This is a genomic window from Mesorhizobium caraganae (assembly GCF_016836705.1).
GTDB classification, from domain to species: Bacteria; Pseudomonadota; Alphaproteobacteria; order Rhizobiales; family Rhizobiaceae; genus Mesorhizobium; species Mesorhizobium caraganae.
In genome coordinates this window covers 1-54813 of record NZ_JAFCGY010000015.1, presented here as the reverse complement: position 1 = coordinate 54813, position 54813 = coordinate 1, and the positions used below count along the sequence as shown (strand labels likewise).

57 protein-coding genes and 2 pseudogenes (1 of these 59 only partly in view) are annotated in these 54813 nt (G+C 63.7%); 30 read left to right on the top strand and 29 right to left on the bottom strand.

Annotated features, from left to right (window positions below):
* From JQK88_RS22590 to JQK88_RS22580, 3 genes are all read right to left on the bottom strand, one after another.
* On the bottom strand, window positions 1–75 hold the start of the coding sequence (locus tag JQK88_RS22590) for a zinc-dependent alcohol dehydrogenase family protein (RefSeq protein WP_203279474.1). The gene continues 930 nt to the left of window position 1, outside the view; only the first 75 of its 1005 coding nucleotides appear in the window; its start codon is at window positions 73–75; its stop codon lies beyond the left edge, outside the window.
* Between the two features lie 49 nt (window positions 76–124).
* Window positions 125–397, bottom strand: a complete 273-nt coding sequence (locus JQK88_RS22585) for a hypothetical protein (protein WP_203279473.1) — start codon at window positions 395–397, stop codon at window positions 125–127.
* Between the two features lie 152 nt (window positions 398–549).
* Window positions 550–1302, bottom strand: coding sequence for a DUF899 domain-containing protein (locus JQK88_RS22580; protein ID WP_203279472.1), 753 nt, complete (start codon window positions 1300–1302; stop codon window positions 550–552).
* Between the two features lie 387 nt (window positions 1303–1689).
* Between JQK88_RS22580 and JQK88_RS22575 the strand changes: the two genes are divergently transcribed.
* From JQK88_RS22575 to JQK88_RS22565, 3 genes and pseudogenes are all read left to right on the top strand, one after another.
* The gene (locus JQK88_RS22575; RefSeq protein ID WP_192248912.1) at window positions 1690–2910 is read left to right on the top strand and encodes a winged helix-turn-helix domain-containing protein; all 1221 of its coding nucleotides are present in this window, start codon (window positions 1690–1692) and stop codon (window positions 2908–2910) included.
* A gap of 33 nt (window positions 2911–2943) precedes the next feature.
* Complete coding sequence (locus JQK88_RS22570; RefSeq protein WP_192249248.1) at window positions 2944–3576, top strand: Vgb family protein; 633 nt, start codon at window positions 2944–2946, stop codon at window positions 3574–3576.
* A gap of 181 nt (window positions 3577–3757) precedes the next feature.
* Window positions 3758–4587: pseudogene (locus JQK88_RS22565) on the top strand (aldo/keto reductase).
* Window positions 4588–4593: 6 nt separating this feature from the next.
* Here JQK88_RS22565 and JQK88_RS22560 read toward each other — a convergent pair.
* Window positions 4594–4899 carry a hypothetical protein gene (locus JQK88_RS22560; RefSeq protein WP_192248918.1) on the bottom strand — a complete coding sequence of 102 codons (306 nt, stop codon included), beginning with the start codon at window positions 4897–4899 and terminating at the stop codon, window positions 4594–4596.
* A gap of 256 nt (window positions 4900–5155) precedes the next feature.
* Between JQK88_RS22560 and JQK88_RS22555 the strand changes: the two genes are divergently transcribed.
* On the top strand, window positions 5156–5767 hold the full coding sequence (locus JQK88_RS22555) for a sulfotransferase family protein (protein WP_203279471.1): 612 nt from the start codon (window positions 5156–5158) through the stop codon (window positions 5765–5767).
* Between the two features lie 15 nt (window positions 5768–5782).
* Here the strand turns inward: JQK88_RS22555 and JQK88_RS22550 are convergent, their stop codons facing one another.
* From JQK88_RS22550 to JQK88_RS22535, 4 genes and pseudogenes are all read right to left on the bottom strand, one after another.
* A complete protein-coding gene (locus JQK88_RS22550) occupies window positions 5783–6523 on the bottom strand; it encodes an SDR family oxidoreductase (RefSeq protein ID WP_203279470.1) in 741 nt (246 codons plus the stop codon).
* Between the two features lie 28 nt (window positions 6524–6551).
* Window positions 6552–7541, bottom strand: a complete 990-nt coding sequence (locus JQK88_RS22545) for an aldo/keto reductase (RefSeq protein WP_203279469.1) — start codon at window positions 7539–7541, stop codon at window positions 6552–6554.
* A 2-nt stretch (window positions 7542–7543) separates the two neighbouring features.
* Window positions 7544–7885 (bottom strand): carboxymuconolactone decarboxylase family protein, encoded by a 342-nt coding sequence (locus JQK88_RS22540; RefSeq protein ID WP_203279468.1) that lies wholly within the window; start codon window positions 7883–7885, stop codon window positions 7544–7546.
* Window positions 7882–8291, bottom strand: a pseudogene (locus JQK88_RS22535) ((R)-mandelonitrile lyase). The gene JQK88_RS22540 and the pseudogene JQK88_RS22535 overlap by 4 nt, the downstream one beginning before the upstream one ends.
* A 146-nt stretch (window positions 8292–8437) precedes the next feature.
* Between JQK88_RS22535 and JQK88_RS22530 the strand changes: the two are divergent.
* Window positions 8438–9331 carry a LysR family transcriptional regulator gene (locus JQK88_RS22530; RefSeq protein ID WP_203279467.1) on the top strand — a complete coding sequence of 298 codons (894 nt, stop codon included), beginning with the start codon at window positions 8438–8440 and terminating at the stop codon, window positions 9329–9331.
* 182 nt (window positions 9332–9513) lie between these two features.
* Entirely contained in the window at window positions 9514–9858 is a 345-nt protein-coding gene (locus JQK88_RS22525; RefSeq protein WP_203279466.1) for a PQ-loop repeat-containing protein, read from the top strand.
* 42 nt (window positions 9859–9900) lie between these two features.
* Here JQK88_RS22525 and JQK88_RS22520 read toward each other — a convergent pair whose 3' ends face one another.
* The 3 genes from JQK88_RS22520 to JQK88_RS22510 form a co-directional block, all read right to left on the bottom strand.
* A complete protein-coding gene (locus tag JQK88_RS22520) occupies window positions 9901–10632 on the bottom strand; it encodes a DUF2270 domain-containing protein (protein WP_246749984.1) in 732 nt (243 codons plus the stop codon).
* A 160-nt stretch (window positions 10633–10792) separates the two neighbouring features.
* Window positions 10793–11023, bottom strand: coding sequence for a hypothetical protein (locus JQK88_RS22515; protein ID WP_203279465.1), 231 nt, complete (start codon window positions 11021–11023; stop codon window positions 10793–10795).
* Between the two features lie 112 nt (window positions 11024–11135).
* Window positions 11136–11438, bottom strand: a complete 303-nt coding sequence (locus JQK88_RS22510; protein ID WP_203279464.1) for a hypothetical protein — start codon at window positions 11436–11438, stop codon at window positions 11136–11138.
* A 297-nt stretch (window positions 11439–11735) separates the two neighbouring features.
* Between JQK88_RS22510 and JQK88_RS22505 the strand changes: the two genes are divergently transcribed.
* Entirely contained in the window at window positions 11736–12878 is a 1143-nt protein-coding gene (locus tag JQK88_RS22505) for a helix-turn-helix domain-containing protein (protein ID WP_203279463.1), read from the top strand.
* A gap of 295 nt (window positions 12879–13173) precedes the next feature.
* Window positions 13174–13842, top strand: a complete 669-nt coding sequence (locus tag JQK88_RS22500) for an ATP-dependent DNA ligase (protein ID WP_192248951.1) — start codon at window positions 13174–13176, stop codon at window positions 13840–13842.
* Between the two features lie 234 nt (window positions 13843–14076).
* On the opposite strand, the gene JQK88_RS22495 is transcribed toward JQK88_RS22500, so the two are convergent.
* Window positions 14077–14265: a hypothetical protein gene (locus tag JQK88_RS22495; protein WP_142868598.1), complete on the bottom strand. Its 189-nt coding sequence runs from the start codon at window positions 14263–14265 to the stop codon at window positions 14077–14079.
* A gap of 179 nt (window positions 14266–14444) precedes the next feature.
* Here JQK88_RS22495 and JQK88_RS22490 point away from each other — a divergent pair, with 179 nt between their 5' ends.
* From JQK88_RS22490 to JQK88_RS22480, 3 genes are all read left to right on the top strand, one after another.
* Window positions 14445–16736: a cation:proton antiporter domain-containing protein gene (locus tag JQK88_RS22490; protein WP_192248954.1), complete on the top strand. Its 2292-nt coding sequence runs from the start codon at window positions 14445–14447 to the stop codon at window positions 16734–16736.
* 18 nt (window positions 16737–16754) lie between these two features.
* Window positions 16755–17321 (top strand): GNAT family N-acetyltransferase, encoded by a 567-nt coding sequence (locus tag JQK88_RS22485; RefSeq protein WP_192248957.1) that lies wholly within the window; start codon window positions 16755–16757, stop codon window positions 17319–17321.
* A 166-nt stretch (window positions 17322–17487) separates the two neighbouring features.
* Window positions 17488–17790 carry a DUF1330 domain-containing protein gene (locus JQK88_RS22480; RefSeq protein WP_142868601.1) on the top strand — a complete coding sequence of 101 codons (303 nt, stop codon included), beginning with the start codon at window positions 17488–17490 and terminating at the stop codon, window positions 17788–17790.
* A 49-nt stretch (window positions 17791–17839) separates the two neighbouring features.
* On the opposite strand, the gene JQK88_RS22475 is transcribed toward JQK88_RS22480, so the two are convergent.
* Together JQK88_RS22475 and JQK88_RS22470 are read right to left on the bottom strand one after the other, a co-directional pair.
* Window positions 17840–18469, bottom strand: coding sequence for an ankyrin repeat domain-containing protein (locus JQK88_RS22475; RefSeq protein WP_312037313.1), 630 nt, complete (start codon window positions 18467–18469; stop codon window positions 17840–17842).
* A gap of 134 nt (window positions 18470–18603) precedes the next feature.
* Entirely contained in the window at window positions 18604–19815 is a 1212-nt protein-coding gene (locus JQK88_RS22470) for an MFS transporter (RefSeq protein WP_192248960.1), read from the bottom strand.
* Window positions 19816–20100: 285 nt separating this feature from the next.
* On the opposite strand from JQK88_RS22470, the gene JQK88_RS22465 reads away from it, so the two are divergent.
* Complete coding sequence (locus JQK88_RS22465) at window positions 20101–20520, top strand: VOC family protein (RefSeq protein ID WP_192248963.1); 420 nt, start codon at window positions 20101–20103, stop codon at window positions 20518–20520.
* 93 nt (window positions 20521–20613) lie between these two features.
* Here JQK88_RS22465 and JQK88_RS22460 read toward each other — a convergent pair whose 3' ends face one another.
* Entirely contained in the window at window positions 20614–21198 is a 585-nt protein-coding gene (locus JQK88_RS22460) for a dihydrofolate reductase family protein (RefSeq protein WP_192248966.1), read from the bottom strand.
* Between the two features lie 120 nt (window positions 21199–21318).
* Here JQK88_RS22460 and JQK88_RS22455 point away from each other — a divergent pair, with 120 nt between their 5' ends.
* The 3 genes from JQK88_RS22455 (at window position 21319) to JQK88_RS22445 (ending at window position 22915) form a co-directional block, all read left to right on the top strand.
* On the top strand, window positions 21319–21735 hold the full coding sequence (locus JQK88_RS22455) for a winged helix-turn-helix transcriptional regulator (RefSeq protein ID WP_192248968.1): 417 nt from the start codon (window positions 21319–21321) through the stop codon (window positions 21733–21735).
* A gap of 219 nt (window positions 21736–21954) precedes the next feature.
* Window positions 21955–22155, top strand: coding sequence for a hypothetical protein (locus tag JQK88_RS22450; protein WP_246501471.1), 201 nt, complete (start codon window positions 21955–21957; stop codon window positions 22153–22155).
* A 52-nt stretch (window positions 22156–22207) separates the two neighbouring features.
* Window positions 22208–22915, top strand: coding sequence for a hypothetical protein (locus tag JQK88_RS22445; RefSeq protein ID WP_192248971.1), 708 nt, complete (start codon window positions 22208–22210; stop codon window positions 22913–22915).
* Window positions 22916–22952: 37 nt separating this feature from the next.
* Here JQK88_RS22445 and gcvA read toward each other — a convergent pair whose 3' ends face one another.
* On the bottom strand, window positions 22953–23858 hold the full coding sequence (gene gcvA, locus JQK88_RS22440; RefSeq protein WP_192248974.1) for a transcriptional regulator GcvA: 906 nt from the start codon (window positions 23856–23858) through the stop codon (window positions 22953–22955).
* 130 nt (window positions 23859–23988) lie between these two features.
* Here gcvA and JQK88_RS22435 point away from each other — a divergent pair, with 130 nt between their 5' ends.
* Window positions 23989–24693 (top strand): SDR family oxidoreductase, encoded by a 705-nt coding sequence (locus JQK88_RS22435; RefSeq protein WP_192248977.1) that lies wholly within the window; start codon window positions 23989–23991, stop codon window positions 24691–24693.
* Window positions 24694–24721: 28 nt separating this feature from the next.
* On the opposite strand, the gene JQK88_RS22430 is transcribed toward JQK88_RS22435, so the two are convergent.
* The 8 genes from JQK88_RS22430 to JQK88_RS22395 all read right to left on the bottom strand — a co-directional run bounded on the left by JQK88_RS22430 (window position 24722) and on the right by JQK88_RS22395 (window position 32840).
* A complete protein-coding gene (locus tag JQK88_RS22430; protein ID WP_192248980.1) occupies window positions 24722–25630 on the bottom strand; it encodes a carbohydrate ABC transporter permease in 909 nt (302 codons plus the stop codon).
* 1 nt (window position 25631) lies between these two features.
* Window positions 25632–26483, bottom strand: coding sequence for a carbohydrate ABC transporter permease (locus tag JQK88_RS22425; protein WP_376740443.1), 852 nt, complete (start codon window positions 26481–26483; stop codon window positions 25632–25634).
* A gap of 288 nt (window positions 26484–26771) precedes the next feature.
* Window positions 26772–28097 carry an ABC transporter substrate-binding protein gene (locus JQK88_RS22420; protein WP_192248985.1) on the bottom strand — a complete coding sequence of 442 codons (1326 nt, stop codon included), beginning with the start codon at window positions 28095–28097 and terminating at the stop codon, window positions 26772–26774.
* Window positions 28098–28136: 39 nt separating this feature from the next.
* Window positions 28137–29222: an ABC transporter ATP-binding protein gene (locus JQK88_RS22415; RefSeq protein ID WP_192248988.1), complete on the bottom strand. Its 1086-nt coding sequence runs from the start codon at window positions 29220–29222 to the stop codon at window positions 28137–28139.
* Between the two features lie 195 nt (window positions 29223–29417).
* On the bottom strand, window positions 29418–30008 hold the full coding sequence (locus tag JQK88_RS22410; RefSeq protein WP_192248991.1) for a DUF922 domain-containing Zn-dependent protease: 591 nt from the start codon (window positions 30006–30008) through the stop codon (window positions 29418–29420).
* 70 nt (window positions 30009–30078) lie between these two features.
* Window positions 30079–31362: a D-tagatose-bisphosphate aldolase, class II, non-catalytic subunit gene (locus JQK88_RS22405; protein ID WP_192248993.1), complete on the bottom strand. Its 1284-nt coding sequence runs from the start codon at window positions 31360–31362 to the stop codon at window positions 30079–30081.
* Entirely contained in the window at window positions 31359–32342 is a 984-nt protein-coding gene (locus tag JQK88_RS22400) for a tagatose kinase (protein ID WP_192248996.1), read from the bottom strand. The genes JQK88_RS22405 and JQK88_RS22400 overlap by 4 nt, the downstream gene beginning before the upstream one ends.
* 240 nt (window positions 32343–32582) lie before the next feature.
* The gene (locus JQK88_RS22395) at window positions 32583–32840 is read right to left on the bottom strand and encodes a DUF1127 domain-containing protein (RefSeq protein ID WP_192248999.1); all 258 of its coding nucleotides are present in this window, start codon (window positions 32838–32840) and stop codon (window positions 32583–32585) included.
* A 169-nt stretch (window positions 32841–33009) separates the two neighbouring features.
* Here JQK88_RS22395 and JQK88_RS22390 point away from each other — a divergent pair, with 169 nt between their 5' ends.
* The 3 genes from JQK88_RS22390 to JQK88_RS22380 all read left to right on the top strand — a co-directional run bounded on the left by JQK88_RS22390 (window position 33010) and on the right by JQK88_RS22380 (window position 35571).
* The gene (locus JQK88_RS22390; RefSeq protein ID WP_192249002.1) at window positions 33010–34437 is read left to right on the top strand and encodes a LuxR C-terminal-related transcriptional regulator; all 1428 of its coding nucleotides are present in this window, start codon (window positions 33010–33012) and stop codon (window positions 34435–34437) included.
* 69 nt (window positions 34438–34506) lie between these two features.
* Entirely contained in the window at window positions 34507–35136 is a 630-nt protein-coding gene (locus JQK88_RS22385) for a glutathione S-transferase family protein (RefSeq protein WP_192249005.1), read from the top strand.
* A gap of 192 nt (window positions 35137–35328) precedes the next feature.
* Window positions 35329–35571 carry a hypothetical protein gene (locus JQK88_RS22380; RefSeq protein ID WP_192249009.1) on the top strand — a complete coding sequence of 81 codons (243 nt, stop codon included), beginning with the start codon at window positions 35329–35331 and terminating at the stop codon, window positions 35569–35571.
* Between the two features lie 51 nt (window positions 35572–35622).
* Here JQK88_RS22380 and JQK88_RS22375 read toward each other — a convergent pair whose 3' ends face one another.
* From JQK88_RS22375 to JQK88_RS22355, 5 genes are all read right to left on the bottom strand, one after another.
* Window positions 35623–36120, bottom strand: a complete 498-nt coding sequence (locus tag JQK88_RS22375) for a GNAT family N-acetyltransferase (RefSeq protein WP_192249012.1) — start codon at window positions 36118–36120, stop codon at window positions 35623–35625.
* A gap of 10 nt (window positions 36121–36130) precedes the next feature.
* Entirely contained in the window at window positions 36131–37147 is a 1017-nt protein-coding gene (locus tag JQK88_RS22370; RefSeq protein WP_192249015.1) for an ABC transporter permease, read from the bottom strand.
* Window positions 37144–38715 (bottom strand): sugar ABC transporter ATP-binding protein, encoded by a 1572-nt coding sequence (locus tag JQK88_RS22365; protein ID WP_192249018.1) that lies wholly within the window; start codon window positions 38713–38715, stop codon window positions 37144–37146. The genes JQK88_RS22370 and JQK88_RS22365 overlap by 4 nt, the downstream gene beginning before the upstream one ends.
* A 226-nt stretch (window positions 38716–38941) precedes the next feature.
* A complete protein-coding gene (locus JQK88_RS22360) occupies window positions 38942–39889 on the bottom strand; it encodes a substrate-binding domain-containing protein (protein ID WP_192249021.1) in 948 nt (315 codons plus the stop codon).
* A 243-nt stretch (window positions 39890–40132) separates the two neighbouring features.
* Window positions 40133–41140, bottom strand: a complete 1008-nt coding sequence (locus JQK88_RS22355) for an aldo/keto reductase (RefSeq protein ID WP_192249024.1) — start codon at window positions 41138–41140, stop codon at window positions 40133–40135.
* Window positions 41141–41751: 611 nt separating this feature from the next.
* On the opposite strand from JQK88_RS22355, the gene JQK88_RS22350 reads away from it, so the two are divergent.
* The 11 genes from JQK88_RS22350 (at window position 41752) to JQK88_RS22300 (ending at window position 54649) form a co-directional block, all read left to right on the top strand.
* Window positions 41752–41976, top strand: coding sequence for a hypothetical protein (locus JQK88_RS22350; RefSeq protein WP_192249025.1), 225 nt, complete (start codon window positions 41752–41754; stop codon window positions 41974–41976).
* Window positions 41977–42022: 46 nt separating this feature from the next.
* Entirely contained in the window at window positions 42023–44512 is a 2490-nt protein-coding gene (gene ligD / locus JQK88_RS22345) for a DNA ligase D (protein WP_192249026.1), read from the top strand.
* Between the two features lie 270 nt (window positions 44513–44782).
* On the top strand, window positions 44783–45688 hold the full coding sequence (gene ku / locus JQK88_RS22340) for a non-homologous end joining protein Ku (protein ID WP_192249027.1): 906 nt from the start codon (window positions 44783–44785) through the stop codon (window positions 45686–45688).
* On the top strand, window positions 45685–46806 hold the full coding sequence (locus JQK88_RS22335; RefSeq protein WP_203279462.1) for a tetratricopeptide repeat protein: 1122 nt from the start codon (window positions 45685–45687) through the stop codon (window positions 46804–46806). The genes ku and JQK88_RS22335 overlap by 4 nt, the downstream gene beginning before the upstream one ends.
* 215 nt (window positions 46807–47021) lie before the next feature.
* Window positions 47022–47666 carry an alpha/beta hydrolase family protein gene (locus JQK88_RS22330; RefSeq protein WP_192249029.1) on the top strand — a complete coding sequence of 215 codons (645 nt, stop codon included), beginning with the start codon at window positions 47022–47024 and terminating at the stop codon, window positions 47664–47666.
* 7 nt (window positions 47667–47673) lie between these two features.
* Window positions 47674–48444: an exodeoxyribonuclease III gene (locus JQK88_RS22325; RefSeq protein ID WP_192249030.1), complete on the top strand. Its 771-nt coding sequence runs from the start codon at window positions 47674–47676 to the stop codon at window positions 48442–48444.
* Between the two features lie 106 nt (window positions 48445–48550).
* Complete coding sequence (locus JQK88_RS36985; protein WP_203279461.1) at window positions 48551–50143, top strand: WD40 repeat domain-containing protein; 1593 nt, start codon at window positions 48551–48553, stop codon at window positions 50141–50143.
* 208 nt (window positions 50144–50351) lie between these two features.
* Window positions 50352–52094 carry an alkaline phosphatase gene (locus JQK88_RS22315; protein ID WP_203279460.1) on the top strand — a complete coding sequence of 581 codons (1743 nt, stop codon included), beginning with the start codon at window positions 50352–50354 and terminating at the stop codon, window positions 52092–52094.
* Window positions 52095–52210: 116 nt separating this feature from the next.
* Window positions 52211–52672 (top strand): hypothetical protein, encoded by a 462-nt coding sequence (locus tag JQK88_RS22310; RefSeq protein ID WP_192249035.1) that lies wholly within the window; start codon window positions 52211–52213, stop codon window positions 52670–52672.
* A 5-nt stretch (window positions 52673–52677) separates the two neighbouring features.
* Window positions 52678–53382: an ABC transporter ATP-binding protein gene (locus JQK88_RS22305; RefSeq protein WP_203279459.1), complete on the top strand. Its 705-nt coding sequence runs from the start codon at window positions 52678–52680 to the stop codon at window positions 53380–53382.
* 19 nt (window positions 53383–53401) lie between these two features.
* Window positions 53402–54649: an FtsX-like permease family protein gene (locus JQK88_RS22300; RefSeq protein ID WP_203279458.1), complete on the top strand. Its 1248-nt coding sequence runs from the start codon at window positions 53402–53404 to the stop codon at window positions 54647–54649.
* Window positions 54650–54813 lie beyond the last annotated feature (164 nt).

Here is a 54813-nt window from a genome sequence, read left to right as displayed (position 1 = left end):
AGGCCGGGGCTGATCCTCCTCGACCAGGTCGAGCTTGTCCAACCCGCCCGGCGCTCTCAGCCTGACCAGCCTCATTGTGTCTCTCCGACGTGCGGGGTGTTCAGAATGGCAGTGGCGAGCCGGACTATCGCCGGACCGGCCGGCCGGAAATCACACGCAACCATGGCGCCAGGTGAAAGGCGCTCATCAGCAGATACATCACCGGCATGCCCGTGAGCAGGGAGGCATTGGCGCCCAGGCACGACATCATGCTGTCGCCAGTGTGAATGCAGGTAAGCAACGCCATCGCAGCGAAAGTCGGCGCCGCGGCGAGGCACAGCCAGTCGGCGATGCCGAGCGGCGCCGCGCCGGTTGATTGAGGGATCTCGCTGCCGATGCCCGTGCCGATATCGCTCATGGTTCTCATCCTTCGAAAGGTTGGGTTCCTCGCCCCACAAAGTGTGGGAGAGGTGGCTCGGCGAAGCCGAGACGGGGAGAGGGCTGAGCCTTACAAAAGCCGCTCCGCGGCCACCTCTCCCCCGCCGTCGGCGGGGGCGAGGAACTCGGTCCTTACTTGCCGTCCTTGTCGCGGAACGCGGCTTCGCCGGCGGCGGCCACCGCTTCCCATGTCTTGTCGGGCGCGGCGTCGTAATTGTCGTGCCAGTTCCACCAGCTGTAGAGCTCGGTCTGGGGATAGCCTTCGGGCGAGTCCTCCCAGACCTCCTGGCGGCCGAGCGGTGTGGCGTCGAGATAGCTCCAGACCGTGCCCATCTGCTCGTCGCCGCGGCTGTTGATGAAATAGGTGCGATACACCTTCTTGCCGTCCTGGATGAAGACGTTGTGGCCGTGCCATTCGTCGACGCCGAAATCTTTGTCGAAGCTGTCGGTGATTGTGTACCAGGGCATCTCCCAGCCCATCCGCTGCTTCAGGCTGACAATGTCGGCCTGCGGCGCGCGCGAGGCGTAGGCAAGCGTGGTGTTGCGGGCGTTGAGATGGGCGAGATGGCCGACCTGGTCGGCGCCGAGCGAACAGCCGCGGCAGGCATGTTCGGGCCAGCCATAGACGCCGGGTTCGTAGAATGCGCGGTAGACGATCAGCTGGCGGCGGCCCTCGAACAGGTCGAGCAGGCTTGCCTTGCCGTTGGGGCCTTCGAACACATAGGCCTTGTCCACTTCCATCCACGGCATCCGCCGGCGTTCGGCCGAGAGCGCATCCCTGGCGCGCATCGTCGCCTTTTCCTTCACCAGCATCTTTTCGCGCTCGGCTTCCCATTCCTGCCTTGAAACGATTGGCGGGGTCTTCATTGCCACGTGCTTGGTCATTGCTCATCTCCTTTGCCAGTCATTACGCCGTTGCGGCCTGTCGTTGCCTGCTGATCGTGAGGTAGGGTAGGGCCCGGAGGCGGCGAGGGCGGAGTTACAAATGTGACGGGATTTGACGGAGGCCCACCGCAGCAGGGGTGGCGGGGCCGCGCAGTGTGCTCAAGATCCTCGGAAGCAGGCATTGTCAGTTATCTCCAATGAGAAGCTTAAAAATACCATCTGAGATGCTCAGGTTAGCGACTGCCGATATTGCCGTCAACGCCGCCCGAGGTGTCTCCTGCCAGCCCAGATGGCCAGGTTGCCGCCCCGGCTTGCTGCTTGGCGGCGGTGACTTAAGTTAGGGCCATGACCGGCGGAGGTGGGAGTTACAAGTGTGACGGGATTTGAATGGACTCGCTGATCACCGCGGCAGGGCTGGCGCTGGCCGCGGGTGATCCGCTTGCCGCGCTCGACCGCGTCGCCTTGCGCGAGGATGCGCCGGCGCTGGCGCTGCGCGGCATTGCGATGGCGCAGCTCGGCGATCTCGATCGCGCCAAGCTGCTGCTGCGTCGGGCTGGACGCGCCTTCGGTCCGAAGGAGGCGGTGGCGCGCGCCAGATGCGTCGTCGCCGAAGCCGAGATCGCGCTGGTCTCACGTGACCTCGGCTGGCCGGCCAAGGCGCTCGATGCGGCGCGGGCGACATTGGAAAGGCACGGTGATCGGCTGAACGCCGCGCATGCCGGGCATCTCAAGGTGCGCCGCCTGCTGCTCATCGGTCGGCTCGACGAGGCTGAAGACGTGCTGGCCGGGCTCGATCCGGCGCCGCTGCCACCCGCCTCACGCGCCGCGCATGAGCTCGCCGTTGCCGGCATCGCCATGCGCCGGCTCAAGACGAAAGCCGCGCGCGCAGCTCTTGAATGGGCTCGCCACGCGGCTCGCCGGGCCGGCATTCCGGGCCTTATGGCAGAGGTCGACAGTGCCTTTCTGTCACTCGACACGCCGGCGGCTCGGCTGATCGCCAATGGCGCAGAGCGGCCGCTGCTGCTCGAGGAGGTCGAGGCGCTGCAGGCGTCGTCGGCGCTGGTCGTCGATACCTTCCGCTATGTCGTGCGCAGGCAGGAAACCACGGTCTCGCTGGCAACGCGCCCGGTGCTGTTTGCACTGGTGCGAACACTTGCCGAAGCCTGGCCGGCGGATGTGCCGAGAGCGACGCTGATTGCCCGCGCCTTTGGCGGCAGGCACGTCGATGAATCGCATCGTGCCAGGCTGCGGGTCGAGATCGGCCGGCTGCGCGCCGAATTGCGGCCGCTGGCGGGCATCGGCGCGACCAGCCAAGGCTTTGCGCTGGCGCCGCGTCAGGCCGTCGCGGTCGTGGTGCTGGCGCGGCCGATCGAGGAGCGGCACGCGGTGATGCTGGCCTTCCTGGCCGATGGTGAAGCCTGGGCAAGCTCGGCGCTGGCGCTCGCGCTCGGCGCCGGCCAGCGCAGCGTACAACGGGCGCTCGAGCAATTGGCCGAGGCCGGCAAGGTGCAGTCGTTCGGCCATGGCCGGGCGCGCCGCTGGATGACGCCGCCTGTGGCCGGGTTCACGACCACCTTGTTACTCCCGGCACCGCTGCCAAACGGCTAGGAAGGTTCCGTGACCATGATCGAGGACCAGGACATGAAACATTCAGCCGCTGAAATCCTGCGCGAATACGGACCCTTTCCTGATGTCGACATCGTGCATGGCGTGAGCTTCGACGGGCAAAATGTCTGGTTTGCCGCGGGCGAGCGGCTGACCGCCTTCGATCCGGCAAGCGGTGAGACGCTGCGCTCGATCGATGTCGCCGCACATGCCGGCACCGCCTATGACGGCCGGCATCTGTTTCAGCTGGCCGGAGATCGCATCCAGAAGATCGACCCCGACACCGGCAAGGTGCTGGCCACCATTCCGGCGCCCGGCGGCGGTCGCGATTCCGGCATGACCTGGGCCGAGGGCACACTGTGGGTCGGGCAGAACCGGGCGCGCCAGATCCACCAGATCGATCCCGAGACCGGGAAAATCCTGCGCACCATCGAATCCAACCGTTTCGTCACCGGGGTGACCTGGGTGGATGGCGAGCTGTGGCACGGCACCTGGGAAGGCGACCACAGCGACGTGCGCCGTGTCGACCCGCAAACCGGAAAGGTGCTGGAGCGGCTCGACATGCCAGCGGGGAAGGGCGTCTCGGGGCTCGAATCCGACGGCGGCGACCGCTTCTTCTGCGGCGGCGGCCCCGGCGGCATGGTGCGGGCGGTGCGCCGCCCGAGGTAAGGCCGCCGCCGGCTCGAAGCGCATCTGGACCGCCTGTGCGGAGATCACGATTCCAAATCAAGCAGGCGATTTGTCCCCGCCGTCGACTGGCCGTTGCCGATGTCGAGCCTAGATAGGCAGCGGGCGGACCGCTTGGAACAATCCTTGCAACTTGGAACAATCGTCGCATAAGGATCCGAACATGCCTGAACAGATTGCGTTGAACGACGGCTCCGCCATTCCCCAGCTCGGCCTTGGCGTGTGGCAGGTCGATCCGCCGATTACCGCCGGGGTGGTGAGCTGGGGGATCGAGGCCGGCTATCGTCTGATCGACACCGCCGAAGGCTACCGCAATGAGGAGGGGTCGGACAGGCGATCCGTGCCGCCGGCGTGCCGAGAGGCGAGTTGTTCATCACCTCGAAGCTGCGCAACGGCGCCCACCAGCGTGACGCCGCCCTGCGGGCCTTTGGCGAGACGATGGACAAGCTCGGAATCGACCAGATCGACCTGTTCCTGATTCATTGGCCGGTGCCCGGCCAGGGCAAATATGTCGAGGCCTGGAAGACGCTGATCGAACTTCGGCAGGCCGGCCGGACAAGGTCAATCGGGGTTTCGAATTTCAACCGGGACCATCTGGAGCGGATCATCGGCGAGACCGGCGTGACGCCCGTCGTCAACCAGATCGAGCTGCATCCCCGCTTCCAGCAGCGCGGCTTAAGGGAATTTCATCTTGAGCACGATATCCGCATCGAAAGCTGGAGCCCGCTTGGCAGCGGCCGGCTGCTGAGCGACCCGGTCATCGCCGGCATTGCCAGGAAACATGGCAAGTCCGCGGCGCAGACGATCATCAGATGGCACCTTCAGCAAGGCTTGATCGTCATCCCGAAATCGGTTCACCAGGATCGCATCGTCGCCAATTTCGATGTCTTCGATTTCGAACTGGACGCGCAGGACCTCGAGCTCATTCGAGGCCTGGATTCGCCGGACGGCCGCACCGGACCGGACCCCGCAACGGCAGCGTTCCTGTTCTGACCGGCATCAGATACCGGAGCCGTCGAGCAACGGGACGTCTTCGCCTTCCCACGGACTCGGCATGGAAGCCCGGCTCAGATTGGCCGTCGGCAGCGGCATCCAGCATTTCAATTCGGGCTCAGGATATTCGATCACGCGTCCCGGAGACGAATCGGAAGAGCGCCAGCCTTCTGAACCGAACTGGTCGGCGCGCGACCAGTAAGCGAGGTCAACCTCGGCCGGCCCCTGTTCCGACGGCCTCACGGTGACCAGGATGCGGCTGCCATCCTTGGGCGCGCTCGCCATGTGCCGCCAGCGATCGGGTTCGTCCATCTCATGTCCTCCTGCGGTCTGCAATCTGGCTGAATAGTCGCTTCGTGGCCGAGGCCGGTCAACCGATCTTTGTGTGGGACAGATCTATCGTTGGCGGCTAATCTGGCCCGGGCGCAGTCCTGATATATGCGATGAAGAGTGAAGAGTTGCTGCCCACGCGGCGCTTCCTGCGGAGAGGCTGCTGTCGTGCAGCCGCTGAGCGATGCCAACCTGCCAGCTGACCGACCTCCACCGGTTCGAACCAGGGAAGGAAAATATGTCGATCAAGGTGATCGGGACGGGCTTTGGCCGCACCGGAACGGATTCGATGCGCGAAGCGCTGACCATCCTCGGCTTCGGCCCCTGTCATCACATGTCCGAAGTCATCGCCAACGAGGAGCAGAAGCGGCTCTGGCGTGCACTGGCGAAGGGTGCTGCGCCTGACTGGAGCGAGCTGTTTGCCGGCTATGCCTCTTGCATGGACTGGCCATCGGCGCATTACTGGCGCCAGCTGATCGAGTTCTATCCTGATGCCCCGGTCATCCTCACCTGGCGCTCGGCAGGAAGCTGGTGGGAGAGCTTCGAGAGGACCATCCTGGCCGGCATCAGCCAGCTCCAGGATCAGGAGGCGCTGGGCATTTCCCTGATCGCCAAGCAGGTCTTCGGCGGCAAGGCGCATGATCGCGCGACCGCGATCGCCCTCTATGAAGCCAACGTCGCCGCGGTCATGGCGACAGTTCCGCCGGAGCGGCTGCTGGTCCATAAACTGGGCGACGGCTGGGAGACCCTGTGCGCGCATCTGCGCGTTCCAGTGCCCGACCGGCCCTATCCCAACCGCAACGATACCAGGGAATTTCAGGCGCAGTTCGGGCTGAACCGGCGGTGCTGAGCAAGGTCGGCGGCTCTAATATTCCTGCGCCGTCGGCCGAAACAGGATCTCGTTGATGTCGACCTCGTCGGGCTGGCTCATGGCGAATACCACCGTTCGGGCGAAGGAATCGGCCGGTATGGCCACCCGGTCGTAGAGCGCGCGCACGCCTTGGGCGACATCGGCTTCGGTGACGCTGTCCGGCAATTCCGTCGCTACGGCACCGGGCGATATGATGGTGGTGCGGATGTTGTAGGGCTTGACCTCCTGGCGCAGTCCTTCCGAGATGACGCGCACCGCATGCTTGGTGGCGGCATAGACCGCGCCGCCTGGCCCGACTTTGTGGCCGGCGACCGACGAGACGTTGATGATGTGGCCGCTCTTCTGCGTCTTCATGTGCGGCAGGGCGGCGGCGATGCCATAGAGGACGCCCTTGATGTTGACGTCGATCATCCGGTCCCAGTCCTCGACCTTGCCGCGCTCCAGCGGTGAATGCGGCATCAGGCCGGCATTGTTGATGATGACGTCGATGCGGCCATGCGTCTTGACCGCATGGTCGACGAGACGACGGACCTGACCGACATCGGTTACGTCGGTCTGCAGAATGGCGTCCTTGCCGAGCGAAAGCTCACCTGCCAGCGCCTGCAAGCGGTCGATCCGTCGGGCGCCCAGCACCAGCTTCGCGCCTTCTTTCGCCAGCAGCCGTGCCGCTGCCTCGCCAAGGCCGCTGCTGGCGCCGGTGATGGCGACCACCTTGTTCTCGATACCTTGCGTCATGACTTTGCCCTTCTCAATTTCGTCGCGATCAGCGATCGATCCGTGCCGCCTGCTGTGGCGAATAGCGCTCTCCCTGCACTGCAATCGCCGAGACTGCGTTTTCGATGTTGCCAAGATCGTCCGTCGTCAGGGCAACTGCTGCCGATCCGATGTTTTCCTCGAGGCGGTTGAGCTTCGTGGTGCCGGGGATCGGGACGATCCAGGGCTTTTGCGCCAGCAGCCAGGCGAGCGCGACCTGCGCCGGGGTCACCTTCTTCTTGGCCGCGATGACGCCGATCGCATCGACCAGCGCCTGGTTTGCCAGCCTGGCCTCCGCCGAAAAGCGCGGCACAGTGTTGCGGAAGTCGCCGCTGTCGAACGTCGTGTCGGCGCTGATGGCGCCGGTGAGGAAGCCCTTGCCCAGCGGGCTGAACGGCACGAAGCCGATACCCAGTTCTTCGAGGACAGGCAGGATTGCCTCTTCGGGCTCGCGCCACCACAGCGAGTATTCGCTCTGCAGGGCGGCAACCGGCTGCACAGCATGCGCGCGCCGGATGTTGCGCACGCCGGCCTCGGAGAGACCGAAATGCTTGACCTTGCCCTGTTGGATCAGGTCCTTGACCGTGCCCGCCACCTCTTCGATCGGCACGACCGGATCGACGCGATGCTGGTAGAGAAGATCAATGCGGTCTGTCCTCAGTCGTTTGAGCGAGGCCTCCACGACGTCGCGTATATGCTCCGGCCTGCTGTCCATGCCGCTGTGCCCGGCAGTGCCTGCAATGTCGATGCCGAATTTGGTGGCGATCACAACCTGGTCGCGGATCGGCTGCAACGCCTCGCCGACGACCTCCTCGTTCTTGAACGGCCCATAGACTTCGGCTGTGTCGAAGAAAGTGATGCCGCGCTCGAACGCCGCGCGGATCAGGCGAACCGCATCCGCTGTCTCCATCGGAGCCCCGTAGGACTGGCTCATTCCCATGCAGCCCAGCCCGATGGCAGAGACTTCGAGGCCGCTTGTTCCAAGTGTGCGCTTTTGCATTGTCATTGTCCTTGTTTCTCGGTGTCGGCCTGTTCGAAAACCTTCCGGGCAATGCCGATCGCCGTGCTAGCCGCCGGCCATCCGGCGTAGAAGGCGAGATGGGTGATGGTTTCGATGAGTTCGTCGGGGCTGACGCCATTGTCGAGCGCCCGCTTTATGTGGAAAGGCATTTCATTGGTCCGGTAGTTCGAGATCAGGCTGGCGACGGTAATGAGGCTGCGGTCGCGCGGCGAAAGGCCGGGGCGCTTCCAGACGTCGCCGAACAGCACCTCGTCGGTGTATTTGCCGAGCGCGGGCGCGATATCGGAGAACGGATTTTTGGGAACCGCTGGTGCATCGGTCATGATGGCTTAACTCCGTATTGTTCGTCGGTGACTTTCTCCATCCAGTCGACGACCTTGCCGTCGAGCGCTTCGGCGATGGCGATGTGGCTCATCGCCGTGGTTGGCGCCGCACCGTGCCAGTGCTTCTCGCCGGGCGCGAACCAGACTATGTCGCCGGGCGGATCGGCTCGACCGGCCCGCCCTCGCGCTGCACCAATCCGGCACCCGACAGCACGATCAATGTCTGGCCGAGCGGATGCGTGTGCCAGGCGGTGCGCGCACCAGGCTCGAAGGTCACGGTGGCGCCGCCGACACGGGCAGGCTCGCTGCCATTGAACGGTGCGTCGATGCGCACCGATCCGGTAAAATAATCGGCACGGCCCTTCGCCGAGGGCTGCGAGCCGCTTCGCTTGATGTCCCCATGGATTTGTTCCTTCTCGATGCCAGCGGGAGATGGCCGCCGTCTTTGCCCCCGCCTTGGACTGCCCGATTTGTGATGGAGCCTATTTAGGGCCTGCGATTATCCACGATTAGGTGCTATATCCGGCATGAACCTATGAGGAGAGCTCATCAATGCCGCGCGACAATCTGAATGAGCTCACCGCCTTCCTCGCCGTCGCGCGCGAGAGGAGCTTCACCAAGGCTGCGGCCAAGCTCGGCGTCTCGCAATCGGCGCTCAGCCACACGTTGCGCGCGCTGGAGGAGCGGCTCGGCGTGCGGCTTCTGACCCGCACCACGCGTAGTGTGTCGCCGACCGAGGCCGGCGAACGCCTGGCCCGCACGATAGGCCCGAGGCTGGACGAGATCGAAGCCGAACTCGCGGCGCTCAGCGAACTGCGCGAAAAACCCGGCGGCACCATCCGCATCACCGCCGGCGAGCATTCGGCGGATGCGATCCTTTGGCCGGCCTTGGCGAAGTTCCTGCCCGATTATCCCGACATCAGGGTCGAAATCATCGTCGACTATGGCCTGACCGATATCGTTGCCGAGCGCTATGATGCCGGCGTGCGGCTTGGCGAACAGGTAGCGCGCGACATGATCGCCGTGCGCATCGGCCCCGACATGCGCATGGCGGTGGTTGGGTCGCCAGCTTACTTCGCCACGCGGCCAAAGCCGCGCACGCCGCAGGACCTGACGACCCACAATTGCATCAATCTGCGCCTGCCGACCTATGGCGGACTCTACGCCTGGGAATTCGAAAAGGCCGGACGCGAGTTGAAGGTGCGCGTTGAGGGCCAGTTGGTCTTCAACACGGCGGCACTGCGTCTGAATGCCGTGCTAGCGGGGCTTGGCCTTGCCTATCTGCCCGAGGATCAGGTGACGGCTCAACTGGCCGACGGTCGGCTGATGCGGGTACTGGCCGACTGGTGCCCGCCCTTTCCCGGCTACCATCTCTATTACCCCAGCCGCCGCCAGGCGACGCCTGCCTTCTCGCTGCTTGTCGATGCGCTGCGCCATCGCGGCTGAGCCACACGCGTCGGCATGCCTTCGGCGAAATAATCGCATCCTTCTCGGACGCTGCAGCCAAGCCGGTGCGTTAGCGCGGGGTGCCGGGCCGCAACAGGAATTCGAACCCGGCATGTGAACGGGCTCACATGCCGCGCTTGCAAGGAACGGTATGGGACGTCCGGCCTTACAGGGGGATTCGGATGACGCTAGCCGATCTGTCTTTCTATCTGTTCACCATTTTCAACGGCTTGCGCGTGGTTTCTTACCTGCCGCAGATCGTGCGGGTTGCGCAGGACAAGCATGGCGCGACGGCGATTTCCTACGCGACCTGGCTGTTGTGGACAGCCGCCAACGCCACGACCGGACTCTATGCCCGCATCAATCTCAACGATCCCGCGCTGGCAGCGATCAACTGGCTGAACGCCGCCTGCTGCGCCCTGGTCATCGCACTCACCGCACACAAACGTCATCGCGCACGCCCTCGGGTTGAGGAGTCCGCAACCCGGCCGGAATCGACCGCAATGATGGTCGACAATGTCTGCTGAAGATCAGCGCAGCAGAACCGAATTGCGCTTTCGCGACTATGTTCAGACATGCACGGTGCCATGCGACAGCTCGCCCTCGTCGCTCGAGATGAGGAAAGCGGCGGCAAGCATGCCGACATAGAGCAACCCGACCAAGCACACCACATAGATGCCCGGAACAGCGCCCAGCTGCGCCACGCGCGCGGCATCGAGAAATGACGCGCCGAAGCCGATCGGCGATCCTTCGCGCTGCAGGCTGGGCGTCGTGATTTTCAGCACCCAGGCCAGCGTCAGGATCGTGTACATAAAAATGTAGTTGCGGCGCAGCCGGCGTACCAAAGCCGCGCGCTGCGAGATCAGAAAGCGTGGCGAACGCAGGCCTTCGCCGACGATGGCCAGCCAATTGGAGGCATAGTCAGGCTGCGGCGAGAAGATCTGCGCGAAATAATAGCGCTCGAATTGGCGCACCCTGGCCCGGTAGACGTCGAAGAAGCGATAGCGCCGCGCCTCGATCCACAGAAGCAGCGTGATCAACAGCATGGCGAACAGCAGCACGCCGTGATGGGCGCTGGGTGTCGACAGCGAGACAGAGAGCATGGCGGCGACGACGGTGATCGCCCAGTTGCTGGTGCGGTCCAGACGGTCGCGCCAGCCGGCCATGCGGGCGATTTCGGCGCGGTGGAAATGTGACATGGTGGTCGCGAGTTCCGATGAGGTGAGCTTCAGCGCGAACGCATCGGAGGCCCGCGGCGCTGCTGCCGCTTCGACTGGCTTCACAGTCTGGACCTGGGACATCCCTTTGCCATGCGCCTCCCAACGCCATGGCCGGCCGAAACGACGCCGGCCACTCCCCAAAAAACACAACGCGCGGTCGGCTGAAACGTTCCAGCCTCTTTCCCTGGAGGGTTTATGCGCTCAGCCATACCCGCTCGGCTACGCGATCGAATGCGGTGCGCTAATGCCCGCTTCCCGCGACCTTTTGCCGGCGAGACCTGACAGCTTCCAGCAGTTCGTGCTCGCCGGTGTGAGCATTTCGAAAAATGGCCACAACCATCACCGCCAGGATTTCGGCGTCCGGATCCAAGGGGTTGAGATGTTCATCCGCGCAGACCTGATCGAACACGCGTTCGCAAATAGCCAGATCGTGAGGGCTGAGGCAGGTGCGATTGAAACGCAGACGCGGCATTTGTGCGAATCTTTCAGGGCCCGCCGCGCGCTGCGGCGGGCTTTTACCGACGAATCGCTGAGGCGATGGAATGCTCCAGCGATAATACCGTCGAAGGTATATTGCGGTGAGTTTACTCGTTTCCTGACGATTGAACTGTTAGCAATCCCAAAATTTCTGCGCACTCGCGAGCTTTATACTGACCGATGTTCATCAACTGGTAGTAATCCTGCCGCTTGTTTTCCGGGATATGAAAGCCGCGCCTAAAATCGGCCGCCTCCTTCGGAGTTCGAGTGCAGCCGATTTTACTGGCTGTTACTTTCAAACTTGCCAGTGAGCATCCGATCCTGGCCGCAATATCCTTCAACGGCTCGTTGTTGATGTATCCGTCAAGAATTATCTTGCGACGAGCTTCGCTGTTGAGCTTTGCGTTCATTTACAGGGTCTCCCCAACTACGCTTCCACAATGCTCAATTCTATATGCAGCGGGCTGAAGAGTGTCGTTAGCGCCGCATCCAGAAACTTATCTCGGAATGCATTTCTTGCTGTAACTCAGCGTGATCGCCCGTCGACGCGAGTTCCGCTGCCGTTGGCAGTCGTTTCGGCCGTGGTCATCGACGGCTGGATCTGGCTGGTCTATCGATATCGGCCTCAAAGTCTTGCCAGATGCCCGAGGTACACCACATGATTGAGAGGGCATGGGGCATACCCGAATCGGATATGGCACCACGCGATGGACGCTAAAAAGCCAAACGAGGCACCTGCGAGGCAGCCGTCGGAGCGTGATCGACGTCGTTGGCCGCGCGAAGCTCAACCTCAAAACGAGTCAGCTTCGCCACTCGCGCCTGCGCTCGAGCCTTTGTCCTTTTCAACGCTCGAACTGGCGCCAGAGGATCAATTCGCCGCCTGGCAAGCGCATATGGCTCCGCTTGTCGAGGTCAAGTTGCCGGATGACAAATCGCCGGACGATGGCTTTCCCGCCGACCACACGGCCTGGAACCTCGGTGGCATGCTGATCGTTCAGCAGCGCGCAGCGGCACACAGTTACATGCGTTCTGCCGCAAAACTCCGGTCCAGTTCGATCGATCACTGGTGCATCGTCTTGCCCCATACTGGCCGATCATGGACGGAGGTCGATCGTCGCGTTGTAGAAAGCCAGCCGGGCAAATTGGAGATCAGATCGCTTGGCTATCCGTTTCGCGGGAGGGCAACGGATTCGGAAAGTCTCCTTCTGTATATGCCGCGTGATTTGTTCGCCGATGCGGCGGCAAGCCTCGACGCGAAGAACAATTCAATTCTGTCCGGCAACTTTGCCAACCTCCTGGTCGGCTACATCAACAGCGTAGAGGCAAGACTGCGCAGCCTCACGGCTGACGATCTGCCTCGCATCGTACACGCAACGCGCAGCATGATCATCGCCTGCCTCGGGCCTGCGGCGGAACATGCTGCCGCCGCCGAACAACTGGCGAATGTTGCGCTCATGGAGCGGGCGCGCAGATACGTCCACCAGAATCTGGATGCGGCTCATCTGACACCGGATTCAATGTGCCGGGCGCTCGGCGTCTCGCGCTCCCGTCTCTATCAGTTGTTCGAACCAAGCGGTGGTGTTCTCCATTACATCCAAAGCCGCCGGCTTCTGGCAGCGCATATTGCGCTCAGCGATCCGGTGGACAGCCGGCGAATTGTTGAAATTGCCGAGGCCTTCGGGTTTAGCTCAGCGGCCAATTTCAGCCGGGCATTCAGCAAGGAATTCGGTTACAGCCCCCGCGAAGGCCGCAGCACGGTGGTGTTGTCGCGCCCGGCCCACTCTGCTTCGCATGCCGAACACCAGAAGGCCTCTTCCTTTGAAGGTTGGCTCAAAGCGCTCGGAAGCTGAGCATAGGATCGGTGATGATTGAGCCGGGCGGCTTTGCCACCATTGGCGCGAGCGTGGCCAGCGGCAACCTGACATGGCGTAAGGCCAAATGGGGCGCGGACCAAGATCGCACCGAGAGCGAGATATGTACGCCAGGATAAGTATCTGGATACGAAGCTAACGACATTCCGGCCTCGTCCGTAGATGTTCGCGATAGTCCGGCGGGGGCTCGGCACAGGCGGCAGGCGTCCAGATAGCTGGTGTGTCGCTGCCTGTGCCGACAACGCCCCCCGCTACGCGGTCAAAGGTGTCCGTCTTGAGTAAGCGTAGCAAGGTCAACGGCGGCCGGCTGGAGTTCATTCCGCCGCAGATCCCGACTCTGGTCAAGCAACCGCCCGAAGATGAGGGATGGGTTCACGAGGTCAAGTTCGACGGCTACAGGACGCAGCTCATCATCGATCAAGGCGGCGTGCGTCTTTACAGTAAAAACGGCCATGACTGGACGGCAAAATACTGGCCCATCGCGCTGGCAGTCGAGCTGCCATGCAGGGCTGCCATTCTCGACGGCGAGGTCATTGTAGCCGGTGAGCAGGGCGCTCCCGATTACCCTGCGCTGGAAGCCGCGATCTGGAATGAGCCGAGCCGGCTGGTGTTCGTGGCGTTCGACATCCTCCATCTCGATGGTCGCAATCTTGCCCCCTTGCCCCTGCTGCAGCGCAAGCACGCGCTGTGGCAACTGGTTGAGCCTGGCGCCGGCAAGATCCGGTACAGCGAGCATTTCGACGGCGATGCGCTGGCGATCCTTCGCGCCATCGACAAGATGGGGCTTGAGGGCATCATCTCGAAGCGCGCCGACAGCCGCTACCGGAGCGGACCGTCGACCACATGGCTGAAGGCCAGATATTTCGAGGAAGGCGATTTCCGAATTGCCGAGCGTCATTCGCCAGCCTGGCACGGCTCCAATGGCCCTGATGGCCACGCTTGACGGCGAGAGACGGTATATCGCCTTGCGCCGCAGCGGCATGCAGACGTAGCCCTTCTTGCCATTCTCGGTGATATGGGCGCAGCGCGGCGTCAGCATGCCCGGGCCGGGGACATGCTCCTGGCCGCTCGAACAGCGAAGGCGTTCCGTCGGACGCGATCAAAGACGGGCGATTGCCGGCTCGTCAGCCGATGGCATGCCGAGGCCGCTCCTACCCGAAGCGGCCTCTTCGTGGGACTACCGCAGCCTTGCCGACCGTGGAAAATCCACCACCTCCGCCACCGGCCGTGTGTACTGGGCCGCAACGATCGCCTCGATCAACAGGTCGAGCGCCGCAAGGGCCTCGCTGCTCGTTTCGTCGTCGCCGCGCAGATAGTGGCCGGCCCGCTCCAGATGCAGCCGGGCGGCGGCAAAGTCGCTTTTCATGAGCTTCTCCTTGTTGCCCGCCGTGCGCCGAACATGTGCGACTCGCTTTACCCGAAAGCAAACATCCACAGCCGCCTTTGAATCGAATTGTCCTGACCTCGCCGGATGTGCTGGGTGGGAGCGGCGCCCGTGCAACCGATGTCGCATGCAACCGTTATTTCGGGCAGAATGAGGGGTGCATGTCTTTATCGTTCCCGCACAAATGGCGCTGGCTTGTCGCGACCGCGGCGGCGACCCTGTTGCTCACCCCGGGCGCAGCCTTGCCGGCTGAAAAGACCGGCATGTCCAGCGAAGGCATTTTCGTTCTGGAAATCATCCTGCTGCTGGTCGTCGGGCGCGGCCTCGGCGAGCTGCTCGAACGCATCGGCCAACCGGCCGTCATGGGTCAGCTCATCGGCGGCATCCTGCTCGGACCCTCGCTGCTCGGCTGGCTTTGGCCTGAGGCGGAGCGTCTGGTTTTCTCCGGCGACGCCTCGCAAAAGATCATGATCAACGCCATCGCCCAGCTCGGCGTGCTGATGCTGCTCCTGCTCACCGGCATGGAGACCGACCTCAGACTGGTGCGCAGGGTCGGCCGCGCCTGCTTCTCCATCTCCGCCGCCGGCGTCGCGATTCCCTTCGTGCTCGGCTTCGCGGCGGCGCAGGCCATGCCTGCGTCGCTGCTCGCCGAGGGCAGCGAGCGCGTCGTCGCCGGCCTCTTCCTCGGCACCGCGCTGTCGATCTCCTCGGTCAAGATCGTCGCAATGGTGGTGCGCGAGATGAACTTCATGCGCCGCGACCTCGGCCAGATCATCGTCTCCTCGGCGATCATCGAGGACACGATCGGCTGGGTGATCATCGCCATCACAATCGGCATCGCGACCAAGGGCCGCATCGACCTCGGCAGCCTTGCCTTCACGCTTGCGGGCGTCGCCGCCTTCATGGCCTTTTCCTTCACCCTCGGCCGCCGCATCGTCTTCGACGCCATCCGCTGGACCAACGACAGTTTCAGCAGCGAATATGCCGTCGTCACCGTCATCCTCGCCATCATGGGCGTGATGGCTTTGATCACCGAGCTGATCGGCGTCCACACCGTGCTCGGTGCCTTCGTTGCCGGCATCCTTGTGGGCGAGTCGCCGATCCTGTCGCGCCACATCGAGAGCCAGTTGCGCGGCGTCATCACGGCGCTGTTCATGCCGGTGTTCTTCGGTGTCGCTGGTCTCTCGGCGGACCTCACCGTGCTCCTTGATCCGCAGCTTGCGCTGCTCACCGTGGCGCTGGTTGCCATCGCCAGCTTCGGCAAGTTCGCCGGCGCCTTCATCGGCGCGGAGTTGGCCGGCATGAGCCGCCGCGAGGGCATCGCGGTCGGCTGCGGCATGAACGCGCGCGGCTCGACCGAGGTCATCGTCGCCTCGATCGGCCTTTCGATCGGCGTGCTTTCGCACAACCTCTTCACCATGATCGTCACCATGGCCGTCATCACCACGCTAGCGATGCCGCCGACGCTGCGCTGGGCACTTGGTCGCCTGACACTCGGCGAGGCCGAAAAGAAGCGGCTGGAGCGCGAGGAGGTCGACCAGCGCGGCTTCGTCGCCAATCTGGAGCGGCTGTTGGTGGTGGCCGACGAAGGCGTCGTCGGCCGCTTCGCCGCCTACATGGCCGGCGTGATCGGCGCCGGCAAGCCGATGACAGTGCTGCATGCCGGCGGCGAGAACGAGGCCGAGCCGGGAGTGGAACCGAAGCTGGAGGAGATCGAGAAGGGGGCCGAGCACAACCGCGAGGCGGCGAAGGAGGCCGACGAGCAGCCCGCCGCCAAGGCTCCCGTCACCCGCAGGCACGGCAGGCACGTATCGGCCGAGACCGTGGCGAGGGAGGCGCGCAAGGGTTACGGCGTGCTGATTGTCGGGCTCGGTCGCGCGCTTACCGCCAAGGGCGGCTTCACTCGCCGCCTCGACGAGATCGCCGGCGCTTTCGACGGCCCGCTCTGCCTGGTGGTCAAACCCGCTGCCGCCGGCCGGCAGATGCCGAGGCTCGGACCCGAGGCCGGCCGGATACTGGTGCCGGTCAACGGCACGTCGGTCGCCCGCCGTGGCGCCGAGCTGGCGCTTGCCATTGCCGCCGTCACCGGCGCGCCGGTCAAGATGCTCTATGTGGCGCGGGTCGGCCGCGACGAGCCGCGCGACACCGTCTCGCATCGCCGCAGGGAGGCGGTGCTGAAAGACATCGTTGCGCTTGCCGACCGCTACGGCGTCGAGATCGAGACTGCCATCCGCAGCAGGGCCGCCGCCGCCGATGCCATTGCCCGCCAGGCCGGCAGGGGGGTGGCGATGATCGTCATGGGCGTGGCGCGACGGCCTGGCGAGGAATTGCTGTTCGGCGAGACGACCAGCAGCGTGCTGCAACGCTGCCACTGCCCGGTGGTGCTGATTTCCGACGAACGGCTGCCCCGCGACGACGCCGCCCGCGAGGCGCTGCGTTCCGGCACCGGTTGACAAGCCAAGGAGGTCACGATGAGCTTCAGCGCAAAACCCCTCGACGAGACCACATGGTCGCAATTCGCCGCGCTGGTCGAGCGGCACAATGGCGTCTGGGGCGGCTGCTGGTGCATGGCCTTCCACGCCAAAGGCGTCGGCGCAGCCGGGAACCGCGCCGAGAAGGAGGCCCGGGTCCGCGAGGGCCATGCACATGCGGCGCTCGTTTTCGACGGCGTGGCCTGTGTCGGCTGGTGCCAGTTCGGGCCGACGCAGGAGCTGCCGCGCATAAAGCACCGGCGCGCCTATGAGGAAGGGCTGACGAGCCTACCGGATTGGCGCATCACCTGCTTCTTCTCCGACAAGGCCTATCGCGGCAAGGGCGTCGCGGCAGCAGCACTTGCCGGCGCGCTCGCCGAGATCGCCCGCCTCGGCGGCGGCACGGTGGAAAGCTATCCCGAGGATGCGGAAGGCCGCTCGGTCGCCGGCGCCTTCCTGCACAATGGCACGCTGGCGATGTTTGAACGCCAAGGTTTTCAGCGCGCCCGCAAGATCGGCAAGCATCGCTGGGTGGTCGCACGGACGGTGGGGGCCGGCGGCGCCTGATAGCTTGGTTCACCAAGCCGTCTCCTCGGATGTGCTTAATATGATTTGATACTAATATGATGCCGCATCAGCAGATTTCGACGACTTCGGCGGGCGCCGATGCGTTGCTGATGATGTGCAAGGCAATTTGAGAAGGGACGATTGGCAAACAGGGAGGAGACACGGGATGGCGGCCTATCTTATCGCCGATGTCGATATCACCGACGCGGCCGTATTCGATCAATACAGGCGTGAGGTTCCGGCCACCGAGGAGCGCTACGGCGGCCGCTATCTCGCGCGCGGCGGTGCGACCAAGGTGTTCGAGGGCGACTGGCACCCGCACCGCCTCGTCATCATCGAATTTCCCGACATGGCATCGCTTTCGGCCTGGTATGACTCGCCGGAATACGAGCGTTTGAAGGAGATCCGCTTTCGCAGCGCCAGGACACGCATCCTGGCTGTCGAAGGGATCGCGTTGTCGCCGACCTAGGCCGTGATCTGTCGCGCTGGGAGAAATGTGGCGGAGCGATCTGACGCGCTTACTTGCCTTCGAAGAAGGCGTGGATCGCTGCTTCCAGCGTCTCGATAAGCTCGGCATTGCGGGTGCTGCCGGCCCAGATCAAGGCATTGAGCCGCATGTCCTTGTTGAGGAAGTTCACCTTCCTCGTTTCCAGCAGATATTGCACCACGTCATAGTGCCGCCCCTTGATCGCCTCTATAAGCGCGCTGTTGCGGCCGGTCTTGTCGGCTGCATTGACATCGGCGCCGTGTTCGACGAGCAGCCTGACGATCCCCAGATGCCCGGTCCTTGCCGCCTCGATCAGGGCCGTGCGGCCATAATAGTCGGCGCGCGCGTCGATATCGATGTCGGGATGCTTGATCAGCGCCGTTATGGCAGCGTGGTGTCCCTTGGCCGCGGCGAGGCTGAGCGGCGTGCTCTTCCATTTGTTCCTGGAATTCACGTCGATCTGCGGATGCGAAATCAGCGCTTCGAGCACCGGGCCGCGGGCGTTGTGGGCCGCCAGATGCAACGGCGACCAGCCGCCTTCATCCGTCTGGTTGATGTCAGCCCCCGCCGCCAGCTCGGCGCGGAGGCTCGCGATGTCGCCTTTCTCCGCCGCCCCCAACAGGGTCGACCAGCCTCTCGCGTCCTCGGCTTCCAGGCCCACTGCAACTGCCTCCGTGAACAGACTGGCAAGGATGCACGCCGGCCTGGCCGGCGTGCGGTATCTTCGGCCGGAAGCCTTTCATAATCGCATGCATGGGGCAAACAGATTTCCGTGCCGGACGGGAACCAGGGATTTCAAGCCGCTTGCAGCCGCTCCCGGCCGGGCTGCGGCGGGAAGGCGATGGCGATGCCGGCCGCACCCAGGCCAACTAGCGCCGAGCCGATGAACAGCCAGGAATAGCTGGCATAGGCGTCGAAGATCATGCCGCCGGCGAGCGGCCCGAACGACATGCCGAGGCTGGACAGCAGCGTGGCGGCGCCGAGCACCGTGCCGATGATGCGCGGCCCGAAATAGTCGCGCGCCAGAACGGCATAGAGCGGCATGACGCCGCCATAGGTGGCGCCGAAGATGATCGCCAGGAGATAGAACTGCTCGAGATTGCCAACGGCGAGATAGGCGGCGATCACCACCGCCTGGATGACGAGGCCTACGATCAGCACCGGCTTGGCGCCGTGCCTGTCGCCAAGCACGCCGTAGAGCACGCGCCCGCCAAGGCCGGCAAGGCCCTCGACGCTATAGATCGACACGGCGGCCATGGGTGCTACGCCGCACGACATGGCATAGCTCACCATGTGGAAGATCGGTCCCGAATGCGCCGCGCAGCAGGCGAAGAAGGTCATGCCCAGCACCAGGAATTGCGGCGAGCGCAGCGCCTGGCCGACGCTAAAGCCGGGATCGTCCGCGACAGGCGCGGGCGCACCGCTATCTGCTGCCGCGACCGCCACCGACGGCTGGCGCACCAGCAAGACGGCGGGCAGCAACAGCACCCAGGCCATGATGCCGATGTCGAACATCGCCGTGCGCCAGTCATAGGCGGTGATCAGCCAGCGCGCGAAGGGCGAGATGGTCATCGGCGCCACGCCCATGCCGGCCGAGACCAGCGACACGGCAAGGCTGCGATGAGTGTCGAACCAGGCGGTGGTGAGCGCGATCATCGGCGCGAAGAAGGCGCTGGCCGCCAGCCCGACGATGACGCCGTAGCTCAGCTGGAAGACGATGAGCGAATTGGCGCGGCTCGCCACCACCAGCGAAAGGCCAAGCAGCACCGCGCCGGCAAAGACGACGGGGCGGGCGCCGACGCGGTCATAGATGGCGCCCCAGGCGAAACCACCGGCGCCCATCACCAGAAAGTTCAGCGTCATGGCGCTGGAAATGCCGGTGCGCGACCAGTTGGTGTCGAGCGCCATCGGCTCGAGAAAGATCGCCAGCGAAAACATCGCGCCGAGCGCCACACAGGTCATCAACGCGCCCACCGCGACGATGACCCAACGATAGGAATTGTTCATGGTCTTCTCCCGAAATCGGTTCGATGCGGCGCGACTTTTTCCAGCTCCGTTGCGCCGCTTGCGTCCGAAGGACGTTGGTGGGTTTTCGAATCCGACAATCCGGTTGCATTTTTTATCCGGTCTGCGCGGAAGTCCATCCGGATGCAGCAAAAGCAGGCGGCGCGGGGTCTGCGGCCGCAAAACGGCCTGACAGGATCAGGTCGCGATGCAACAAAAATGCCGTGCCGAATTGACGAGGCGCTTCTCGACCATAGTTTACGATCTTCTGAACGGGAGAGATCGCTCATGGAGCTGCATCGCGGCCGCCTCATCGACCACGTCCAGCTGGTGGTTAGGGATCTGAAGGCGAGCCGGCGCTTCTACGAAGCCGTTTTTGCGGTGCTCGGCATTCCGATCGGCGGCGAGGCCGAGGACTATTTCTGGGCCGACGAATTGTTCATCTCCAGCCTCGACAGCCGGGCGGCGAGGGGGCAGCTGACCGGGCGCCATCATTTGGCCTTCCAGGCCAGGGACAACGCCATGGTCGATGCCTTCTACAAGGCGGGCTTGGCTGCCGGCGGCACCGACAATGGCGCGCCAGGCGAGCGGCCCTATCATCCCGGCTACTACGCCGCCTTCCTGCTCGATCCCGACGGCAACAACATCGAGGCGGTGTACCACGGCCCGGCGAAGCGCAGCGCTGCTTCGGTCGAGATCAATTTCTAGAGCAGTTCCAGGAAAGCTCCCAGCGGTTCTCGACCGGAATTCTCTTGAAAACAAGGAGTTGCAGCGGTTTTCCGATTTAGGGATTGAACCAGATCAAGCCGGGGCGTAGCGGTTTACCACCATGCCGCAGGCATAGGCCTTCGAGTCGACGAGGCGCAATTGTCTGAAACCGCCGCGGTCGAAAATCCGCTCGCCATCGCCGAGCGCCGCTGGATTGATGAACAGCTGGAATTCGTCGACCAGCCCCGCCGCAATCAGCGCCGAGGCGAAGCCGGCGCCGCCGAACACCGCCATGTCGCCGCCACCTTGAGCTTTCAGCGCGTTGACCTCGCGCGGCAGGTCGCCGCTGGCCAGCGTCGTGCGCTCCCACTGCGATGCCTTGAGCTTGTCGCTCAGCACCACCTTGCCCGCTTCGACGATGCGCTGGGCAAAGGCATAGAACGGATCGCGCGGAAAATTTTTCGCCGCATTGCCCCAATGGGTGAGGTAACCCTCTTCGGCCATCTTGCGGCTGAGCAGGATGGTGTCGATGCCGGCGAACACGGCGTTGAAATCGTGCTTCAATTCGTCGTCCCACGGGCAATTTCCGCCCCATTCCCAGAGCTGCCAGTGCTCGTCGCCGGCCGCGCCGACAAAACCGTCGACCGACATCTGCATTTGCAGGATCAGCTTTCTCATCGTCGTTCTCCTCATTCGACCTGAGTGTCGTCCAGGTGGAAAATGGTTTACTTCTAAAATCATTGACGCAAGGAAAAAATGGTGTCAATAGTAAAGTGATTTAAAAATGGAATCATAGAAATGTCGACCAGGGAAAGATCCGGTTGCCCCATCAGCCTCTCGCTCGAACTGCTTGGCGACCGCTGGACGCTGCTGATCGTCCGCGACCTGGTTTTCGCCGGGAAGACGCACTTCCGGGAGTTTTTGCAGTCCGACGAGGGCATCTCGTCGCGCACGCTGGCCGAGAGGCTGCAGACCTTGCAGGATGAGGGCATTGTCACCAAAAGCGACGACCCCACCCACAAGCTCAAGGCGATCTACCGGCTGACCGAGGCCGGCATCGACCTGTTGCCCGTGCTGGAGACGCTGGGCGCCTGGGGCAGCAAATACCGCAACGCCGATAACGAATTGGCCAGGATCGCCGACGAACTGGCCGCGGGCGGGGAGGTTGCCCTTGAGCAGATGAAGAAGAAGCTGCGCGCCGAGCATATCGACTAGGGCGCAACGCTGGCTTCCTTTTCGCGATGCCCCGGCCACATCGATTGACGTCCCCGGGTGACGCTATCATCATGCGTCACCAGCTTATCGTTCCCATCCCGCAAATCGCTGTGGCCGTAGCCACGTTTGCGCCGGATTGCCGTCGCCGGAAAGCACGGCGTCTGCCAACCAGCGCGCGGTGGCGGGGGCGGCGTGCATGCCGATCGAGCCCATGCCGCCATGCACGTACAGCCCCTCGATCGCGGTGCGGCCGAAAAATTCCTGCCGGCCGAACTGCAGCCCGAGCGCAGCGGCGTCAACGCCCGCTCTTCGCAACTCGGCCTCTACCTCATCGGCTTCTACAATCCGGTCACCGGCCTGCTCAGGGAAATCGGCAGGGAGGCGAAGGCGGTGGCGGCTGACATTGCGCGGCGGCGCTGAGTGTCGAATGGGGTTCCTTGCGGCAATGCGGTGCGGGCATTAAGGAGCGGCGATGAAACGTCTGCTGTGTTCAGTTCTTGCCGTCTTGTTTTCGACATGGGCGCACGCGCATGTTCCGCCAACAGCTTTGGCTGACGCCACGGATTTGTACGCCAAATTCGATGAGCTTTTGCGGCAGCGCCAGACCGAAGGCAAGTTGCCGACGCTCAAAAGGCCGCAAGACCGCGATCTGGTGCGCAAGCTTTGGGACCATGAGGCCTTGTTAGGCACGCCCCCGTATGATGCGAGCGATCAGGACACGCTGTTTTTTGTATTGAACAAGAGCGGATCGCTTATGGAGTCCTACAGTCAGGGCGGCCCCTCTTTGCACGATGAAGCCACGCATTCGATGGCATTCCTAATTAGGGCTTCTGGTGCTTCACAACTGGCTTTCAACGATTATCTCGCCCACCAATCCAACGTTGCCGAACTGTTGCGCGGCAACGGGGCCAAGGCTCGGGGAGGGGTGGAGAAAATGCTTCGCGGCGCGGCGATTTTTCTGTCCGATCCGGCATTGGAGGATAAAAACAAGATACTTCTGGTTGATGCGCTGAGAACCAGCGGTCCTTATCTGGCGCAGAGCGTTTCCCTTGATCGTCGCCAGGCCATGATCGACTTGTTCGCCCCGTTGGTTGGTCAGCCGTCCCTGGAGTCGCTCAAAATCTTCGTGCAAGGCATCAAGACAGCCGACTGCAACCTCTTGTGTGCTGACGGTAAGTAATATCGATGCAGAGTATCGTCGACCGGGCTGAAAGGCCTCAATCCGGCACGCGCTCTGCATCTCCCTCATCCAGCAGCCATTGCCGCACGGCTTGAGTCGGCTCGGGGTGGCGCTGCTTGCGCGGCATCACGACATAGAAATCCTGCGTGCCGCGCATTTCCGCGTGGATCGGCTGCACCAGCCGGCCGGCGGCGAGGTCGGCGGCGACCAGGAAGCGACTGGCCAGCGCGATGCCCTGGCCGGCGATGGCGGCGTCGATCGCCAGGCCGGTCTGGTTGAAGCGCATGCGTTTCGCCTCAGTGGCCATCGTCAGGCCGAGCGCTCTTTCCATGAACTCTGGCCACAGATTGTGCGCGTCGTGCAGCAGCACGTGATGCTGGATGTCGGTCGGCGCAATCTCCTTCGCACCGGTCGCTAGCAGGGAAGGGCTGCAGATGGCGACGATCTGCTGTGGGAACAACAGGTCCACCATCAGTCCGGCGCCGAAGGGCGGGCGTCCCTGCCTGACCGCAATGTCGACGCCGTCGGCCTGGAAACTCGACAGGCTTTCGCTGGCCAGAATCCTGAGGTCGACCAGCGGATTGTGCGCCACGAACTCCGGCAGTTTCGGGATCAGCCATTTGGTGGCAAAGCTCGGCGTGACGCTGATCGTCAGCCGCGCCGGTTCGGGGCGCAACAGCAAGGTGGCCTCCGAGATCAGATCGAAGGCGCGGCGGATGTTGGGTACATAGGCGCGGCCTTCGTCGGTCAGTGCCAGGCCGCGCGGCAGCCGCTCGAACAGTTTTGCGCCGAGATCGGCTTCCAGCCCACGTATGTGCTGCGCCACCGCCCCTTGCGTCACGTTCAGCTCTTCGGCGGCAATGCGGAAGTTGAGGTGGCGCGCGGCGGCCTCGAAGGCGCGCAGCGCATTCAACGACGGCAGGCTGAGGAAGGCTTCGGGCATGCAGTAGTTTTTCTACAGCTTGATTTCAGGCTTTCTGGTTCGAACCAGATGGCGAAACCGGTTATAGCATTGCTCGAACCTCGGAAACATGGCTTTCAGAGCCGGCCAACCCGCGCGAAGGAAAATCAACATGAGTGTAGAAAAAGTGGCAGTCGTCGTGGCCGGTGGCAGCGGCATGGGCGCGGCGGCGGCGAAGCGCCTGGCGGCGGACGGTTTCAGGGTTGCGATCCTGTCGTCCTCCGGCAAGGGCGAAGCCTTGGCCAAGGAGCTTGGCGGCCTCGGCGTCACCGGCTCCAACCAGTCGAACGACGATCTGCAGCGCCTTGTCGACCTGACGCTCGAGCGCTATGGCCGCATCGACGTGCTGGTCAACAGCGGCGGCCACGGGCCGCGTGCGCCGATCCTCGAAATATCAGACGAGCAATGGCACACCGGCATGGACGTCTATCTGCTCAACGTCATCCGGCCGGTGCGCATCGTGGCGCCGCAGATGGTCAAGCAGAAGGCCGGCGCCATCATCAACATTTCGACCGCCTGGGTGGTCGAGCCGAGCCCGATGTTCCCGACATCCGCCGTCTTCCGCGCCGGCCTTGCCGCCTACACCAAGATCTTCGCCAACACCTATGCCGCCGACAATGTGCGCATGAACAATGTACTGCCCGGCTGGATCGACAGCCTGCCGGCCACCGAGGAGCGCCGCGACAGCGTTCCGATGCAGCGTTACGGCACGTCGGAGGAGATCGCCGCCACCATCGCCTTCCTCGCTTCCGAAGGTGCGGGCTACATCACCGGCCAGAACATCCGCGTGGACGGCGGCATCATCCGCGCGATTTGATGCATCGCGGCCTGCATGAGCCGGCGCGTTATTCCTTCACCGCGCCGGTCATCGAGGAGACGTAGTGCTCGACAAAGAAGGAATAGAGCACGACCACCGGAAGCGAGCCGATCAATGCTCCCGCCATCAGAGCCCCCCATTCATAGACGTCGGAGCGCACCAGTTCGGTCAGCACGCCAACCGGCACGGTCTTGTTTTCCGAAGATTGGATGAACGTCAGGGCATAGATGAACTCGTTCCATGACAGGGTGAAGGCGAATATGCCGGCCGAGATCAGGCCGGGCACCGACAGCGGCAGCACGATCTTGGTTAGAATCTGCCACCGGCTCGCCCCGTCTATCAGCGCGCATTCTTCCAACTCGAACGGGATCGAGCGGAAGTAACCCATCAAAAGCCACGTGCAGAACGGTACCAGGAAGGTCGGATAGGTAAGGATCAGCGCGAAGGGCGTGTCGTAAAGCCCAAGGTTGAACACCATCACCGACAGCGGAATGAACAGGATCGAGGGCGGTACGAGATAAGCGAGGAAGATGCCGAGGCCGACCTGCCGCGCCCCGGAAAACCGCAGCCTCTCGATCGCATAAGCTGCGAAGACCGACGCCAGCAGCGACAGGAAGGTAGCGGCGGTCGAGATCATGATCGTGTTGAGCAGCCAGCCCGGATAGGACGTCTCGAACAAGAGATAGCGGATGTGCTCGAGTGTCGGATGGACCACCCAGAACGGGTTGAACTGCGCATAGTCGGTCATCTCGAGATTGGGTTTAACCGCCGTGATCGTCATCCAGTAAAAAGGAAACAACAGCACGATGACGAACACCAGCAACGGCAGATAGACCGTTACCACGCGGCGCGGCAGGCTCTGCAGGTAGCCCATGCCGCCTTCGTCGATGTCCGGACGTTTGGTCTTCTTGGTCGCGGCCGTCTTGATCATGACCATGTCAGTCTCTTCCACCTTGTTGCCATTTGCGGCGTTGCAGGCCGAAATAGCTGAACAGGATCGCCGCCAGCAGGAACGGGATCATGGCCACCGCGATCGCCGCGCCTTCGCCAAGCTGGCCCCCGGAAATGCCGCGCTGGAACGACAATGTCGCCATCAGATGCGTGGCATTCACTGGCCCGCCGCGGGTCAGCACATAGATCAGCTGGAAATCGGTGAAGGTGAACAGCACCGAGAAGGTCATGGTGATGGCGATGATCGGCGTCAGCAGCGGCAGCGTCACATAGCGAAACAATTGCCAGCGCGTGGCGCCGTCGAGCGTGGCGGCCTCGTAAAGCGACTGCGGGATCGTCTGCAGGCCGGCAAGCAGTGTGATGGCGACGAAAGGAATGCCGCGCCAGACATTGGCCGCGATGACCGAAGCGCGCGCGTTTGTCGGATCGCCGAGGAAATTGATGCGGTGGTCGATCAGGCCCATCTGCTGCAGCGCCCAGGACAGGATCGAGAACTGCGAATCGTAGATCCACCAGAAGGCGATGGCCGAGAGCACGGTTGGCACCACCCATGGCAGCAGGACTACCGCGCGGAAGAACGATTTGAACGGCAGGTTTTCATTGAGGATAAGCGCGAGCCAGAGGCCGAGCGCGAACTTCAGGATCGAAGCGCTGATCGTATACAGCAGCGTGTTGAAGACCGAGAGCCAGAAGACACTGTCGTTCCAGAGGTACTGATAATTCTCGATGCCGATGAAGATGCCGGAGCGGCCGATACGGGCATCGGTGAAGCCGAGCCAGACGCCGAGCCCGAGCGGATAGGTCAGGAAAACCAGGAGCAGCACCGCGGCCGGCAGCATGAAGCCGAAGCCAAGGGCGTTGCGGCTTTCAGACAGGCGCGAAAGCAGCGACGGACGCGGCTGGGCGGCAACGGACGACACGGCCATGAACAGCTCCTCACGAGCAATTCCAGGAAAAGTGTGTAGCGGCTTTCCGTCCGGAATTGCGTAAAAACGAACACTCAGAGCAGGGCAGCGGTTCTATCGAAAGCCGAACTGCTCTAGCAGGCCTCCTGGTCGGCCCGCACGGCCACCAGGCGATTTCAGGAACCGGACCGGGCAGCACGGCTGCCCGGTCCGGCTGTGCTCCTAGACGCGGTAGTAGCGGTTGGCGCGCTTCTCCGCCTCTTCCATCGCCTCCTGCGGCGTCGCCTGGCCGGTTACGGCCTTGGCGAACATGTCGACCAGGACATAGTCGGCCATGGTCGCCGCCGAGGCATAGCCGAGCGGCCCGGCATAGCCGTTGGGACGCAGCGTCGCCGAGGCCTTGGCATAGGCGGCATTGTTCGGATCGGCCGTCCACACCGGATTGCTGTCGAAAGCCTTCAGCGTTTGGCAGCAATAGCCGGCCGAGGAGGTGATCCAGTCCGACATTTGCGGATCCTCGAACATGAACTGCAGATAGGCCTTGGCCGCATTGGGGTAGGGCGTGTAGTCGAAGATGACAGCCGTGGTCACCTGGAACAGTTCGACCGATTTTCCGACAGGACCGATCGGCAGGTTAGTCGTGCGGATGTCCTTGGCGATCTCGGCCAGTTTCGGATCGTTGTCCTTGTTGGTCTTGGCCGTGTAATAGGCGGAAATGCCGTTGGCGATGACGCCGAGTTCGCCGGCCAGGAAGGCGCGGTTGTTGTTGACGTCGAGCCAGCTTTCGGTGCCGGGAATGAAGGTCTTGTAGAGCGCCTGCGCGTACTCGATCGCCTTCAGCGTCTCGGGACTGTTGATGGTCACCTTGCCGCTCTCGTCGACCATCTGGCCGCCATGGCTCCACAACAGCCAATGAGCGTAATTGTTGCCGTCGCCGACGCCGTGACCGTGTGTGAAGCCGGCCGGATGTCCCTTTGCCTGCAATGCCTTGCAAAGCTCGAGGAAGCCCTTCGTGTCCTTCGGAAACTCCGAGAAGCCAGCCTCCTTCACCCAGCTTTCGCGATAGACGATGGCATTGCCGATCGTGGCCAGGGGCAGGCCGATGAATTTGCCGTCCCGTGTCGCATACTGCTTCGGCCCGTCGTGCCAGCCGCCGTATTTCGAACCCAGATACTCACCCAGTTCCGTCACGTCGTGCAGCTTGTCGGGATATTGGTGCGGGTCGTCGAACCAGACCAACATGAGGTCCGGGCCGGAGCCGACATTGGCGGCGACCGCCGCCTTGGGGCGAATGTCCTCCCAGCTTTCCTTGTCGACGCGAACCTCGACACCTGTCGCCTCGGTGAAGCGCTTGGTGTTGGTCAGCCATTGAGTCTCGTCGCCCGAGACGAAAGGCGACCAGCGAAGCAGCCGCAGCTTCGCGCCGTCCTCAGGCTTGTACTTCAATCCCTCCTGGGCAAAAGCGGGCGAACCGACGAAGCGGCTTCCCAAGGCTCCCGCCGCAACACCTGCGGTCGTGCGGATTACATCCCGTCTCGTGAATTTCATGGTAGTCTCCTCCGGTTTATTTTCCTTGCAGTGCGGTCCTTACCATCCAGTGCGCGTTTCGAATCGTGTTCCGGTTTTGCCGTCAAACAGATGGATCAAACCAGGTTCGGCGGCGAGCCGTATGGTTTCGCCCGGCGTGAAGGAATGGCGTTCCCGGAAATTCGCGACGATCTCATCACCGCCGGCGGTGCGGCCGATCACCTGTATTTCCGACCCGGTCGGCTCGACCACCACGACGGTGACCGGAATGCCCTGATCGGGCGACAGGCGCAGGTGCTCTGGCCGTATTCCCAGCACCACCGGATGAGCATTGGCGACGGCCGGCGCGGCGGCCAACGGCAGGGAAATCCCCCCGGAGCCTCGAAAGGACGGCGAGCCGTCTGTCCCGATTTCACCCTTGATCAGGTTCATGGCTGGCGAGCCGATGAAGCTGGCGACGAAGAGATTGTTTGGCCTGTCGTACAGTTCCAGCGGCGGCCCGATCTGCTCGACGATGCCGTCGTGCATGACGACGATCTTGTCGGCCATGGTCATGGCCTCGATCTGGTCGTGAGTGACATAGACTGTCGTGGTCTTGAGACGCTGGTGCAATTCTTTGATCTCGGCGCGCATCTGCACCCTGAGCTTGGCGTCGAGATTGGACAGTGGTTCGTCGAACAGGAAAACCTGCGGATCGCGTACGATCGCCCGGCCCATGGCGACGCGCTGGCGCTGGCCGCCCGAAAGCTGACGTGGATAGCGCGTCAGCAATGGCAGCAGCCCCAGAATTTCGGCCGCGCGCTGAACGCCGGCATCGCTTTCTGCTTTCGAAACACCCTTGAGCATGAGCGAGAACGCCATGTTCTCGGCCACGGTCATATGCGGGTAGAGCGCATAGTTCTGGAAGACCATGGCGACATCGCGCTCTTTTGGCGCAACGTTGTTGACGACACGCTCGCCAATGGCGATCTGGCCGCGCGAAATCTTTTCCAGGCCGGCGATCATCCTGAGAAGGGTCGATTTCCCGCAACCCGACGGCCCGACCAGCGTGACGAACTCGCCGTCATTAATGTTCACACTGACGCCATGCAGAACCTCGACGGTCCCGAACGATTTGTAAACGTCGCCGATCGCGACAGACGCCATCGATTTCCTCCCGAACAGCTTCTTGCGACGCCCCGAAGGAAACCGCTTCTCTCCCGCCTCGCGACCGTCTCCCATTCCCCCAATAGGTCGCGCTGCAGCAGACGGTAGCGCTACCAAGCCTGCCTGTAAAGCGGCCACGCGGCCGGTGCTCTTGTCGTTCGAAGGCTCGGCGCAGCGACTGGCAGCTCCGGCAAACTACCCTCCATTCACAAAAGCCAGCACCAGCTTCTGCAAATTGCCACCAGGACCGAATTCGACCTTGTCGAAGTCGCGGCTGGCCTGCCGCTGCGCCAGTGAGATCTGGGCAAGCTGCCGGGTCAACTCGGTCCTGATCTTTGTGCAGCCGGGGTCGTCGGCGACGGTCATGCCGACGCTGATTGCCTCGATCTTGCGCACCATCTCGACGATGGCTGCGCCATGCACCTTTTCATGGGCGGCGAGCCCGGCGGCGAAAATCTCCCAGCTCTTCTGCACGGCGGGAGACAGGGGCGCGGCCGGCTTTGGCAAAGTGTAGGTTATGATGAGTTTCGGCCGCGCCGATTTGAGCACGCAGGCGCCGCCTTGCGGCTTGTAGTCCCGGGTCCAGGTCAGCTTGAAATTGGTGTGTGCAATGACGCGGCCTTTGCCCAGCAAGGGGCCTGCTTCGCCGATCGACGCGTAGAGTTGAGGGCCGCTCTGGCCCGATATGGCGTAGGTCTCGATCTTCTCGACCGGCTTCCAGTCCGCGCGTGCGGGCGAGGCGAGCAGCGAAGCCGCCAGTAGTACGAACAAAACGACTGGTTTCATGCTGATGTCAAAGGGCTGCCAGGGTTTATGCCCTTCGCTCTAGCATCGCGCGCGCCGGCTGACAAAGCAGCTAATCGCTGCCGCCTCGGCAAGCGGCGTCGTAGTCGGCCAGCACCTGGCCGACCGCCGCATGAAAAATCGCCTCGGGATTGCCAGCCGGACCAAGCGTGGCCGGCAGCGTCGGCAGGAACTGCCGCATCAGCGTTTCGGGAATGGCGACGCCGTCCAGTGCCTTGCGCAGCCGGCTGACGGCGGCGACGGCGGCGGGGTTGCTCCAATAGTAGCGAATTCGGTCGCTGTAGCTGTAGTGCCGCTGCAGATAGAGGTCTGCTTCGCTGCCGTGATAGTGGCTGTGCCAATGGCGCGGCGCGGCCAGCATCACTTGCTCCATAGTGTGGGCGAGCGGCCTGTCGCCATAGCCGTCGACCATCTCCGAGGCGATCAGGTCGAGACCATAAAATGCCTCGCGCAAGGCAAATGTCAGGCCCGGGCCGACCTTGAGAATGGGAAAGCCGTTATCGACAAGCGCGATCAGCGCCGCGCGGCTCTGATAGTCGGTGGAATGCGCCTCATAGACGAGCGAGGGTTGCTCCTCGAGCAATCCGGTCAGGCCTTTCGATTTTTCCGGCGCATAGGCGACGACATTCTGGCTGCCGAATTCCACGCCCGGCTGTACCACCACGGCGATAACGCGGCCAAGGGCGTCCGTCAGGCCTTCGCGGGCAAAGATGTCGCGATGAATCTCGATCGTGTGGCGCGCCGCTGCCGCTTCAGTGGGCTTCAACTCGCCGATCGCATGATCGACGCCGCCCGGAGCGGGAACCTCGGTGCCGATAATGTAGACTGGCAATGCGCCACCGCGCGCGAGCGCTGCCTTTTCAGCCGGCTTGGCCAACCGCGCCGCCCTGATAGCGATGATCTCGTCATCGAGTGCCGCCGGCTCGCCGGCGCATCCCATCGAGGCGTCGAGATGGATCTTGCTGAAGCCGGCCCGCACGTAAGCCGTGACCATGGCTTCGGCCTTGCTCATCGCTTGCGCCGCCGGCTCCGCACGCCACGGGTTCGGCCCGAGATGGTCACCGCCAAAGATGATGCGCGAGGGGTCCAGCCCCTCCCTGCTGGCGATCTCCAGCACGAAGGCGATGAACAGGTCAGGCGTCATCCCGGTGTAGCCGCCGAACTGGTTGACCTGATTGCAGGTTGCCTCGATCAGCAGGGTGGCTTCCCTGTCCGCGACGGCGCGCCTGATCGCCGTCTGGATCACCAGCGGATGCGCCGAGCAGATCGAGGTGATGCCGTAGGGCGATCCGTTTCTGCGCGCGGCGGCGAGACCTGCAAGCGGGTTGGTCTTCATGTCGCTCTCGCGGTCCCGGCGATGAAATCGTCAAGCACATCGAAGCCGGCGGTGCCTTCCATGGGGCCGCGCCGCGTGACGTTGCGGGCCCCGGCGGCATTGGCATAGAACAGCGCTTTGCCGGGCTCCATTCCCTGGCGGCGGCAGGTCAGATAGGTCGCGCCGAAACAGTCGCCGGCGCCGGTCGGGTCGACCTCTTCGACGTGGAAACCCGCGCAGTCGATCCGGGTACCATCGGCGCCGAACCAGGACGAGCCGTCGGCGCCGCGCTTCAGCACGATCTCGCCGACGCCTCTGGCAAAAAGCGCCGTCACCGCCTGATGCTGGTCATCGACGCCGGCCGCGGCCAGCAATTCGTCGCCGGACGGCAGCAGCAGGTCGGCATCATCGACCAGAGCTGCGAATTGTTCGCCGTCGGCACCGTCGATCAGTTCCTTGCGCATATTCGGATCGAAAGAAGTCGAGCCGCCGCGGGCGCGCACCGCTTTCAAGGCATAGGCGACGATCTCCTTCAGCCCGGCCACGGACAAAGTGGACCCCATGACATGCAGATGCCCGGCCCGGTCCGCCAACAGGCGTGCAGCGGTGGTGAGATGGATCTGCCCGGCGGCGGATTCGGCGATGTTGTAGACAAAGTCCCTGATACCATCGCGCCGGTAGCGCACGAACGCGCTTCCGGTAGGGTAGCGGTCGCTGACATCAACGGCCGAAACATCGACGCCGTCGCGCTTCAGTCTCTCCAGATTGATCGTTCCGAAATCGTCGCGGCCGACGCAGCCGATGAGCCCGGCGCCGCCGCCCAGCCTTGCCACCTGGTCAATGAAGATCGCCGGTGCGCCGCTCGGGTAGGGGCCAACAAGTGTCAGCGGTTCGAGGAAACCCATGCCCCGGTCGGTCGCCATGATCTCGACCAGGATTTCGCCGGCCACAATCGTTGGCCCCGTGGCCTCGGCGGCGATCTCGCGGCGCGAAAGGCTCATGCTTGCACTTCCTCCTCATCCCACCCGACTGCCCGTGGGCATGGCCGTCCAAGCCTGTTGCCGGGGTAAATCGCAGCGATGGCGAAGTCAACGAAACTTTACACGCGTATATTTTATTTCTTCACCGCGCTGATATCGCAGGATTCGGGTGGCTGCTGTTAGGCCACATGCAAAGCAGGCGGCGACCGCAGCGAAAGGAAGACCATGCTCACGCTTCATAGGGCAAGTCTGCTCCAGATGTCATCGCCGCCAGAACGGCTTGGCAAGCTCGATCTCGACCTGCTCCATGGTCAGGCCGATGTCGTCGATCAGTTCGGGCGTGTCCCTCGCCATCAGCGCCAGCTCCTCGCGAAACAGGGTACGCTCGGACCATGTGGCAATCAGGCCGATCAGGCCTACCTGGCGCTCAGAGCGGCTGGTCGCGCTGGCCGGCGGTTGGCGAAGGTCGAGCTGCACGGCATCGTAAAGCTCGGATACGGTGGTCAGCATGGTTTTCATCGCTTTGCTCCTCGGCATGAATGGCCCTGTTCGGAGGGCATGCGAGAAGCTTCGGCCTCAGACGGCGATCGCGCCATCGGCCAGATGCGGTGTTTGGGTTCCCGCATTTGTAGTATTTTGCGTCGGCAACAGTTGAAACCATGCCGATCAGATGGCAGGAAGTTTCTTCATGAGCCGCATCGCGACGTCTTCACCGGCTGACGCGCTATCGGACCGCGAGCGTGCGGTGGCGGAAAAATTTGCCTCGGGCCTGACCTATCGCGAGATCGGCGAGACGCTCTTCATCGCCCCTTCGACGGTCCGCACCCATCTCGCCGCGATCTATGAGAAGCTCGGCGTCAACAACAAGATCGCGCTTGCGTCGCACATCAATGGCGCTGCGCGCGTCGCGCTGGCGCCATCGCTGGCCGAAGCCTCGCCGGTGCTTGCCCTGTTTCCGATCGAATGCCTGAATGCCGGGGAGCGCTGGCGTCGCTTCGCTGACGGCCTGTCGTCGGACATCAGCATCGATCTCGCGCGTTACGCCGATCTGCCGGTTATCGCGTTCCACACCATGAAGTCGCTAGGCAGCAGGCCCGCCGATTTCGTCGCCGACGGCAAGGCGCTGGGCGTCACCTATATCGTCTCGGGCCAGTTGCGGGCCGATGATCGGCGGGTCCGGCTGACGATCGAATTGGCCGACGCGCTGAACGGCGTCAGCTTGTGGAGCGATCGCTTCGACCGTTCGCTCGAGGACGTGTTTACCTTGCAGGACAGCCTGACCGAAAGCGTAATCAACGTCCTGGCTGGATGCGGCGGAGCGATCGCCACGGTCGGCCGCAACGCCATCCGCCGCAAGCCGCCCGCCAGCCTGCGCGCCTATGACCTCTATCTGCTTGGCGTCGAACAGCACAACACCTTCAGCCGCGAAGGCAATGCGGCGGCGATCCGGCTGCTGTCACACGCGCTCGAGCTCGATCCCGGCCTGGTCAGGGGCTGGATCGAGCTCGCTTACGCCTATTCGATCCAGTCCTGCCACGGCTTCGGCGGCGATCTGAAAGGAGCGATCGAAAGGTGGCGGGGGGCGGTCGAAAATGCGCTCCGGCTCGACCCGAGGGATTGCAGCGCCCAGGCGTGCCTTGGCGACCTCATGGGATGCCAGGGCGATTTGGAGGCGGCGGAGCGCGCGTACCAGCGCGCTTTCGAATACGGTGCCAACCATGCCGACACGCTGGCGCTGCTCGGCGGCAGCAGGGCACTGGTCGCCGGCGATCCAGCCGAGGCGATGCCGCTCATCGAGCGCGCCATGCGCCTCAACCCGCTGGCGCCGTCCTGGTATTTCGGCATGCAGGGCCGCGTCCTGTTCGCCGCCGGCAGGCATCGCGAGGCCATCGCATCGCTGCGCAGGGGCGCGCCGGATTCACCCAATGTGATCATGTTCCTGGCGCTGGCGCATGCGGTGGTTGGCGAGGGCGCGGCGGCGGCCGGGTTGGCGGGCCGGCTCCATGCCGAATACCCAGAGTTCTCGGTCGAACGCTTCATCGCCGGCTACCCCGTGACCAATCCTGGTGCCGCAGAGGCCATTCGTCAGGCCGCCAAGCTGGCGAAACTCGGATAGAGCTGACGCAGGAATCGGGTGGCGTGCGCCGCGGCGGCATGCAAATCCGGTTGCACGAAAGGGACCGCCATGCTCACGCTTCATGATTATCTGCCGTCGCAAAACGGCTGGAAGGCCAGGGTCGTGCTCGGGCTGCTCAAGATTCCCTACGAAAGCCGCATGGTCTCGATCTTCGAGGGCGAGAGCCACACCGATGCTTTCCTGAAGCTCAATCCGGCTGGCGCCGTCCCCGTGCTCGAACTCGAGGATGGGCGCGCGATCGCTGAGTCCAATGCGATCCTGACCTATGTTGCCGAAGGGACGCCCTTGCTGCCGGCAGACTTCTATCGGCGCGCCAAGATCATGCAGTGGCTGTTTTTCGAACAGTACAATGTCGAGCCGGTCATCGGCTCGCTGCGCTACTGGACATTGACCGGCCGGCTCGAGCGCAACCAGGCGATGGTCGCCGGCAAGCGCGAGGCCGGCGTGCGCACGGTTGCCGCGCTGGAGCGCAGCCTAGCCGCCACTCAGTTTCTCGTCGGCAACGACCTGACCATCGCCGATATCGCCGTCTACGCATACAGCCACAGGGCCGAAGATTGCGGTTTCTCCCTCGCGGACTACCCGATGCTCCTGGCCTGGGTCGATCGCGTGCGGGACGCCATCGGTCCGGACTATCCGGTGTATCCCTATAGCATCGACCCGCATTCCGGCGCGTGAGCGGGACCGGGATGTCGACGTTGTCGATCTCCCCTGCACCCCGGAAAACTGGAAAATGTCGACCTGGAGGTTGCCGGCTCGGAGTCCAGACCCAGATTCCATCCCGCGGCAGATTTTATCCCCTACGCCGATCTCCGGCCGGGCGCTCCCCGGCGTCGGACCGGCACGCTTACATAGGGCACGGAGGAGACCATGACACGCAACGACATCATTTCGGTTCTGGGGCCCGTGGACGAGACCGTTATCGCCGACATCGCGTTAACTGGCGCCAGTCTCGACGAATTACGCGAGGCCTTCGCCTGGATTGGCGCCGACGAGGCGCTGGTCAATGAGGGCCATCCCTTGCCGGGCGCCAGGGTGGCGCGGCTGATCGAAATCCTCGACCCGCCGGAGGACGAGGACCAACTGGCGAGCGCGGCCCCTGGGTTCGAGTAGTATCGGAACACGGCAGGCAGTAGGGCAGCTACTGCCCTCCTGCCTTTCCCTCTAAGCCCTCGACAGCAGCCTGCGCATGATCAGCGACGCGTGGCCTCCCACGCCATGCGCGGCCGCCCGCGTCTCGACCACCTGAAATCCGTGCTTGCGGTAGAAGGCGATCGCCCGGTCGTTGCCTTCGATCACTTCCAGCGCAATGCTAGGGATCCCGGCATGGGCGGCGAGTACTGCGTGCAGCAGGTCGGTGGCGAGCCCGCTGCCGAACTCGGTCTTGTCGATATGCAGCCGGTCGAGCAGGACGTCGCCGCGATCGTCCATCGCCGCCATCGCATAGCCGGCGATCGAACCGTCCGGCCGTTCGGCCACGAAGGACATCTTGTTGTCATCCAGCAATTCAGCGGCCAGCCGCGCGGGCGCATGCTTGTCGTCCGAGAGCCGCGCGGTGGTCTCGGGCCCCATGATCGGTGAATAGGTGCGTCGCCAGGATTCGCCCAACAACCGTGACACCGCCGCTACATCCTTCCCGGTCATCGCCCTGATCTGAACCATCGCCGAACCCTTACCGCCTCACCCGCGACTTCAGCCAGCGGTCGAAGGCCACGGCCAGGATCAGGATCAGGCCGATGACGATGCTTTGCGTGTAGGACGAGACATTGTTGAACTGCAGCCCGTTCTGCAGCACGCCGATCAGTGCCGCGCCCACCACCGTGCCGCCGACCGATCCGATGCCGCCGAACAGCGACGTCCCGCCGATGACGACGGCGGAAATCACCGTCAGTTCGTAACCGATACCGGCGACGGCTTCAGAGGAATTGAGCCGCGCCGACAGAACGAAGGCGGCCAGCCCGGCGAAGAAGCCGACGATGACATAGACCGAGATCAGGATGCGGTCGACGCGCAGACCCGACAGGCGTGCGGCCTCGGCATTGCCGCCGACGGCATAGACGGCGCGGCCATAGCGCGTGTAGCGCAGCACGATGTGGCACAGGATCGCTGCAATTGCGAAGATGATCGCCGGCACCGGCACCGGGCCGATCAGCCCAGTGCCGAACCAGCGCATCGAGGCGTCGAAGCCGGAGATCGGGCCGCCATTGGAGATGGTCAGCGTTAGGCCGCGAAACACGGTAAGCCCGCCCAGCGTGACGACGAAGGGCGGCACCTTCAGCCGCGTGATGGCAAAACCCTGGACACCGCCGGCGAGCGCCCCGACGATGACGGCGGCGAGCAGGGCGGCGAACCAGCCATAGCCTAGCGTTCCCGTGGTCGACAGCGACAGCGTGTTGGCAGTGCCGCCCTTGGCCACCACCGCCGCGACCATGCCGCAGAAGGCGAGCAGCGAGCCGACCGAGAGGTCGATGCCGGCGGTGAGGATGACGAAGGTCATGCCGAGCGCGATCAGCCCGGTGATCGAGATCTGCCGCAGAATGTTGAACAGGTTGATCGGGTCGATGAAGCTTGGCTTCAGCACGGTGAAGATGACGATCAGCACCGCCAGGAACATCAGCGGCCCAAAACTCATCAGAAGCCGCGCGATATTGATGCCGCTGCGCTCAGTCTGTTCGGTGGTGCTGGTCATTGCGTCACTTCCTGCTTGCGGTCGAGCGCCATCAGTTCCATCAGTTTTTCCTCGGTCGCCTCGATGCCCGGCATCTCGCCGGTGATGCGGCCGCGCCGCATGGTGACGATCCGGTCCGACACCGCCAGCACCTCCGGCAGTTCCGACGAGATCATCATGATGGCGATGCCGCGGGCTGCCAATTGCACCAGGATCTGGTGCACCTCGGCCTTGGCGCCGACATCGACGCCGCGCGTCGGCTCGTCGACGATCAGCACTTTCGGGTCGCGCGCCAGCCAGCGGGCAAGGATGACTTTCTGCTGGTTGCCGCCGGACAGGCCCTCGATTGCCTGCTCAGGCGAGGCCATGCGGATCGACAGCGCCTTGCGGTAGCCGGCCAGCGCCTCGCGCTCGCGCCGCTCGGCCATGAAGCCGGCGCCGTTGCTGTAGCGGCCGAGCGAGGCGATGGAGAAATTGTTGAGGATGCCAAGTGCTGCAAAAATCGCCTGGTGCTTGCGGTCCTCCGGCACTAGGCCGATGCCGAGCTTGATGGCGTCGGCGGGCGAAGCCGGCGCGATCGGCTTCCCATCGAGCGTGATGATACCCGCCGCGATACGGTCAGCACCGAAGATGGCGCGGGCAAGCTCGGTGCGGCCGGAACCGACGAGGCCGGCGACACCCAAAATTTCGCCGGCCTTCAAATCGAGGTCGACGCCTTCAAGCACGATGGCATGCGGCGCCAGTGGGTCGCGCACCGTCCGCAAGCCGCGCACCGAGAGCCTGACCGCGCCGGCGACGTCGCGTTGCGTCGGCCGGGCATAAAGCTCGGAGGCCGCGCGGCCGACCATCTTCTCGATGATCTTAGGGATCTGGATCGGCTGGCCGTCGCGGTCGAGATGGCCTGCCAGCCTGCCGTCGCGCAGCACCGTCATGCGATCGCAGATGGCGGACGCTTCTTCCAACCGATGGGTGACGAACATGATGGCGACGCCGTCCTTGCGCAGCCGGTCCATGATCGACATCAGCTTCTGCACTTCGGTTTCGGTCAGCGCCGAGGTCGGCTCGTCCATGATGATGAGGCGGCTTTTCAACGACAGCGCCCGGGCGATCTCGACCAACTGCTGTTCGGCCACCGACAACGACGACACCGGCGTCGACGGATCGATGTCGAGGCCGACGCGGGCGATAATCGCGCGCGAGGCGTCCTCCATCCCGCGCCAGCTGACCAGCCCGAGCGGCCCGAGCGGCGCGCGGCCGATGAAAATGTTTTCCGCCACCGTCAGCGTCGGGATCAGGCTTAGCTCCTGGTAGATGGTGACGATGCCATGACGCTTGGCATCCTGTGGACTGGACGGGGCGTAGTCGGCGCCGTCGAATACGATGCGGCCGCTGGACGGCGGCATCACGCCGGACAGGATTTTCAGCAGTGTCGACTTGCCGGCGCCGTTCTCGCCGAGCAGGCCGAGGATCTCGCCGGGCCGGACCTCGAGCGAAACGTCGCTGAGCGCGGTGACGCCGGAAAAATGCTTGGTGACGCCTTCGACGGAAAGGAGCGGGGGCGATGATGCGATGGCTTCAGCGGTCGACAATTTCTATTCCCTTGATGCAGTTCATGCCGCCTCCGAGCTTGAACACCCCCCTCTGTCCTGCCGGACATCTTCCCCGCAAGGGGGGAGATTGGCAGTTTCTGCGCCCCGCAACTCCTCAAACGTTGGAAATTGGCGAACGCCGAAATGAAGGCCGATCTCCCTCCTTGCGGGGGGAGATGGCCGGCAGGCCAGAGGGGGGTGCTGTCCCGCCGGCTTCGCCAATCAGCTACTTCGTCTCGTTCAGCCTCTCGGCCTTGTCGAGATTGTCCTTGCCAATCACGATCGGAGTCAACAGCACCAGCTTCTCCTTCGGCTCGGTCTTGTCCCTGGCGAAGGCGACCGCGATCTGCACCGCGGTGCGCGACTGCTGGCCGGGGAACTGCTCGACCGTGCCGGCGAGCTTGCCGTCCCGCACGGCGACCAGCGCTTCCGGCAACGCGTCGAAGCCGTAGATCTTGACGTCGTTGAAGTTGCGCGCGGCACATGCCTCGAGCGCGCCGAGCGCCATGTCGTCATTGGCGCAGATAATGGCGTCCGGCTTGCCGTTGGCGGCAAGGCCGGCCTCGGTCACCGACAGCGCCTCGGCGCGGGCGAAGTTGGCGGTCTGCTCGAAGATGATCTGGTATTTGTCCTTCAGCGGATCGAGCACATTGTGCACGCCCTTGTTGCGGTCGATCGCCGGACCGGCGCCCGGCTGGCCCTGCAGATGGAACAGCTTGGCGCCGTTCGGAAACGCCGCCACCATGGCCTGCGCTTCGGCCTCGCCGCCCTTGACGTTGTCGGCGCCGACATGGGCCAGAATGCCTTCGACGCCGTCGACGCGGCGGTCGATGGTGACCACGGGAACGCCGGCCTTGACCGCTTCCTCGATCGCCGGCGCCAGCGCGTTGACGTCAAGCGGCGAGATGACGATGGCGTTGACCTTCTGCACTAGTGCGGCCTCGATATCGGCGGTCTGCTTCGGCGCCGAGTTCTGGCCATCGCTTTCGGTCAGGTTGACGCCTTGCGCCTGCGCCTCCGCCTTGATCTCGTTCAGCATGTGGACGAAGAACGGGAAGCCGAGATTGGGTACCGAGCCCAATATGGTCAATTTGTCGGCGGCAAAGGCCGAGGACGCGGCTAGCGCCATTGCGCCGGTCGCCACGGTCGACAGCAGGAATTCGCGTCTGTTCATCAGATATCCTCCACACATAGACGCAGGGCGCCGAAGCCTGGAGCGGCTCGGGACGGTTCATGCGTCAATCCAAAAATGGAGTGTCCTGTGAACGCCCAAAGGGACGCGAGGCGCTCCAACCGGTCCGCCGCAACGTTCTCCTCCGCACGGCGCCGACGGTGGGATGCTAGCCAAGGTAAATCGATTTCGCAAGAACGGCTGGGGCTGTCCTTTTCTCCTACAGGGGGGAGGGGGAAGATCGCTCTAGCGATCGATCGTCGTCATCACCCGCTCATTATAGCGCGGGCCCGAGACCTTGCCGGGCGCAAGTGCTGCATCGAGGGTGGCCATCTCGGCGGCGTCGAGTTTCAGCGCGGCCGCCGCGACGTTCTCCTCCAGATACTTGCGCCGTTTGGTGCCGGGAATCGGCACGATGTCGATGCCGAAGTCATTGCCCTTCTGCAGCACCCAGGCCAGCGCGATCTGCGCAGGCTTTACTCCCTTGGTGCTGGCCACCTCCTGCACTGCGGCCGCCGCCGCGACGTTGGCGTCGAAATTGGCACCCTGGTAGCGCGGGTCGCCGCGGCGGAAATCGCCTTCCGGATAATCCTCGGCGCGCTTGACGTCGCCGGCGAGGAAGCCGCGGCCGAGCGGCGCGAACGGCACCAGGCCGATGCCGAGCTTCTTGAGCAGCGGGATGATCTCCGGCTCCAGATTGCGCTCCCACAGCGAATATTCGCTCTGCAGCGCCGATACCGGATGCACGGCATGCGCGCGGCCGATGTTGGCGGCACCTGCCTCCGACAGGCCGAAAAAGCGCACCTTGCCCTCGGAAACCAGCCGGCCGATCGTGCCGGCGACGTCTTCCATCGGTACCGCAGGGTCGACGCGGTGCTGGTAGTAGAGGTCGACATGGTCGGTGCCGAGCCGCTTCAGCGAGCCTTCCAGCGCCTCGCGGATATGCGCCGGCCGGCTGTCGCGCTCGGTGCCGACCTGTCTGCCGTTTTCGATGCGGAAGCCGAATTTGGTGGCAAGCGTTACCGCATCGCGCCGGCCCTTCAGCGCTCGCCCGAGCAATTCTTCATTGGCATAGGCGCCGTAGACCTCCGCCGTGTCGAGAAAGGTGCAGCCGAGTTCGATGGCGCGGTGCAAGGTGGCGATCGATTCCGCCTCGTCGGCAGGTCCGTAGGATTGGCTCATGCCCATGCAGCCGAGGCCGATAGCGGACACCTGCAGCCCTTGGCTGCCGAGTTTGCGGGTTCTCAAGGTCATTGTCTGTGATCTCCGGGACGATAGATGGAGTTATAGGAGCCGCTCGCCCAACTTCCAGAGACGCTCGGCGGTTTCTAGCTCGATCGCATAGGCATTCACGCCAGCGAGCCTGGCCGCGTCTGGCAACTCAGCGAACTGGCTGCCGCCGCCTTCAAGCGTATCACCGGCAGCGCGCCGAAGATCTATCGCAGTAGGGTGAGAGCGCGGCGCGAGTTGGCGGCGGAATTGAGGTAGTGTCTCAGGTTGAAACTAGAGCAAACGCCCTAATTTCTTGGTCGAGTTGTGCAAAAGCCCTATATGCGTAACGGAAAGCATAGGAGATGACATGATCGCCAATCGCACAACCGCCGAAGAGATGGCTCGAACTGTAGGTGTTGACCCGGACACATTCCGCGCAGCGTTGCGGAGCGTCAAGCACCCTCGGAAACGCAACACAGATTGGGAAGTGAAAATCGGCGGCCCATCGTATTCGCGAATGCGCACCGTTCTGGCCAGTCTGATACAGCGGAAGGCTGCCTGACGCCGACAAGCAGTCAAAATTGACAGAGCACCTGATCTCCAGCATCCTTAGGTAGCCGTTATGTCCTGCGGCTGTTGTGTATGAGCGTCGGATGGTCAGTCCTGTTTCCAGCCAGAATTCCAAGCGCGCCGCCGTGCGCAAGGCGCTCGATCGGCACAAGGTGTATGTCACCGCGCAAAGCTTTTCCGGCGGCGTCTACTCTGCCCGCGTGCTGGTCGATGGCGAAGCCTACTGGGTCGACGAGTTCCGGCTGAGCCAGCTTCAGGGCGGTCTTTCCCCGGCCGAGCTCGACCTGACGCCGGCCACCGACGATTGAGCTGCCATCGATTGAGCACCGACCGCATCCCGCCTAGCATGCGGACATGACCGCCCCGCCCAAGCTCAGAGCCTATCGCGCCAAGCGCGAATTTTCGAAAACGCCGGAACCGGCGGGCGGGCTGGTTTCAGGCGATGGCAACCGCTTCGTCGTCCACAAGCATCACGCCACCGCCGACCATTACGATTTGCGCCTGCAGGTCGGCGGCGTGCTGAAAAGCTGGGCTGTGCCGCGCGGGCCCTCGCTCAACCCGGCCGACAAAAGGCTCGCGGTCGAGACCGAGGACCATCCGCTCGAATATATCGACTTCGAAGGCGTCATTCCCGAAGGCGAATATGGCGGCGGGCCGATGATCGTCTGGGACACCGGCACCTGGGCGCCGATGGACGATGTCGAGAACAGCCTGCGCACCGGCGCGTTCAAGTTCCGGCTGGCCGGCGAGAAACTCAACGGCGGCTGGATGCTGACCCGGCTGAAGCCAAAGCCCGGCGAGGACGAGAACAAGAAGAACTGGCTGCTGTTCAAGGAGCGCGACCTCGCCGCCGATACCAAGCTCGATATCCTGGAAGCCCGGCCGGAAAGCGTGAAATCCGGCAAGCGCATCGAGGAGCTGGTGGCGCCGCCGAAAAAGCCGGCGCGGCTGCCGCCCAGTCCCGGCTCGCTGAAACCCGGCGCGCTGCCCGGCGCGGTGAAAGGCGATCCGCCGTCGCGCATCGAGCCGCAACTCGCAACCCAGGTGCCGAAGCCACCGGGCGGGCCGTTGGAGGATACGGGCGAACTCTGGCTGCACGAAATAAAATTCGACGGCTATCGCACCATGGCGCATGTCACCAATGGGGAGGTGCGCCTGATCACCCGCGGCGGCATCGACTGGACGAAACGCTATGGCGACCTGCCGCAAGCCTTCTCGCGCCTGCCGCTCAGCCAGGCAATCATCGACGGCGAGATCATGGTGCTGGACGAGAAGGGCATTTCGCGTTTCGCCCTGCTGCAGGATGCGCTGTCGGCGGGTGCGGGCAGCAAATTGCATTTCTACGCCTTCGACCTGCTGCATCTCGACGGCTGGGATCTGCGCAAGGCACCGCTCGCAAGGCGCAAGGCGTTGCTCGCGGAGCTGCTCGCAGGGATGGGCGCCAACTCCGCCATCCAGCTGAGCGATCATGTCGAGGGCGACGGGCAGGGGCTTTACGACCAGGCGACAGAACACGGGCTGGAAGGTATCGTCTCCAAGCGCGCCAACGCGACCTACCAGAGCGGCCGCACCAAGAGCTGGACCAAGGTCAAGGCGCTGCAGAAGGGCGATTTCGTCATCGCCGGCTATACCATCTCCGACGCGGCCGAAGGGCTGGCCGCGCTCGGCATGGCCGAATTCGAGGATGGCGAATTGCACTATCGCGGCAAGGTCGGCACCGGCTTCGATGCTGCAACCGCAGACGAATTGCTGTCCCGGCTGGAGCCGCTGCGCGATGGCGCGACGCCACCCGAGGGTGTGCCACGTGAGATCATGCGCGAGATGAAATGGGTGCGGCCGCTGCTGTCGGCCCGCATCCACTATGCCAACCGCACGGCGGACAATTCTCTGCGCCACGGTGTGTTTCGTGGCTTGCGCGATGTCGGCCTGTCGACGCCGGTCTCACCCAAGCGCAAGCGGCTGATCGCCGAGGCCGATCTCGCCACCATCTGGGTGACCAATCCGGAGCGCCGGCTGTTCGGCAAGACCGGACCGACCAAGCTCGACATCGCCGTCTATTACGCGCTGGTCGGCGATTTCATGCTGCCGCACATTATGGGTCGCCCGGTGTCGCTGGTGCGCTGCCCGACCGGCCTGCCGAAGGACTGCTTCTTCCAGCGTCACGCCTTCACCGGAATGCCACCCTCGGTGGTGACGTTCGATACTGTCAATTCCGAAGGCGAGACCAAATCCTTCCTGTCGGTCGAGGGCGCCAAGGGCTATCTGGCGCTGGCGCAGTTCGGCGTCGTTGAGTTCCACACCTGGGGCACGCACCGCACCAGCCTCGACAAGCCCGACCTGATCGTCTTCGACCTCGATCCGGGCGAGGGCATTGCCTGGCGCGAAGTGGTCGAGGCCGCCGTCCACATCAAGGGCCAGTTGGAAGAGCTCGGTCTTGTGCCGTTCGCCAAGACATCAGGCGGCAGCGGCATCCACATAACGGTGCCGGTCACGCAAAAGCAGAACTGGAAGAAGCTGCATCAGGCGACCAGCGCCATCTCCACCCATCTGGCGGCCACCGCGCCCGACACATTCACCACCACCATGGGCAAGGAAAACCGCAAGCGCCGCATCTTCATCGACTACCACCGCAACGCGCGCGGCCACACCTCCGCAGCCCCCTATTCGCTGCGCGCCCGCACCAACCTGCCGGCCTCGACGCCGGTGAGCTGGAGCGACCTGGAGACGATCGATGCGCCGCAGGATCTGAACTACTCCTCGCTGCCGGGGCTGTTGGCGACGTCGGGCGACCCCTGGGCGGACATGGAGGATTTCGCGAGGGATTTGCCGGCTTTCAAAATCTAGGTTCCTCGCCGCCGTGAAACGGGGAGAGGACAAGTCATCGACGCTTCCGACAATTTGAATTATTCTGCCTTAAGCGCCCCTCCAACCCGCCTGGAAGGTTTCGTCAGGAATTTGCCGGTATGTTTGGGGCTGGTGTAGGATTTCCTCGGCGCCAATCGTCCTACGGACGAAAAGCGCTGCACAGAGCATGATCCCGAAAAGTGGGAACCGGTTTTCGGATAGATCGTGCTCAAGCAAAATGTCAGTGCGTGGCCGCGTAGGAGAGAGTTCATGGCGCCCAGGGCAAGTTGGAAAGGTTACCTCAAGCTCAGCCTCGTCAGCTGTCCGGTCCGACTCTATCCGGCAACGACGACCAGCGAGCGCATCACGTTCAATCAGCTGCACAAGAAGACCCACAACCGCATCAACATGAAGCCTGTCGACCCTGAGTTGGGCTTGGTAGAGCGTTCGGATCTGGTCAAGGGCTACGAGTACGAGGACAAGCAGTACATCATCATCGATGATGCCGACCTCGAAGCGGTGCGCATAGAATCCAACCACACGATGAACATCGAGGCTTTCGTCGACGAAGACGAGGTCGACGTCATCTATCAGGACGCGCCCTATTACATGGCGCCGGACGGCGCCATGGCGGAAGAGACCTTCGCCGTGCTGCGCGAAGCCATGCGCAAGTCCGGCAAGCTGGCGATTGCCCGCCTGGTCCTGTCCAGCCGCGAGCGCGTGGTGACGATCGGCGCGCGCGAAAACGGCATGTTCGTGTGCACCTTGAGGAACCCGAACGAAGTGCGTGGTACCGCTGAATATTTCGGCAACATCCCGGCCGGCAAGCCCGACCCCGAAATGCTGCAATTGGCCGAAGCGCTGATCAAGCAGAAAGAAACCACCTTCGACCCGAAGAACTATGAGGACCGCTACGAGGTCGCGCTGATGCAGATGATCCGCGAGAAGCTCAAAGGTCACAAGCCGATCATCGCGGCGGCTCCCGAACGCGGCAATGTCATCAATCTGATGGATGCGCTGAAGGCGAGCCTCTCGCAGTCCGCCAAGCCGCCCGCCAAGTCGAAGAGCAAGGCTGACGAGGCTGAAAAGCCAGCCGCCAAGGGTAAGGCCGGCGCAGCCAAGGAAAACCCATTGAAGGCCAACCTGCTCAAGGCCGTCGGCAAGAGCAAAGGGTGACGGCGCCTACCGGTATAATCCCCGGCGCCGTTTTCGGCAGCATCGGCGCCCTGGCGGCGTTTCCGTTGCGGCTGGCCGCGCGCGAGTTCGAACGTCGGCACGGCCAGTTGCGGCGCGGCGTCACTAGGCGCACCAGCCATATCGTGTTCGGGCGCACGCTGCTCGCCAAGGCGGGTATGGCAAAGGGTGGCGATACCGAAATCGAGCGCCGTGTCGCGGCCGAACGCGCCGCCGGCCGCACACTCCTCAGCGAGAACGGCTTTCTGCGCCTGCTCGGCCTGATGAAGGCGCCGGAGGCGTCGTCGCTGTCCAGGCAGTCGCTCATCGACCAGTCGAAACTGTCGGGCGCCGATCTCGACCTGCTCAGCCTGTTCGACGCTTTCGAGCATGATGGCGAACCCTATTCCTTCCGCGACCTGATCCTCGCCCGCAAATATGCCGGGCTGGTCGCCGGCGGCGCGTCGTGGGGCGCGATTGCGCGCTCCGTGCACCGCTCCGGCCCGGTCGCCTCGCTCACCGCCAAGTCGCTCAATGTCGGCTCGCAACATGGCCGGCCCGATGCGATCTATCTCGAAGGCGGCCAAAGCGAACTCGACGGCCAGCTGCTGTTCGATCTCGGCAGTGCAGCCGGCGACGATACGCTGGAGGATTTGTTCGCCGAGGCTGAAAGCGCGGAAGAACAGGGCGACCACGAGCAGGCCGCGACCCTTTACCAGCGCTGCCTCAGCATCGATCCGAGCGACGCCATCGCCGCCTTCAACCGCGCCAACTGCCTGCGCGGCGCCGGCCGTGCCAGCGAGGCCGCTCATGACTATGCAAGGGCGATAAAGCTCGACCCGGCTTTCGTCGAGGCGTGGTTCAACCTCGCCGGGCTGATGAGCGATCAGGGCAAGGTAGCATCGGCGCGCCGGCATTTGCAGAAGGCGATCGCGCTCGACAAGAGCTATGCCGATCCGGTGTTCAATCTGGCGCGGCTTGAATTCGACGCCGGCAATCTGGCAGAGGCGCGGCGGTACTGGGTGCGCTACCTCGAACTCGATGCGGAAAGCGAATGGGCCCGCACGGCGCAAAAGGGGATACAGTTCGTGGATCTGCAGCTGGCACGGACGGCGGGGTAAGGGCCTTGCCTTCTCCCCTTGTGGGAGAAGGTGGATCGGCGCGCAGCGCCGAGACGGATGAGGGGTGTTGGAAGGAATGACGCGCCAGTGATCTTGTTGCTTACCTATGTTTCGATGAGCGTTGCCGCCAAGCTGGAGCACCCCTCATCCGTCCGAGCTTCGCTCGGCCACCTTCCCCCACAAGGGGAGAAGGGGTCGCCCACGCCGGAGACCCCATGACCACCTTCCTCTTCGACGGCTTCGACACCGCTCCCGCCACCATCCTGCTCGCTCACGGCGCCGGTGCGTCGATGGATTCCCCTTCGATGACCGCCACCGCCAAGGCGCTGGCCGCAGCCGACTTCCAGGTCGCGCGTTTCGAATTTCACTATATGGCGGCGCGCCGCTATGGCCAGCGCAAGCCGCCGCCACGCGCCGAGACGGTGAACCCGGAATACATCAAGGCAATCGCCGATCTGAGAGCCAGGGGCGTCACGGGGAAGCTCATCATCGGCGGCAAGTCGATGGGCGGGCGCGTCGCCTCGATGGTCGCCGACGAGATGTTTGCCAAAGGCGAGATTTCAGGCCTCGTCTGCCTCGGCTATCCCTTCCATCCGCCGGCCAAGCCGGAGCAACTCAGGACCAAACATCTCGCCGCTCTCAAGACGCCGACGCTGATCTTCCAGGGCACGCGTGACGAGTTCGGAGCGAAGGAAGAGGTCGCGACCTACGGCCTTTCCCACGCAATCGAAGTGATCTGGCTGGAGGACGGCGACCACGATCTGAAGCCGCGCAAGGCGATTTCCGGCTTCTCAACGGCGGATCATCTGAAGACGCTGGCCGAGACGGTGAAGGCGTGGGCGAGGCGGATCGTCTTCTGATCGCCAAATGAAACTGGCCTCCTTCAACATCAACAACATCAACAGCCGGCTGCAAAACCTGCTGGCATGGCTGGCGTCAGCCAAACCCGATGTCGTCTGCCTGCAAGAGCTGAAGGCGCGCGACACGCAGTTTCCGCGCACGGCGCTGGCAGACGCCGGCTATGGCGCGGTGTGGAAGGGCGAGCCGACCTGGAACGGCGTCGCCATACTCGCGCGAGGATCCGAGCCGGTGCTGACCGCGGACGCGCTGCCCGGCGATGACGCCGACAGGCAGAGCCGCTACATCGAGGCGGCCGTCAATGGTGTCGTCATCGCCTGCCTTTATGCGCCCAACGGCAACCCGCAGCCGGGGCCGAAATTCCAGTACAAGCTGGCCTGGCATGAAAGGCTGGAGGCACATGCCGAACAGCTGTTCGACACCGGCCTGCCGGTGGCGCTGGTCGGCGACTACAACATCGTGCCCGAGCCGCGCGACATCTACGCCACCCGCTCCTATGACGACAACGCGCTGGTGCAGCCGGAAAGCCGCGCGTCGTTCCAGCGGTTGCTCGACCAGGGCTGGACGGATGCGTTGCGCAAGAAACATCCCAAGGAGACGCTCTACACATTCTGGGACTACCGCCGCAACCGCTGGCCGCGTGACGCCGGCTTGAGGCTCGACCACATTTTGCTGTCGAAGAAACTGGCGCGCCGCCTCACTGCTGCCGGCATCGATCGCGATGTTCGCGGGCAAGACGGCGCCAGCGACCACGCGCCGGTATGGGTGGAATTGAAGTAGTAGCGTGATGTCAGCCACTTTCATACTTGGCATTTTGCGTTACGCGTTTCGTTGCTAGTTTCGTGACAGGGCGGCCGCACAGCACGCGGCCTGGGGAAGAGAGCCAATGAACAGGGGTGCCGACAGGCTGCTCGCGCTGGTCTTGCTGGTTATCGGCGTCGGTTGCTTCGCCATGCTGCGTCTGGCGCAGGGCGACGCAAGCATCGCGACATCCTTCGCGTCCATGCGCTCTGTGGCCCTTTTCGTGGCAGGCGTGGTCTGCGTGATCGGCGCGCTGTTGTTCTTTGCCGGGCTGTTGCCGGGACGGCCGAACCAGCTGTCCGGAACACCGCTGTTCGGTCGGGCGGCGGAGGCACAAAATCCCGGCAGACCGAGGCTGCGGCAAGCCTTCCTGGTTCTGCCTGCGATTGTCGTTCTGGCGCTGCTGGCCGACCACTTCGGTCCGTGGCGCGGTGCCGGCCCGGGTGCGGAGGTAGCTGTCCCAAACAAACCCAAGGCCGAGCCGAAGGGTCAGGATATCGCCGGTGTTCCGCCGGACCTGGCGGCGCCGCCAACTCCGCCGAGTTCGCCGCCGGTCGCTATCCCGCCTGAGCCAACTCCGCCCGTGCAGGCAACCAACCCGCCAGAGCCGGCGCCGCCTGCGCCGCCACAGCCACCTGACGTCGCACTTGCTCCGGCAACCCCGCCACCGGAAGCTGCCCCGCCGCCGGCTCCAGCCACACCGCCACAAGCCGAACTTCCAACACCGCCGGAAACGGTCGCGCCCTTGCCGCCGGCGGAACCACCACTGCCGACCGAGCCCGACGGTCACCGCGACGCCGTCGTCTGGCTCGCCGTGTCAGCCGATGGCCGCGACATCATGAGCGCCAGCACCGATCGCATGATCAAGCTCTGGGACATCGCCGGCAAGCGGCTGATCCGCAATCTCGGCGAACACAAGGACATGGCGCGCACGGCGCTGTTCATGCCCGACGGCGCCACCGCGCTGACCGCCGGCGATGACGGCGAAGTCGTGCTTCGAAAGCTCGCCGACGGCACTGTGCTGCATGTGTTCTCGTCGGGGCAGAATGGCGGTGTGCGCAAGCTGGCGATCAGCCGGGACGGAAAGCGTGCCGTCAGCGGCCACGACACCGGCAATGTCATTGTCTGGGACCTGGTGAACAAGTCAGCACTGCATGTGATGACCGGGCACGACTGGCCGACAAGCACTGTCGCCATCTCGCCCGACGGCACACGCGCGCTGAGCGGCTCCATCGACGGCACGCTGAAATTCTGGGACGTCGAAAGCGGCAAGCAATTGCGCAGCTGGCACGGCCATGAGCAGGGCACCTACGGCGCCGTCTTCACCGCCGACGGCCATCACGTCATCACCGGCAGCGGCGACTACACGATCAAGCTCTGGGACCTCGACACGTTTAGGGAACTGCGCCGCTTCGAAGGCCACGAAGGCACAGTCTACACGCTGGCGCTGTCGGCCGACGGCAAGCGACTGGCCTCCGGCTCGCTCGACGGCACGGCGCGGCTGTGGAACGTCGACACCGGCAACCAGATCGCCATGTTCGACAGCCGCACCGGCCCGATCTACGCCGTCGCCTTCGCGCCCGACGGAACGCTGCTGACCGGCGGCGACGACCGCACCATCAGGGACTGGCCGGCGACAGGCGACGGCGAGATACTGTTTGCCGGTGCGCCGCAGTGAGGATCCTGATTGGGTCGCATATTCCCCACACAGAAATATGGCCGGCAGGCCAGCGATGCGCCCATCGGCAGCTTCGTTCAATCCTGACTCTCAACCGGCTTAGGATGACGCAGAAATGTGAGCGGCCTGGGCGAAGCTTTGTCATATAACGGACATCGGCAACGACTACCAAAAACTGCCTTTTATAAGTCAATTTTGGAGGTCACTTATGCTTCGCCCCCTCATCGCGCTTGCCGTTACGACAAGTCTTGCCAGCGCTGCTGGTGCAGCCACGATCTATCCTCTCGACCGCGCCACGATCCTCGCCCAGTCTCCTTTCGACCTGAAGGTCGAATTCGACAAGGTCGTCACCCCCGACCAGGTCACGGTGACGATCAACGGCAAGCCGGCCGAGGAGGTTCTCGGCAAGAAGGTCGAGTTCGTGGAGAAGGAAGACGGGGTCGATGCCTCCGCCATTTTGATCCGCGCCGCCAGCATCGCCCAGCCCGGCACCTATGAGATCGAAGCCAAGGCTGGCGACGAGACCAAGTCCGTCAAATGGGAGGTGTTCGGAACCTCGGCGACCCCGCGTGCCAAGAATGTCATCTTCCTGCTTGGCGACGGCCTCTCCGTTGCGCATCGCACCGGTGCGCGGATCATGTCCAAGGGCATGACCGAAGGCAAGGCGAACGGCCGGCTCAACATGGACGATCTCGACCATATGGCCTTTATCGGCACGTCGTCGACCAACGCGATCGCCACCGACAGCGCCAACACCATGTCGGCCTATATGACCGGCCACAAGACGGCGGTGAACGCGCTCGGCGTCTATGCCGACCGCACCAAGCCCAGCCAGGATGACCCGAAGGTCGAGACCATCGCCGAGGCTCTGCGGCGTACCGGCAAGAAGTCGATCGGCGTCGTCTCGACGGCCGAGATCGAGGACGCCACGCCGGCAGCCGTCGTCTCCCATACCCGCAGCCGCGGCGACAAGGCCGATATCGTCGGCATGTTCCTCCAGACCCAGCCCGAAATCATCCTCGGCGGCGGCTCCGCCTATTTCCTGCCGCAGAGCACGGCCGGCTCCAAGCGCAAGGACGACACCGACTACATCGCCAAATTCCGCGATGCCGGCTACGCCCTTGCCATCGACAAGACCGAACTCGAGGCCGCCGCCAAGACCAACACCGGCAAGATCCTCGGCCTGTTCCATACCGGCAATATGGACGTCACGCTTGATCGCGACTTCCTCAAGAAGGGCACCGTGGAAACCTTCCCCAACCAGCCGGGCCTGGTCGAAATGACCAATGTGGCGCTGGGTGAACTGTCGAAGAACCCCGAAGGCTTCTTCCTGATGGTCGAAGGCGCCTCGGTCGACAAGATGTCGCATCCAATGGACTGGGAGCGCTCCATGGTCGAGGTCATCGAATTCGACAAGGCGGTCGGCGTTGCGATGGAATTCGCCAAGACCCATCCCGACACGATGATCGTGATGACCGGCGACCACACCCACAGCGTCTCCATCGTCGGCACCATCGACGACAGCAAGCCAGGCCCGGACATGCGCGACAAGGTCGGTGTCTATGCCGACGCCGGCTTCCCGAACTACGAGGACAAGAACAGCGACGGCTATCCCGACAGCGTCGATGTCTCGCGTCGTCTGGCGATCTTCGGCGCCAGCTTCCCCGACTATTACGAGACGTTCCGTCCGAAGCTCGACGGCCCGTTCGTGCCGGCGGTGCAGAACGAGAGCAAGCAGTATGTCGCCAACGAGAAGTACAAGGACGTGCCCGGCGCCGTGCTGCGCATAGGCAATCTGCCGAAGTCGGCCGATACAGCGGTCCATGCCGTCGACGACGTCGTGCTGCAGGCCACCGGCCCGGGTGCGGAAGGCTTCAAGGGCTACATGGAGGAAAGCGACGTCTACAAGGTCCTCGCCGATGCACTGGGACTGGCGCCGGCGACGAACTGAGCCCCACAGTCTATGATTATCCCGGCCGCTCCATCCGGTGCTTGCGGATGGAGCGGCCAGGGACGATGGTTCGGGCGCTGACGGCGCCCGCGCCGGTCGACAAGGGAATGGCAATCATGGAGTGCAGACCGATCACCCGTCGCGGCATGCTGCTCGGTTCGGCCACGGTCTGTCTTTCCCAGGCTTTGCGCAGCGCGTCGGCTGCGCCCGCACCGCTCACTTTCGATGACCTCTATGGCAAGATCGGCGTGCTCGGCATGAGCTTCTCCGACAAGGTCAAGACGCTTGCCGGCCAGGACGTCACCATGCAGGGCTTCATGGCGCCGCCGCTCAAGGCCGAGGCGAAATTCTTCGTCCTGACCGAGATTCCGATGGCGCTGTGTCCGTTCTGCTCGTCCGACGCCGACTGGCCCGACAACATCGTCGTCATCTATCTCGACCAGGCGCAAACCTTCGAACAGGCGAACGCTCTCATCGAAGTGGCAGGCAGGCTGGAAGTCGGCTCGTGGACCGATCCGGAAACCGGCTTCGTCAGCCTTCTGCGCATCGTCGACGCGCATTTCTACCGGGCGGCGTAGCCATCATGCTCGGCCTGTCCGTGCGGGATTTGCGGGTTTCCTTCCGTGACCTCGAGAAGCCCGCGCTCGCCGTGCCTGCGCTGGAGATCGCGGCCGGCGAGAAAGTCGCCGTGACCGGGCCGTCGGGATCGGGCAAGACAACGTTCATCAACATCGTGACGGGGCTGGAAAGGATACGGCAAGGATCGGTGCGCTGGAGCGATACCGAGCTTTCCAGCCTCTCCGAAGCCAGGCGCGACCGCTGGCGTTCCGCCCATGTCGGCCTGGTCATGCAGGAGTTTTATCTCTGCCCCGGCCTGTCGGCGCTGGAAAACGTGCTGCTGCCCGGCCGGTTGTCGAGGGTCCGCCCGGTGGCCGAACTGAAGGCGGAGGGACTGCGGCTGCTGGAACGGGTCGAAATCTCGCGTCCGGGACAGCCGGTCGAAACCATGTCGCGCGGACAGATGCAGCGGGTCGCCGTTGCCAGGGCGCTGGTGACGAGACCGGCCATTGTCGTTGCCGACGAGCCGACCGCCAGCCTCGATGCCGATGCCGGAATTGCCGTGGCGAACCTGCTCTTGCAATTGGCCGGCGAGGCGGGAACCACCCTCATCGTCGCCAGCCACGAGAAACGGCTGATCGAAAGGCTGGATCGGATCATCCGCCTGGAGGCCGGTCAGGTGGCGCGCGACACGGCGACATCTGAGGAAATGCGCGGTGAAGCGTTTTGAGCTGGAAAGGGAATAGCCGATGCTCCGCTTCATCGCCGCGGATCTGAGGCGCCACTGGATCGGCGTGGCCGCCGTGGCGCTGCTTATCGCGCTTGCGACCGCACTCGGGGTTGCGGTGACGCTCAGCGAGCGGGCGCTGCGGCTGGGCAGCGCGCAAGCCGCTGATGCGTTCGACCTCGTGATCGGCGCTCCGGGCAGCGAAACCCAGTTGGTGCTGTCCTCGGTGTTTCTGCAGGCGGCGCCGCTGTCGCTGATGCCGGGCGATGTGCTCTCCGGGCTCATCAGGGACAAGCGGGTGGCCTGGGCGGCACCGGTCGGTTTTGGCGATTTTGTCGACAACTTTCCGATCGTTGGAACCACGCAAGCGCTGGTCGACGGACTGGGCGGCGTCTCCGAAGGCCGCACATTTGCGCTGCTTGGCGATGCGCTGGTCGGCGCCGCCGTGCCCAAAAGCGTCGGCGCCCGCTTTCACCCCGCGCACGGCCAGCAGCATGCGGCGACCGAGATCCACAATGATTTCACCTATACGATTGTCGGGCGCCTCAGCCCCACTGGCACAGCCTGGGACCGGGCGATCATCGTGCCGATCGAGGCGGTGTGGCATGTTCACAAGCACGAGAACGGACGAGCCGGAATTGCCGCACTGGTCGAGCAGGTTGACGCAAAAGGCGGCGCCGAGCCGCACGGTTTCGAAGCGCCGATCAACCCCGATGCCGTTCTCGATCCCGCGGCGCCCGGCCTGCCGGCTGTCCTGGTAAAACCGCACACCATCGCCGACGCCTACAAGCTGCGCCAGCAATACCGCAGCGACCGCACGCTGGCGGTCTTTCCCGGAGAAGTGCTGACCCGGCTTTACGGAACCCTCGGCGACGCAAGGCGCATCCTTTCCGTGGTGGCGGCCGGCGCGCAGTTCCTCGTCGCGGCGGCAATCCTTCTGGTCGTCATCGTCCATGTCCTGCAGCGAAGGCACCAGATCGGCGCCCTACGCGCCTTCGGAGCGCCGCGCGCGGTGGTGTTCGGGATCGTCTGGGTGGAAACCTTCGTCATCGTCGGCGCCGGTGTCCTGCTCGGTTTCCTCTTCGGCTATCTGGCCGCCCGAGCCATCGCTCATACGATGGCCGAGGCGAGCGGTTTTTCCATGCCCGTAGCATTCCGCATCGAGGATATGCGCTCGGCGCTGCTCCTGCTTGTCGTGGCGGGCGTGGCGGCGGTGGTGCCATCGATCCTCGCCTACCGCCAATCGCCCGCGCAGGCGCTAAGGAACTGAGCTGGGGCGGGCGAGTGACAGCGATCTCCCCCTCGAGGGCAGGGGAATCGCAGATAAGTTGATTGGCTCTTGCCAAGTAGGAAAAGAGGGATTCTTGAGAGGCTTTCTCGCTACAGAGGAGGCCGCGGTGCCGTTGATTATGTCTATCCTGCGAGAGGTTCGAG

Excerpts from the sequence above, each read along its gene's own strand:
- JQK88_RS22570 (WP_192249248.1), top strand. The coding sequence starts at position 2,944 with ATGAAACATTCAGCCGCTGAAATCCTGCGCGAATACGGACCCTTTCCT.
- JQK88_RS22430 (WP_192248980.1), bottom strand. The coding sequence starts at position 25,630 with ATGGTCATGATCAAGACGGCCGCGACCAAGAAGACCAAACGTCCGGAC.
- JQK88_RS22420 (WP_192248985.1), bottom strand. The coding sequence starts at position 28,097 with ATGAAATTCACGAGACGGGATGTAATCCGCACGACCGCAGGTGTTGCG.
- JQK88_RS22455 (WP_192248968.1), top strand. The coding sequence starts at position 21,319 with ATGTCGACCAGGGAAAGATCCGGTTGCCCCATCAGCCTCTCGCTCGAA.
- JQK88_RS22575 (WP_192248912.1), top strand. The coding sequence starts at position 1,690 with ATGGACTCGCTGATCACCGCGGCAGGGCTGGCGCTGGCCGCGGGTGAT.
- JQK88_RS22425 (WP_376740443.1), bottom strand. The coding sequence starts at position 26,483 with ATGCTGCCGGCCGCGGTGCTGCTCCTGGTTTTCCTGACCTATCCGCTC.
- JQK88_RS22560 (WP_192248918.1), bottom strand. The coding sequence starts at position 4,899 with ATGGACGAACCCGATCGCTGGCGGCACATGGCGAGCGCGCCCAAGGAT.
- ligD (WP_192249026.1), top strand. The coding sequence starts at position 42,023 with ATGACCGCCCCGCCCAAGCTCAGAGCCTATCGCGCCAAGCGCGAATTT.
- JQK88_RS22305 (WP_203279459.1), top strand. The coding sequence starts at position 52,678 with ATGCTCGGCCTGTCCGTGCGGGATTTGCGGGTTTCCTTCCGTGACCTC.
- JQK88_RS22555 (WP_203279471.1), top strand. The coding sequence starts at position 5,156 with ATGTCGATCAAGGTGATCGGGACGGGCTTTGGCCGCACCGGAACGGAT.
- JQK88_RS22395 (WP_192248999.1), bottom strand. The coding sequence starts at position 32,840 with ATGAAAACCATGCTGACCACCGTATCCGAGCTTTACGATGCCGTGCAG.
- JQK88_RS22310 (WP_192249035.1), top strand. The coding sequence starts at position 52,211 with ATGGAGTGCAGACCGATCACCCGTCGCGGCATGCTGCTCGGTTCGGCC.
- JQK88_RS22315 (WP_203279460.1), top strand. The coding sequence starts at position 50,352 with ATGCTTCGCCCCCTCATCGCGCTTGCCGTTACGACAAGTCTTGCCAGC.
- JQK88_RS36985 (WP_203279461.1), top strand. The coding sequence starts at position 48,551 with ATGAACAGGGGTGCCGACAGGCTGCTCGCGCTGGTCTTGCTGGTTATC.
- JQK88_RS22480 (WP_142868601.1), top strand. The coding sequence starts at position 17,488 with ATGGCGGCCTATCTTATCGCCGATGTCGATATCACCGACGCGGCCGTA.
- JQK88_RS22450 (WP_246501471.1), top strand. The coding sequence starts at position 21,955 with ATGCACGTACAGCCCCTCGATCGCGGTGCGGCCGAAAAATTCCTGCCG.
- ku (WP_192249027.1), top strand. The coding sequence starts at position 44,783 with ATGGCGCCCAGGGCAAGTTGGAAAGGTTACCTCAAGCTCAGCCTCGTC.
- JQK88_RS22385 (WP_192249005.1), top strand. The coding sequence starts at position 34,507 with ATGCTCACGCTTCATGATTATCTGCCGTCGCAAAACGGCTGGAAGGCC.
- JQK88_RS22485 (WP_192248957.1), top strand. The coding sequence starts at position 16,755 with ATGAGCTTCAGCGCAAAACCCCTCGACGAGACCACATGGTCGCAATTC.
- JQK88_RS22410 (WP_192248991.1), bottom strand. The coding sequence starts at position 30,008 with ATGAAACCAGTCGTTTTGTTCGTACTACTGGCGGCTTCGCTGCTCGCC.
- JQK88_RS22470 (WP_192248960.1), bottom strand. The coding sequence starts at position 19,815 with ATGAACAATTCCTATCGTTGGGTCATCGTCGCGGTGGGCGCGTTGATG.
- JQK88_RS22325 (WP_192249030.1), top strand. The coding sequence starts at position 47,674 with ATGAAACTGGCCTCCTTCAACATCAACAACATCAACAGCCGGCTGCAA.
- JQK88_RS22515 (WP_203279465.1), bottom strand. The coding sequence starts at position 11,023 with ATGCCGCGTCTGCGTTTCAATCGCACCTGCCTCAGCCCTCACGATCTG.
- JQK88_RS22405 (WP_192248993.1), bottom strand. The coding sequence starts at position 31,362 with ATGAAGACCAACCCGCTTGCAGGTCTCGCCGCCGCGCGCAGAAACGGA.
- JQK88_RS22545 (WP_203279469.1), bottom strand. The coding sequence starts at position 7,541 with ATGCAAAAGCGCACACTTGGAACAAGCGGCCTCGAAGTCTCTGCCATC.
- JQK88_RS22585 (WP_203279473.1), bottom strand. The coding sequence starts at position 397 with ATGAGCGATATCGGCACGGGCATCGGCAGCGAGATCCCTCAATCAACC.
- JQK88_RS22400 (WP_192248996.1), bottom strand. The coding sequence starts at position 32,342 with ATGAGCCTTTCGCGCCGCGAGATCGCCGCCGAGGCCACGGGGCCAACG.
- JQK88_RS22445 (WP_192248971.1), top strand. The coding sequence starts at position 22,208 with ATGAAACGTCTGCTGTGTTCAGTTCTTGCCGTCTTGTTTTCGACATGG.
- JQK88_RS22460 (WP_192248966.1), bottom strand. The coding sequence starts at position 21,198 with ATGAGAAAGCTGATCCTGCAAATGCAGATGTCGGTCGACGGTTTTGTC.
- JQK88_RS22355 (WP_192249024.1), bottom strand. The coding sequence starts at position 41,140 with ATGACCTTGAGAACCCGCAAACTCGGCAGCCAAGGGCTGCAGGTGTCC.
- JQK88_RS22525 (WP_203279466.1), top strand. The coding sequence starts at position 9,514 with ATGACGCTAGCCGATCTGTCTTTCTATCTGTTCACCATTTTCAACGGC.
- JQK88_RS22390 (WP_192249002.1), top strand. The coding sequence starts at position 33,010 with ATGAGCCGCATCGCGACGTCTTCACCGGCTGACGCGCTATCGGACCGC.
- JQK88_RS22580 (WP_203279472.1), bottom strand. The coding sequence starts at position 1,302 with ATGACCAAGCACGTGGCAATGAAGACCCCGCCAATCGTTTCAAGGCAG.
- JQK88_RS22520 (WP_246749984.1), bottom strand. The coding sequence starts at position 10,632 with ATGTCCCAGGTCCAGACTGTGAAGCCAGTCGAAGCGGCAGCAGCGCCG.
- gcvA (WP_192248974.1), bottom strand. The coding sequence starts at position 23,858 with ATGCCCGAAGCCTTCCTCAGCCTGCCGTCGTTGAATGCGCTGCGCGCC.
- JQK88_RS22415 (WP_192248988.1), bottom strand. The coding sequence starts at position 29,222 with ATGGCGTCTGTCGCGATCGGCGACGTTTACAAATCGTTCGGGACCGTC.
- JQK88_RS22465 (WP_192248963.1), top strand. The coding sequence starts at position 20,101 with ATGGAGCTGCATCGCGGCCGCCTCATCGACCACGTCCAGCTGGTGGTT.
- JQK88_RS22505 (WP_203279463.1), top strand. The coding sequence starts at position 11,736 with ATGGACGCTAAAAAGCCAAACGAGGCACCTGCGAGGCAGCCGTCGGAG.
- JQK88_RS22530 (WP_203279467.1), top strand. The coding sequence starts at position 8,438 with ATGCCGCGCGACAATCTGAATGAGCTCACCGCCTTCCTCGCCGTCGCG.
- JQK88_RS22330 (WP_192249029.1), top strand. The coding sequence starts at position 47,022 with ATGACCACCTTCCTCTTCGACGGCTTCGACACCGCTCCCGCCACCATC.
- JQK88_RS22375 (WP_192249012.1), bottom strand. The coding sequence starts at position 36,120 with ATGGTTCAGATCAGGGCGATGACCGGGAAGGATGTAGCGGCGGTGTCA.
- JQK88_RS22370 (WP_192249015.1), bottom strand. The coding sequence starts at position 37,147 with ATGACCAGCACCACCGAACAGACTGAGCGCAGCGGCATCAATATCGCG.
- JQK88_RS22350 (WP_192249025.1), top strand. The coding sequence starts at position 41,752 with ATGGTCAGTCCTGTTTCCAGCCAGAATTCCAAGCGCGCCGCCGTGCGC.
- JQK88_RS22550 (WP_203279470.1), bottom strand. The coding sequence starts at position 6,523 with ATGACGCAAGGTATCGAGAACAAGGTGGTCGCCATCACCGGCGCCAGC.
- JQK88_RS22380 (WP_192249009.1), top strand. The coding sequence starts at position 35,329 with ATGACACGCAACGACATCATTTCGGTTCTGGGGCCCGTGGACGAGACC.
- JQK88_RS22360 (WP_192249021.1), bottom strand. The coding sequence starts at position 39,889 with ATGAACAGACGCGAATTCCTGCTGTCGACCGTGGCGACCGGCGCAATG.
- JQK88_RS22300 (WP_203279458.1), top strand. The coding sequence starts at position 53,402 with ATGCTCCGCTTCATCGCCGCGGATCTGAGGCGCCACTGGATCGGCGTG.
- JQK88_RS22510 (WP_203279464.1), bottom strand. The coding sequence starts at position 11,438 with ATGAACGCAAAGCTCAACAGCGAAGCTCGTCGCAAGATAATTCTTGAC.
- JQK88_RS22490 (WP_192248954.1), top strand. The coding sequence starts at position 14,445 with ATGTCTTTATCGTTCCCGCACAAATGGCGCTGGCTTGTCGCGACCGCG.
- JQK88_RS22540 (WP_203279468.1), bottom strand. The coding sequence starts at position 7,885 with ATGACCGATGCACCAGCGGTTCCCAAAAATCCGTTCTCCGATATCGCG.
- JQK88_RS22435 (WP_192248977.1), top strand. The coding sequence starts at position 23,989 with ATGAGTGTAGAAAAAGTGGCAGTCGTCGTGGCCGGTGGCAGCGGCATG.
- JQK88_RS22495 (WP_142868598.1), bottom strand. The coding sequence starts at position 14,265 with ATGAAAAGCGACTTTGCCGCCGCCCGGCTGCATCTGGAGCGGGCCGGC.